Raw genomic sequence first — 57239 nt, forward strand, 5'->3', positions numbered from 1 at the left:
AACATTTAACCTAAGAAGGTCAAAGATATCCGGTACTAACAGGGGTTTTTTCGCAAGAAAATAAACGCCCTCACCGATCGATGACCTTTCTTCAGTTCTTAAGTCTACGTAGCGACACCTTTTTTCGCGAGTCTACCTGCGTAAAATTTGTGCTAAGAGCTTTTCAACAAGACGCCACAACTTATTAACAGTTATCGGTTATGTCGCAAGGTCAACTCACCTTACTTTGTGTGTTGCGGAGCCCGTAACTCATACAGTGCGTAGCCCTGTTCATCCAATCCAATGGTCGTAAGCCCATCGGTATTTTGCACGATTTGTTGCGCGGCCGTGCTTGGACTCCCTCTGAAACGAAGGGAAACCTCGCTTGGGATCATCAATTCCCAATTCTTTACAGTCACGACACGCAATCGACCGTCAGCTTCACTTGTTTGTGTCCGCGCATAATCGGCAATGACCCGTCGCACTTCTGCGTCGCTCGCATACACAAGTGTCGAGCCATCAAGTCCGGGGAAGTTGCCGCCACCACCCGCCCGATAGTTGTTGGTTGCGATCAGAAATTGCTGATCCGGGCGAATCGCTTCGCCTTGCCATTTTAAATCAACGACTCGGTGGCTCTCTGGGTTAATAAGTTCACCGCCATTGGTGTACCGGCGCGGTTGCGTTGGATCGATTCGATAGGTAATGCCGCTAATGACATCAAAATTGAAACTCGGGAACCGTGCAAGAAGTTCTTGTGGTTCGCTGCGCTCTGGGTCGATCTGTGTGAAGGCATTCGCCGACATCTCGAGCCATTCCCGCACTTGAGCTCCACTCATAGAAACGACTTGCAAAGTATTCGGGTACACGTACAAATCGACCAAGTTACCGAGCGTAAACTCCCCCGCCTCGATCAGCGTGTAATCATGAGGCCCTTGACTACCATTTCGAAAGGGTGCTGCAGCTGAAAGGACTGGTAGGTCTGCAGGGATCGAACCTTCCGCTTGAAGTTGCTTCACGTACCAGGTCTGAGCATCGTTAATCAGTTGCAACGCAGACTCCGGCATGACACGACCAAACAGTGAGGACACCCGGTGTTCAAGTTGCCCTAACGGTTCGTTCAACATGGTGAGGGTGGCCTCCTGCTCGCTTTGCAGCAACCGTTCAAGATGCGGATCTTTACGGTGATCAATGGCCCGCACAAGTACCTGCGAATCAATAATCTGCCAACCGTCATCGGTTTGCTCTAATCGCAAATCGATGATTCCTAGGTGATCTCCCCAATATCCCGGAGATACCGCAGGAACTCCGCGCACGAAACCACGCTCATTGTCCACATCGGGTAAATTATCGTATGACGGTGAACCCGGGAACAACTGATGTTGATGGCCAAACAGAATTGCATCGATCCCTTCAACGCCCGCGAGTTGATACGACGCTTGTTCCGCAAACTTTGGATATTCTGGGTAGGTTCGCAAGCCCGAATGAGGCACCGCGATGACAATATCGGCACCTTCAGCACGCATCTGTGGAATGAAGTGTTCAGCTGCCGAAACCATGTCCCGCACGCGAACTTTGCCGGTGAGATGCTGCGCATCCCAACGCATGATCTGGGGTGGTACGAACCCAATCACCCCCACGTGAATTCGGTGTTGCGCTCCGTATTGGTCAACAAAATCACGTTCTAAAATCACGTAAGGCGGCACTAACGGCTCGCCCCAAGCTCCCGCATATTTACCTGCGGTTTCCTCCGATTCTGCATAAAAGACGTTCGCGCTCACATAGGGAAACTCTGCTCCCGCGAGCGTGGCAAACATAAAATCAAGACCGTAATTGAATTCATGGTTACCTAAATTTGCGGCATCAAACTGCAGATAATTTAATGCTTTCATGATCGGATGCACGGCATTTTCAAGGTATGCCACGCCTTGCTCTGCGGCCCAATCGCCCATGGCACTGCCTTGGATCAAATCGCCATTATCAATCAAGATATTATTTGGATTTTGGGCACGTGCTTCGTGAATTAACGCCGCAGTGTGTGCAAGGCCATACTGGGTCGTGGGGGTTTGACGAAAATAATCAAACCCAAGCATATAGGCATGCAAATCTGTCGTTTCCATAATGCGCACATCGATGTGCGGAGCCGCTTGATGTTCCGGAACCTGAACTGTACTCGGATTGCAAGCGCTTAGGGCAAACGCCCCCACCAACGCAAGCGTCACTCCGTAGGAACGATAAAGCATCATAAACCTCTTTCTTCTCGGTTAATCTTCGAACGCTGTGGCGTGTTTTCAGAGCAACAAACCACCGCGCTAAGTATCTGAAACAAGCCAATCCACATGGTGCAATGCATTTTGCGGCGCTTTGCCGTCAGCCAAGGAATACAGGTCTTGAACCGGTAAAAAAGCCTGTCTGAGTTGGCTATCGAGCTGCCATGGAGGATTAAAAATCAACATCCCTGAACCATACATACCGCGTACCGCTCCCTCTGGCTTATAGACGAACTCACTGCGCAAGCAGGGAATGGAGCCTTGCTGCATATCGGCCAGCATTGCTTCATGGCGTCGCGCAGGGAGGAGAGGGTACCAAACTAAAATGACCGCATGACGACAGCGTTTCAACGCTTTCGCGACCGTCTCCGCGACTGCGCCATACTCCTCTTTATTTTCGTATGCTGGGTCGATCAAGATCACGAGCCGAGGCGTTTGTGGGGGGAGTTGCTGCACAACGCCCTTGAGTCCATCGCCATAAATCACGCGTCCCGTGCGGGTTTCCCCCACCGCATTTAGTTCACTGAGCTCAGTTGGATGGAGCTCGAACACCGTATGCCGGTCTTGCTCACGACGTAATGCGCTGACCCATGCAGGAGAACCGGGATAAAACTGCAGTGTCTCGGCTGCGACGGGATGTCCATGGGCAGCATCAAGCACACCAAAAAAAGACTGCCAGAGCTCGGCTATCGGACTGTGCTCAAGAGCGTCTCGGTGACTAAGAAGGCGCTCAACCCCTTCGCGGAACTCACCATTCTTTTGGGCTTGTGGGCCATGGAGATCGTACCATCCTCGCCCAGCGTGGGTATCGAAAAAATGAATGGCCGCCGGCTTTTGTTGCAGCCGTCGGGTCACAGCCCAAAGGGTAAAATGTTTGTGGATATCCGCCGGATTTCCGGCATGATAACCGTGCTGGTAACTCAGCATAGGCGTCTCGCTTCACGACTACTTTAGAGGGTATAGCGTATCGCGAATTGGCTTTATTGTCGCCTTGCTGTGCGCTATAACTTCAAGATAACTCTTACGATTAGGTGTCGGTATGGCGTTTATGGAAAAAGCCGTGGTGGTCTATCCCCCGGACCAATTCCCGTTATTGGAAAAAATTCACAGTTTTGCGCTGACCCATCATATAAAACTCATTGATGTTACCGAAGCGGAGTTCCTCGAACGACCCGGACAATTTACCGACCAAGCCGATCACGTGGTCACTTTGGTCACCGACCAAACCGCACACCAATTTATCGACATCGCAAAAACACTTAATTTTTCACTTGGATTTGTACCGATCATCGAAGGTGGTCCGTTAGCCACATGGTTCAACTTGCCACAAGATCGCGATCAAGCCATTCGGCTTGCATTTGAGGATGATCCGGAAGCCATTGATATTTTGCGCTGTAACAACGAGGTGGTGCTTGGATCGGTTACGCTCGGTGAAACACCTTTTATCAGTCAACGCAGCACCACGTGGTTGCAACGGGAAGAGAACCCATGGCGGTTTGCGATGTATTGGCTTGCGCTGCTCTGGCGCAGTTTTCGCAACTTGTTCTCCATCGAGGTTATCCCAGCGACACTCACCACCGAGAAGAAAGAAATCAAAACCGCCATTACGGGGATTGTTGCCATCGAAAATGAGGTGAACTCCGCCGCCGCTCGAATCCTTGATACCACCATCTCAGTTCAAGATAACCGAGTTTCAGTGGTCGCCATCGCACCAAAATCCGTCACTGAGTACTTGTCGTTCCTTTTGCAGTCGCTTATCCGTCGTGATTCGCAGCGTAAGTTACCGGGCTGTATCAGTTACATCAAGACGCGCCGGATGACCATCAAAACGCAAAAACCAATCCGTGTTGCACTGGACGGGCGTGCCAATAAAACCGACCATGTGGAACTTGAAATGTACCCGCGTGCAGTGCGCATTAACATGAGCGATGCGTACCACGACTTTCACGCACCGATTGATGACAATAAAGACACCATGCGGATTGATAATCTGCCACAAAATGAGGATCGGATTGCGCTCATCTCCCGTCATTTGCCCTTGTTTACCCACGCCCTCGAAGACGATTTCCGGGAGTTATTTATTCAAATCCGAGATAGTGCGCAGGCACACCCGCATTATTTGGCCCTCATGGTACTAAGCTCCGTTGTTGCAACACTTGGCCTCTTCTTGAGTAGCACGGCGATTATTATCGGGGCCATGGTATTAGCGCCACTCATGGCACCGATTGTCGCGATTGCAATGGGGCTACTTCGTAGTGAGCGCACACTTACCCAGACAAGCCTGCGAACGATTGGCATTGGCGTCGTGCTCGGTTTAGCAACTTCAGCATTTCTTGCGTTACTCGTGCCCGTGCGAGAAATCACCCCGGAAATCGCAGCTCGACTCCAACCCACCTTGCTTGACCTTGGCGTTGCAATTGCGTGTGGTATCGCCGGAGCATATGCCTATGCCCGTGCCGCGGTGATGCGCAGTCTGCCGGGGGTCGCGATCGCCGTTGCACTGGTTCCACCCTTGTGTGTCGCTGGCATAGGCTTGGGTTGGGCAAATCTACAAATGATGTATGGCGCAGGACTGCTACTACTCACCAACTTAGTCGGCATTGCAGGGGCAGCAGCGTTAACCTTTTTGGTCCTCGGCTATGCGCCGGTGAAACGGGCACGCAAGGGATTAACCTTGACCTTTGCCTCGGTCGGCATCATTGCCATTCCACTAGCATTTGCGTTTGCCTCCATCTACCAAACCTATCAAATTGAGCGAGACCTAAGTCAGCGCCATTTTTTTATTGCCGAACAAACCATTGAATTAACCAACGTAGAAGTTACTTTACGCCGTAACCGTATCGCAATCTCTGCGGATACCGTTGGCACACAACCCCTTGATTTAGCCACCATGCAGGCACTGAGAGATGAGTTAGAAACTCGCTGGGACCGACCTGTTGAGCTCGAACTCGGGTTCCGATATCGGTTGTGAATTTGAGTCTGGAGCCCACTCCTGCTATGTTATTGCGCGGCTTTATCCACCATGAGGAATCACCCATGCGCATGAAACTTATCGCCGCTGCAATCGGCCTTGCATTGACTGTCACCGCCTGCTCAGACGCTCCGGTTGCACCTCAATCGACACAAGATGAGCAGACAGCCATTCAACTCAGTGCAGACAATCCGTTCTATGCACCAAGCCCATTGCAATTCCAAGCACCTGATTTCACTCGTATCCGCGATGAACATTACGCGCCTGCGTTTGAGGCTGGCAAGGCACAGCAAGCCGCAGAGATGCAGGCCATTGCGAACAATCCTGAGCCACCTACCTTCGAAAACACAATCCTTGCCATGGAGACCTCGGGCGAATTGCTCACGCGGGTATCTCGCGTGTTTTTTGCGATGACTTCCTCGACCAGCAACGATGCGATTCGTGATCTACAGGCAGAGCTGGCACCGAAACTCTCGGCGCATCGCGATGATATCTATCTGAACCCAGCCTTGTTCGCTCGTGTCGATGCACTCTACGAGCAACGAGACACGCTAGGACTTGACGACGAATCTTTGCGTCTACTCGAGGTCTACCATCAACGCTTTGTACGCGCGGGTGCTAATCTGACCTCAGAACAAATGACGCAAATTCGAGCACTTAACGAAGAAGAATCCTCATTAACCACACAATTTGCACGGAATGTGTTGGAAGCAACACGCAATGCAGCAGTCATCATCGAAGATGTTGAAGAACTCGATGGTATGAGCGAAAGTGCAATTCGCGCAGCCGCCAATCGCGCAAACGAACTCGGGCACGAAGGCAAATACGCGCTCGCAATTACTAACACCACCCGTCAAGACGGACTACTGGCAAGTTTGCATAATCGCGACGTGCGCCAGCGTGTGTGGGAAGCATCCTCAAGCCGCGGGTTTGGTGTTGATGAAGCGACTGATAACCGTCCAATCGTGTCTCGTCTCGCTCAGGTTCGCGCAGAACGAGCGGCTATTTTGGGCTACAACAATTACGCAGAGTATGCGCTCGAAGAACGCATGATTGGCACACCGGAGCGAGCTTACGAAATGCTGCTCGACATGGTGCCCGCTGTTGTTGAGCAAGTTCAGCAAGAAAAAGCGCTACTCGAGGCTAAAATTGCCGAACTCGGACACGACCATGAGCTCGCCCCCTGGGATTGGGCCTATTACGCAGAAAAAGTGCGTGTCAGCGAGTACAACCTCGACGAAAGTGAAATCCGTCCTTATTTCGAGTTTAATCGCGTTCTCCATGACGGAATGTTCTATGCGATGACGCGTCTGTACGGAATCACCTTCGAGCCACGTCCTGATCTTCCGGCATATCATGACGATGTGGAAGTGTATGAGGTTTTTGATAAAGATGGTTCGAGCTTAGGTATTTTCTACGCAGATTACTTTGCGCGCGATGGCAAGCGCGGAGGCGCCTGGATGAGTTCGTTTGTTATTCAAAACCATTTGAATGATGAGCGGCCGGTGGTGTTCAACGTGATGAACATTCCAAAAGCGCCTGAGGGAGAACCCACCTTACTTTCATACGGGTTCGTAAGCACCATGTTCCATGAAGTCGGCCATGGCGTCCATGGGCTATTCTCTGATGTGACCTATCCTTCGCTAGCGGGAACTGCGGTCCCTCGGGATTTTGTTGAGTCTCCGTCAAACTTCCATGAAGACTTTGCCCATGACCCGCAAATCATCAGCAACTATGCCAAACATTATGAAACTGGCGAGCCAATCCCCGACGAGCTTCTTGAACGCATGCTCAATGCGCTGAACTTCAATCAAGGGTTTGACACGCTCGAGTACATGGCAGCAGCACTGCTTGACCTCGATTGGCATATGCTCAGTGCAGATGAGCCATTGCAAGACGTTGAGAGCTTTGAACGGGCAGCACTGGAACGTCATGGCGTGTTATTCGATGCGATCCCGCCACGTTTCCGCTCAACCTACTTCTCGCATATTTTTGCAGGCGGCTATGCGGCAGGATACTATTCATACATGTGGTCAGAAATGTTGGCGGCCGATGCGTTTGCGTATCTGATGGCCGAGGGCGGTATTGATGGGCCCGTCGCTCAGAAATATCGAGATACTATCCTCTCTCGGGGCGGCACCAAAGAAGCGCTTGAGCTCTATATGGATTTCCGTGGTCAGGAGTACGACACGCGTCATCTGTTGATTCGCCGTGGTTTACTGGATTCGGACGATTAATTCATCGTCCGCACACCCGTGATGCGCTGCATCCGGTCACAACCGAACAAGGGGCGGCCACGGTACGCCCCTTGATTTTTTGGATGCAGGGTTCTTTGTGCCCAATCTGTTAAAAAAAGAGACTATCCATGATCGATCGTGCAGCTCTATACCTCAAAGCAGCGAGCCTACTCGCGCTGCCCTTCCTCTTCACTCCTTTTGCGGCGCTTGGGCAGAGCTCAGCCGCATCGGCTCATGATGCATTATCTGGGATCGAACACGTCATAGAGGCCGGCCGTGAACAATGGGGAATTCCCGGCATGGCGGTCGGTGTGATCTATCAAGATGAATTTATCCACTTAGAAGGTTACGGCGCACTGAAGCTTGGCGAACCCCAACGCGTCGATGCAGACACCCTGTTTGGTGTTGCTTCAACATCCAAAGCCATGACGGCCGCGACACTAGCCATGCTGGTCGATGAGGGCAAGATTACCTGGGATGATCGCGTCGTCGATCATTTGCCATGGTTCGAACTTTCGGATCCTTGGGTCACACGGGAAGTTCGCATTCGCGATCTGCTGAGTCATCAAGTCGGTGTCGGGCGAATGACCGGTAACCGTTTGCAGTTTATGCCGACCGCTGACCGAGAGACTGTGATCCGACAGATGCGGTACCACACACCCGAAGCACCGTTCCGCTCACGATATGTCTACAGCAACATTATGTATTCAGTTGCGGGAGAAATTACCGCAGCTGTATCAGGAATGAGCTGGGATGATTTTATGCATCAGCGCCTTTTTGCACCGTTGAACATGACGCGATCGAACACGTCAATTACCCAGTTCGATACCGACGACTCCAACATTGCCTGGCCCCACCAAGAAATTGATGGTCAATTGGAGGTCATTCAACGTCGAAATTGGGACAATGCGGGCCCCGCCGGATCCGTGAACACGTCGATTCGCGATATGGGTCAATGGATCCGTTTGCAATTAGGCGAGCCCGGAGTCTACGAGGGAACCCGCTTATTGAGCGAAGAGGTCATGGCAGAAATGCACCGGCCACAGGTGGCGACAGGTCGAGCCGATCGCGAATCCCCGATCGAAGCCTACGGTCTTGGTTGGAGCCTCGATCATTATCGCGGACTCCAGATAAGCCAGCATGGCGGAGCCACCGATGGGTTCAACACCTCGCTCGTGCTTGTTCCTGAACTCGATCTCGGCATCGTCGTGGTTACCAATACCTTTACACCGTATCGGATTGCCGTGGTGAATGAAATTATTGATCGCATTGCCGGCTTTGAATCCCATGATTGGAACAACGAAATCTATGCGCGGTACCAAGCACAATATGCGCGTGTTCTTGAAGAGCGCGAAGCCATTCACGCCGCCCGTCAAGAAGGAACGGAGCCCAGCCTCACCGAGCAACAAATGATCGGGCGCTATTACGATCCGCAATACGGACATGTCGAAGTGTTCAAAAATGAAACGGGAACACTGTCCCTGCATTTTTGGGAGGATGGTGTCTCACTGTTAGATTTGGAGCATTGGCATCATGACACGTGGCGTGCGAGCTATCACAACCGTGCACAACGAGAAAAGTTTGTGCACTTCACGCGAAATGCCGATGGGGATGCGGCCACATTAGAAGTTCGTTTTACCCTTAGACCGGCCCTTTTGCAGGTGGGTATCTATCCGACCCCTTACTATCGTGATGTGAGCTTTCAGCGGGTGCGTGACTAATTTCACCGCGGCGCCAGTCAAGCGACTTTGGCTCGAATACGTTTGATCGCTTGGCTGTGAAGTTGTGAGACCCGTGACTCGGTGACCCCAAGCACGGCACCAATCTCTTTCAAGTTAAGCTCTTCTTGGTAATACAACGCCATGACGAGCTTTTCTTTTTCTGGGAGTGCACCAATCGCATCGGCAATCAAATGCCGTCGCTCAGCACTAAACAATGCATCCGCAGGCGAATCATAGGCGCCGTTGTCTGATGCTGCGTCATGATGATCCGTTACGACTTCATCATACGACAAGACAAGACCATTATTTGTGTCATGTAGGAGCTTGTGATATTCCTCAAGTGGCATCTCAAGCGCAGCGGCAATCTCGCGCTCTTCCGGTGGACGTCCCAATTGCTGTTCGAGCCGACGGACGCAGGCTTCGACCTCTCGTCCAGACCGCCGCACACTCCGCGGAAGCCAGTCGCGAGAACGCAACTCATCAATCATCGCGCCGCGAATCCGTTGATGGGCAAAGGTTGAGAACGCAACACCCGCTCGCGCATCAAATCGCGTCAAGGCATCGAGCAACCCCTCAAGGCCCGCTTGAATCAAATCATCTAAATCAACGCCCGCAGGGAGCCGAACCTGCAAAGACAAAGCTTGCCGGCGGACGGTGGGGTAATATTGCTTGATCACGGCGTCGCGATCGAGTTTGCCCTGCGCTGTATACATGATTCTTCGTTCACTCCCTTGTTACTCAATCGCAATTTTATGCGCGCTGAAGTACCAAAAGTTCAATTTGAAAAAAATCCCGCGCGATTTGTTGAACATTATTTACGAGTCCACGCCGGGACTGCACCGGAGGATGCATAAGCAACATCCGAGGTGTCTTGCTGCACCGATGCTGTAAATCTTTGAGCGTATGATAAGCTCGCTGAAATCCCTGTACGTCCGTATCCAACCACAGTGCCCACCGGCCAAATCGTTGCGCATACTCAAGAAAATCCTCGTCCAATGGACTGCGCACAACAATATTCCATTGGTTCGGATCCCCTACCCACTGTCGGCCTTCCTGATGATAGCGCAGGATAGCCTCGCTCGCATGTGTGGCAACCTCCGTGGAATACGGGTGGGCAATCACCAACAAATTCTGGGTTTTCTCACGGGAACGATCCGATGCTGAGGCACGCGAGCCACTTGGTCCACTCTCACTGGCTCTCTGAGTGTTTGCATGAGGCGCTTCAGACTTACTTGCCGCAGCCCACGCACGCAGGCCCGCCGCTTGATCTAGTTCTTGATTCGTCATGCCATCACCCCTGCGTTCGCTTGTGCTGCATCATCATGGCGCAAAATAGCGAGGGTTGCGCTTGCCTCCAACATTTGTAGAACACCCGAAAGCAACTTCGTTGTATCATGACGCCCCCGCCGACCCGAGTAGTCAAACAACTGATGACGAATCTGTGTGCCGTTTTCGGTCGGGTCTTGCTGAACTCGAATAACGAAATTTGCAATCAGTACGCCGAGATACACCAAGTCGGGTGTTTGCGCGTCGGCCCCTACCATGGTTTGTAAAGCGCGCACTGCCTGTCGGCTTAAGCTCGCCAATTCGTCGATCGCCAATTGTTCCAGTAACAGCTGTTCGGTGAGTTCGCGTGTTTGTCCTTTGGGGCTCAGCCAATGGCGGCGCACGAGCGTTGCCTTGCGCTCGGAGGCTTCAACAAGGCCAAACCATAAGTCCATCGGCTCTTCGGTATCGGGCAGCACAACATCAGCGCGCTGAAGTTGACAGCGCACCGCTTCGCCGCGATAGACTAAACGGTGCTCTTGAGGTGGCGTCATACTCGCATTGACCCGCAACGCAGCCTGCGCTTTCCCAGCGTGGATGACCCGGTGATTTCGATTGATCACAGCAACCCATGGAGCGTTGAGTGCCGCACGTTGGGCAGGTTCCGGTAGTGCAGCACAAATGTGGTAACTCGCGTGGAGGTCTTTCGCAACCGCTGCCATATCCAGCGACTCGCCCTGAGTTTGGTGAGGATCATTGACAATCGGGAAGTATCCCAGATACCCATGATTGTTGATCGGCATCGGCGGCAAGTGCCACTTACAACTAGCAACCGGCGTGGATTTCGGCCAGCTAATCCCCGCCACATTTTGCGTGTCGAGTAGTTCCCGTGCCTGTGCGTGAATGGGTGTAAGATCAAGCCCGACCCCCGTTTGTGCGCTTTTCAACACGGCCGCTTGGGTAAATTCCAACAACTGAAACCAAGGCGTATATTGATGCACTCGTTGTCGCAGTTGTTGTAGCCCCCGTGGATTCACCCGCGTGTTGCTTGAGACAGCGGGTTGGGATGTGGAGGCAGCCACCGAGGTTGCGATGCTCGACCCGCCCCACAGCTCTTCAAAAATATCATTTTCGGCCACAATCCGAGCCGTCGCTTGGACAAAATACTTTGCCAATTCGGCCGGATCCGCTAACTCGAGGTCTTCTGGCACGCGTTGGCCATAAGAGACAAAGTGCACACACAAATCGTGCTGGATTATGGTATCGAGAACCGCTCCAAGACTCGCTGCCTCATCCTTTTTAGTGACAATGCAGTCATTAATTTCATGGCCTGACTCGGAGGCCACTGCCCGAAAACGCTCCACCACTTCATACAGCGTTTCCCGTTGGCTTGATGCGTTCAGCAGCAAAACAAGCCGCGTTGCACTTGGTGCACCTGCCTTAGCCTGAAGTTGGGCAATGCGCTGTGTAAGGCGTTGGTCGCGCTGGCTCATCCCAACGGTATCGATTAGCACCAAACGTTTCTGGCTCAGTTTTGGCGCGAGTTGCTCAAGCTTATCGTCCTCACCGAGCGCGACCATTTCCACACCCAGGAGTTCGGCATATATTTTAAGTTGCTCCTGTGCTCCCACACGGTAACTGTCCGTGGTCAACAACAGCAGCCCTTCCGGTCCAAACTGCATAACATAATGTGCAGCCAACTTGGCAGTCGTCGTGGTTTTTCCTACGCCGGTTGGGCCCACAAGGGCAATGACACCATGCTCCGCAAAGAGCTCGACGGGCATCTCGGGCGTTCGAAGGTGCGACTGCACGTAGTCGTGTAAAATGGAGGATGCGGAACGAGTCAGGTCGCTTACATTATCGAGCGCCTTTTTCGTTAAGCGACCACTCAAGCCGCCCGCTTGCGCCCAGCGCAGAAGATCGTGACGCATATCGGCGCGAACCGTGGTGATGGCCCCTGACTGCTCAGGCTTTAACATGGAACGCATCTGCTCGACTTCTTGCAATAAACGCTGCGCCAGTCGAGCGAAATCACCGGCTTCGCTGTTGCTCGCTCCAGCGTCTGAAGCGACTGGCATTGTTGTCGAATCCTGCGATGCCTGAGACGCTTCATCGGCCATCGCCATGACCTCGATGCCCTCCTCTGTTTGACGGGAGGATAGAATCATCGCATCAGGCCCCAATTTAGCTCGGACCTGCCGCATGACATCGCGTTTGTTGATACCAATAAAGCGCATCACACTCATCGGTTCTCTCCAATTAATGCGGTGATTTTCAGCGTACGGTCATCGGGGATTTCCGCTTGGGACATGACCACCAGGAAGCGCAGCTGACGACGTAAGAAATGCGCAAGCAACGGGCGTAAACTATGTTGAACCACTAAGACGGGTGGTTCGCCCATGGCTTCTTGCTGCTCAAGCGCCCGTTGGGCTTGTTGTTGCAAAGTTGCCGCCAATCCAGGCTCTAATGCTCCGCCGTTATTCAGCGCTTGCATTAGAACTTGCTCGAGGCGCACATCGAGCCCAATCACATGCAACTCCCGCGCTCCACCGAACCATTTCTGAGTAATGGCACGACCAAGCGCAATTCGGATCTGTGCTGTCAGCTCGTGAGCATCTGCTTGTTGGCCTTCAAATTCAGCGAGAGTATCGAAAATAGTGCGCATATCGCGGATCGACACTTCCTCATCCAACAAGTTCTGCAAGATCCGTTGCAGAACTGCAAGGGAAACACATTTCGGCACTACATCCTCGACCAGCTCTTTGCTCTCTTTTGCCAGCTTATCCACCAACTGCTGAACTTCTTGGCGACCAAGGAGCTCCGGTGAGAAACGTTGCAGCAAGTGGTTTAAATGCGTTGCTACCACAGTGCTTGCATCGACAACCGTGTATCCATAAATCTGTGCATGCTCTCTTTCTGCCGCATCAATCCATACCGCTTCGAGGCCGAACGCAGGATCCTTGGTTTCGATTCCCTGTACTGTTCCCGTGACTTGGCCCGGATTAATTGCTAACCATTTATCTGGGTAGATTTCTGCGCGCCCAACTTCGCCGCCTTTTAGCGTGATGAAATAGGTATTGGGCGTGAGTTCTAGGTTATCTCGGATATGGACCACCGGCGGTAGGAACCCTACCTCTTGAGCAAACTTCTTACGCACCGATTTAATGCGCCCAAGTAACTCCCCTTGCTGACGCTCATCGACCAAAGAGATCAATCGATGCCCGACTTCCATGCCCAAGGTATCCACCAACTGAACATCGTTCCAGGACGCCTCCGGGGATTCGAACTGAGCAATCGGCGCACTGTCCTCCGTCACATCAAGGGCAACTTGTTTTTGCTTCTGATGCATCCGCCACGCGAGGAACAACAAGATTCCAGTAAACATCAGAAAGACAAAGTTTGGCATCCCCGGTACCATTCCGAGCAAACCAATCACACAGGCAGCCAAGACCATCACGCGTGGATTGACGAACAACTGGCTGACCATTTGCTGTCCGACATCTTGGTCTGTGTTGACGCGCGACACGGTGACACCCGCTGCCGTCGAAATTACAAGCGCTGGAATCTGCGCAACCAGACCATCACCAATTGCCAACAATACATAGGTCCGTCCCGCATCGCCGAAGCTCATATCATGCTGCATAGTCCCTATGAGTAAGCCGCCGAGAATATTCACCACCATGATGACGAGGCCTGCGATCGCATCCCCGCGAACAAATTTACTTGCACCGTCCATCGAGCCATAGAAATCCGCTTCTTGCGCCACTTCGGCACGGCGCTTGCGAGCGTCTTCTTCGCCAATCAATCCGGCATTTAGATCCGCATCAATGGCCATCTGCTTCCCTGGCATGGCGTCCAACATAAAGCGTGCGCCCACTTCTGCAATCCGGCCGGCACCCTTGGTGATAACCATGAAGTTAATGATGACCAAAATAAGGAATACGACCAGGCCTACCGCAAAATTACCGCCCACCAAAAACTGACCAAAGGACTCAATCACCTTCCCAGCCGCGTCGCCGCCTTGATGTCCTTCCATTAATACAATCCGCGTGGACGCAACGTTGAGCGACAAACGCAACAGGGTCGTAAACAGGAGAACTGCCGGGAACGCGGCAAAATCGAGCGGTTTCTCAGCAAACATGCTGACCAACAACACCATGAGAGCGAGCGCAATGTTAAAGGTAAATAGCATATCCAAGACAAACGGCGGCAATGGCAGAACCATCATCGCCAAGATCATCAAGATCAACACCGGCCCGATGAGCAAATGGAGCTTATCGTTAGAAATCTTGCCTAGTTGTTGTAACGAAGGCGCAAAGCCTTTCATCTACCTTCTCCTCACGGTTCCGCTATTGCGGAGGTGTTATTTGAGTTCCAACGCGCCATGACGGAACTTATGTTGGTGACCTATGCGCCCCGAGCCCGGTGATGGACTTTGCCAGCAGCCATGGCTTCAGGAACTTCAAGTTGTTTCGGTTTTAACGGTGCTTCACCGCCCTCTTTGCGAACCTGCTTCAAACGAAACGCCCAAGCGAGAACTTCGGCGACCGCGGTGTACAGCGCTGCAGGAATCTCCCGATCAATATCCACATTGAAATACAGGGCTCGCGCCAACATGGGCGCTTCTAATCGTGGAATGCGATTTTCTTCCCCGAGCTCGCGAATCTTTGCTGCGATCGCATCGGTTCCCTTTGCAATAACCCGCGGCGCACCCATGCGCTGATCATCGTATTTAAGCGCAACCGCATAGTGCGTTGGGTTGGTGATGATGACATCAGCCTCTGGAACCTTCGTCATCATCCGTGCGCGCGACATTGCTTGCTGTTGTGAGCGAATCCGCGCTTTTACATGCGGGTCCCCTTCGGTTTCTTTGTGCTCGCGTTTGACCTCTTCTTTGGTCATCTTCAATTTTTTGGCATGGCTGTATAACTGATATGGCACATCAATCAGCACCACCACAATCAAAGTCAGCACCATTAACACAGCGGCCTGTGCTGCAAGCTGCAACGCATTGCTCACCGCTTGCTGTACCGGTTGCTCCATCAAGCCAAGGTATTCCCCACGCTTGGAGAGCAAAAACCACACGAGAACACCCCCTACCAAGGTCGTTTTTGCTATGGCTTTCCCCAATTCAGCCAATGCTTGGCTGGAGAAGATTCGCTTCAGGCCCTTTGCTGGGTTCAACTTTGATAGCTGAGGCTTCATGCCTTTCGCTGAAACAACCCAACCACCCAACAAGGCCGGTGCTGTGAGTGCCAACACCACCATCACCGCAAACAGGGGAATCAATGCCCATAATGTCTTTTGCGCCAGCTCAAATACATTCGCAAGCATTGGCATGGTCTCGAACGCTTGCCTGCGCTCAAACAAAAATGCCCCTTCCATGACCAAGCCAAGCTGCTGATAAAGCATGCTGCTCAAGCCCCAAAGTGTAATGACGCCACCGAGCAGTAAAACGAAGGTTGTGAGCTCACGCGATCGGGCCACCTGCCCCTCTTCCCGCGCTTTTTGAAGCCTTCGGGGTGTGGCGGGTTCTGTTTTTTCTTGGTCGCTACTGTTCTGCTCTGCCATTGCTTGCCTGTCTTACGGACACTCTGGGGGAGTTAGCGGATATTGTGCAGGAAGACAAATAACAATGAATGGAAAAAAAGCGCCCTCGAAAGGGCGCTTTTCATCAGGTTAAACGGATTTCAGATGCGCTTAGTCGGAGTCGGAGTCGGAGTCATCTTGCTCGAAGAAACGCTCCGGTAACTCTCCCGAGTCGATAATTTGTTGGATTTCCCGATCTTGCTGAAGCAGTCGCTCAAACTCCTCCGCATCACCTGGAAAAAGTCCTTGGCGACGAATGAACTCAGCACTCACGGTGGTATGCAGTACAAGGGTGATTCGGCGATTCATTGGGTCTCTTGGATCGGCACCCTCGAGTGGGACGCGATCCGCAACACCCGCGACTGAAATCAGTCGGCTTGGCTCAAAACCACCTGCAATCAATTCTCGCCGCGACGCATTCGCACGATCCGCGGAAAGCTCCCAGTTGCTATAGCCTGCATCGCCACCGGAGAATGGGATGCTATCCGTATGGCCGGTAATTGTGACTTCGTTTGGCACTTGATTTAGCAGCGGCGCAACCGTTCGCAACAGGCGACTCATGTATGGTGCAACTGTGGTGCTCCCGAGTTGGAACATCGGTCGTTGCTCACTATCAAGCAATTGAATGCGTAAGCCTTCACGGGTCATATCAAAGCGCATCTGAGATTGCAGCGCCCGGAGTTCAGGATCTGCCTCAATGGCTTGTTCAATCTGCCGTTGGATATTTTGAAAGTGGCGACGGACATCCGATGGGCGGGTCTCTCGGCGCAGATCAATTCGCGCGCGCTCACCTTCCATGTGCATTGGATCCGGCCCTCCGCCACGAATTGCACTGGTGCTCGCCGTTGCGCGGTCGCCCCCGGTCATCGCGACCACAAGCGGCGTTCGGAAGTACTCCGCAATACTTTCGCGGGCATCGTCCCCGGCCATCGAAATAATCCACATCACTAAGAACAACGCCATCAACGCAGTCATAAAGTCAGCCAGCGCGATTTTCCAACTCCCGCCGTGGTGTTTTTTCACCACCTTTTTGCGGCGGATGATGATGGGGCGATGTTCTTCAGCCATAAGGGTGCTCAGTCACTTCTATATTACGACTCGGCCGGACGATTGCCGCGCACGTGGTCTTCCAATTCATTAAACGAGGGCCGTTCTGAGGTATCGAGTGCTTTACGTCCAAACTCCACCGCAAGCTGCGGGGCGTAGCCGCCCATACTTGCGAGAAGCGTGACGCGAATACATTGCAATACCTTTACCGCCTCCGCGACTTGACGCTCAATGCGCGCAGCAACCGGGTTGATATAACCATAACCCATCAAAATCCCGAGGAAGGTTCCGACCAACGCATGGGCGATCATCTCACCCATAACATCTGGGGTCGCATCGGCGTAGGTCAGTGCTTTTACCACGCCCAATACCGCAGCAACGATACCGAACGCCGGCATCGCATCCCCCACTTTATGCAGTGCCTCTGCAGGAACGTGGGCCTCTTCTTCGAACGTTTCAATTTCATGCAGCATGAGCTCATCGAGCTCTTGAGGGTTCATATTGCCGCTGATCATCAAACGCAGGTAGTCGGTCAAAAATGCCACCATCATCGGGTCTTCAAGAATAAGGGGGTGCTCCTGGAAGATGGCGCTATCGTTCGGGGCTTCAATATCACGCTCTACCGCAAGCATCCCATCACGACGCATTTTATTCAGGAGTTTATAAAGAACAGACATGAGCTCCATGTAGAGCTGCTTATTGTATTTTGTGGTGCGCTTGAGTTTTTTCGATGCGTTCATGGTGGCTTTAATGCCCTTCATGTTATTCGCAGCGATAAAGGCCCCAACGCCTGCACCACCAATCATCAGGATTTCAAGCGGCTGATAAATGGGCCCAAGGCTTCCGCCCGCTAGCACATAGCCACCGAACACGGAAAACGTCACAACTAGAAAACCAATGACAATCAGCACGTCTGAACCCTCGCTTTCGAAAAACCAATGTAGAGCTTCGACTCCACGACACATCGGTTATCGGCACAGTCTAAGGGAACTTAAGGACTTTCAATCGCGAGAATTCACGGCTTTTGAGGCCGCTTTTTTGGTTTTCTTAGGTTTACCGGGCTTGCCGGCACGTGATGGAGGTTGACAAATTCCGCAGACATAATCGTCATCGGGCGTATGTGCGTGATTCACAAAATCAAGCTCACAATGTGTGCAGCGAGACAATTGGAACATATTGCTTTCGAAAAAACGCAGCAGTGTCCAGGCTCGAGTAAGCCCGAGAACCTGTTCACCCGAGGTATTTTGCACGTGCTCATTGTACAACCGATAGGCTTTGGTAAACGCCGTCATGCGATCCAAACCTTGCTCGTCATGCAAATTTCGGTACATGGAATAGAACAGGGAGGAGTGGATATTCGGAAGCCATGTTAAGAACCAGTCGGTTGAAAACGGCAACAAACCTTTCGGGGGAGACTCCCCTTTCACTTCTTTGTAAAGCCGGACAAGTCGACCGCGGTTGAGATTAACTTCGGACTCCAATACTTGTAGACGAGCGCCAAGCTCAATCAGCTCGATTGCCAATTGAACTTGGTTCATCTCATCTAGAAGTTTTTTATCACTCATTGGCTTAACGCGTTGATGCCATCAACATTGCCAGGTGAGTTTGCGACAAACCGGTCTCTCGACGGTTCCGCAAAATATGTGCTAACTGCTCGGCATTTTCGGCACATGGGCGGAGCACAAACTGACCTTGTGTCGCGAGCCAGGTAATCTCACGAACTGACAAAGACTCAATTAACTCCGCTAGTTCAGCGGTAAGCTTTAATCGAAATATTGCGGCCGCACGATCTTCTGCAATCATTTTTTGGACCAACAATAAGTATGCAAGATTAAGCTCTTGGAACTCTTCGAGTGTGCTTGACTTTTCCAAGACCGATCTCCTCTTCTTGCTCGGGGTAGGAGCAACATGGTGTAGTGCAACGAATAGTTATAATTTTTATAGGTACATCAAAAGTTTATAACCGTTAAAGATGAACTCTTTATGACGGTTTCGTCAACATTTCGAGTTGTGGGCTCGAAAGAAGTCCAAACCACGATGAGTTTCAATCATCTTTACGATAACTTTATATAATAATTCTAGGGATCATTGCGATGAGGGAAAACCCCTGATCTTTGAATTATTGTTAAATTATTGAGGTGGCTTTGATTATTTTCTGATCAGCGCAGAACAAACGCGCACAAGTTGTCTAATTTTTAGACGCTTTTTGCGCGTCCAATGCGTTTGATCCCAAATGATCATGTTTCGCCACATCATTTAGCCATAACAATAACTCAACGAGGATATCACGCAAATCATCGGGCAGATAATCCGACGGATTCAATTGCATCAGAAGTCCGACAAGTTCAGGCGCATCATGCACGTAAATGCCGTGTTTTTTTGCTTCTTGAAGAATCCGCTCCGCAAATTCTCCATACCCCTGCGCTAGGACTTGAGCGGATTTTCCGGTTTCATCGTAGCCGATGGCCACTGCGCCACGCCGCTTCTCCCAAGCAGAATCAGTCATCGCCTCTCTCCTCGATGTCCCGCACGCTTGTCGAGACAACAACATCGGATAACCCTAACCGACCCAATCGCTCACGTAAATCTTTTTCCGACCCTTCGAGTTGATGGATGACAAATTCTTGTGCAGAAAAATGCAGGTGAAGGCTTGACTGCCGCAAGGTGAGTTGTATACCCAGCTGGCCCAGCCCATGAACGGTAAGTTCAAGTTCAGATCGCCAAGTTTTTTCCTTCTGTCGCTGTGCTTCGGCCGCTTCGGAATCGCGTGTGCCCTGCTCGAAAAACGCAGGCTGGAGTAGAAGGGCCATAAAAAGGCCAGACCAAATCTCACCTTCCCAGCGTAGAGCCGGCGTGGAGAGCATTTCCAACTGATGACGAACAATTGACTGCATCGCCTCGGGGACTGGAATGCCCGGTTGACGAAGAGCGTGTGGGTTTTGTTGTTCCAACTGTTGCGCAATTTGTGCTTGGGGTTGTTGTTGCAGTTGTTGCTGTGACGCCTCACCACGAAACCATTGCACTAAGGTGCGCTCGTAAAATACACCACTTTGGCGAATGCTGTCCGTAAGTCGTTCAGCGAGTAAGGTATTGGAGGGTGTTTCTATGGATTGCATGAGAGGAGCTGCGGGCCGCAGCACAGATCCGGGCCGCGGATAATGCATCAAAATATCGGCGATAGCTCGGCCGGCGCCACTTAGTTGCGTTTGTGCACTCGCTGCAGGACCTGCCCCGCTTGGAGGAAGCGGGGGCGCGCCGTGCCACGCCCGCGTACCAACGCGAAGCTGTGGTTGCACATGATGAGGCTGTGATTGAGGACGAGCGTCTGTGCGTGAATCGCTTTGAAGTGCGCGGGGACCTTCACCCGGCTCAACCGGTCGAACCGGTTGATTAAGATTTTTTTGTGCGGTCTGGTCACCTTTCGGACCAAGAACCTGATGCAATAACGTATCCAATAATGGAGTGATACCGCTCATCGTACACTCCTTACCTGCACCGGTATGAAATGAGGTTAGCTGCGGTAAGCGTCGTCGAGTTTTTTCTTCTGACTTGCGCTACTCAACAGTTTTTCAAGTTCTGCGCGCCGTTTTGCTAAACGCTCCCGAATCTCTTGATCTTGCGCTAGTAACTGCTCAAGCAATGAGAGCTTCAATGCTTGCTGTTCCTCGGAAAGCATGGCGTCCATTTCATATTTTTGCAAACGGTCGACTTCAGCAACATAAGCAACTTCACTATCAATCAATGCCGTCCAATCGTCCTGTCGCGCATGCGTCAGCATACTGGCAGAGAAGTCGAGCAAGCGTTCGTAGCTCGCAATCACTTCATCGCCTGCCATGACCGGCTTGAGATAGGCCCGTGCTGACATAAGCTTACGCTCCTGCTCCCGCTGCAGCTTGCTGGCCAATTTCTTTCCAGGCTGAGCCGATGTCTTCGAGTAGTCTTGCTGCCTCATCTAGTAACGCCTCTTCATTTTTGAGATTCGCTTTTAACAACAAGGAGGTGATATAGGTGTACAAACTCTCAAGACGTTCTGCGAGCTCTCCGCCTTTTTCTTTGTCCAGTGCTGCCAACAAACCGCTATTGACGATTTCGATTGCTTTTGAAATAGCTTTGCCTTTTTCTGCCACGTTGCCATTTTGCATGTGGAGACGTGCTGCTTTGATCGCCTGTTGGGCACCATCAAACAGCATGGAAATCAGTTGATGAGGACTCGCTGAGAGTACATTGCTCTCAACACTAACCCGTCCATAAGCGGCTGCACCGCGCATTGAATACATCACTGCTCTCCTAGAGTTTCTCTGACTGCATATTATTTACGACCCATCTGCGCGTTCATGATGTCGAACTGTTGCATCAAGTACATACTGGTGGAGTTCATACGCGCGACCATCGAATCAAGTTGCGAGAACTGTGTTCGATAGCGCTCGATGGTCCGTTCAATGGAGTCTTCCATCCGCTCGAAGCGCAAGTCCAAACGGCGAATACTGTCTTGCAACCCTTTGGTCGTGTTTTTGATCGGACCGTTGCTGTCCATCAGCTGACTGATACTGGTATTTAGCTTACCGCTCAAACCACCATCGCGCGTCTCACCCGCAAAAAAGTTAGCTAATGCAGTCATGTTGGTGGAGGTCAGGTTATCGAGCTTACTCTCGTCGAGTTCCAGCGTGCCATCAAGCTTGAGATCGATGCCAACATCACGCAGCATGCGCATATCGCCTTCGCCCACTCCAGCCGACATGACGTTGCGCATCCGTTGCTGAATCATTCGCAGCGTGCTGTCTCCAAGCAGCTCTCCATTCGTGCCACCCTCGCCACCGAACCGAGTTAAATCTGCCATAGTCTTTTGCAGATTGTTGTATGCCTTTACGAATTCTTTAACTGCGTCTGTCGTTAACTCGGTATCCCGAGCAACATTCACGGTGCTCGCACCGGTTTCCTCTAAATCCAAGGTCACCCCTTGGATTGCGCCCTCAACTCGATTGTTTTGACTGGTGATAGCAATGCCATTCACCGTCAATGACGCATTGCGTGCTTCGATTTCGGTATTTGCATCGAGCGTGAGTTCACCATTCAACGCACCGCCGAAATCAATCGAGGTCAGGCCCGCATCAGTCCCCGTTTCCGTCGAAGACAACACCAAGCGATAGGGCGTACCGCTGCCATCATTCACGATGGAGGCTTGCACTCCTTGATTACTCTGGTTGATTGCATTGCGGATATCGCTCAATGAGCTTTTATCCGGGTCAATCTCGACGGAGAAATTCGAGCCGTCTCCACGGGTGAAAGAAACCGTGCCGCCACCGAGTTGCGCATTTTGATCCGCAACCCCTTGCGTGGCCACACTATACGCTTGCGCCAAACTGTTCACATTGACTTGATACGACCCCACGGGTGCATTCGCACCAGCAGCAGCCTTGACGGACGAACCACTGACTTGGCTCGCGACCCCTTGGAAGGTCGAGCGCGTATTGAGTTTGGTCACCGCATCTTGAAAAGAGGTCAGTGCACTCTCAATCTTTCCATATGCAGAAATTTTCGCTTGCTGAGCACGCTTTTGCAGCGTAATAGGCTGTAACTTCTGGCGTTCAGCTGCCTTGAGCTGATCGAGAAGTCCGTTGAGGTCCATTCCAGAACCGATGCCTAACACAGAAATTGAAGCCATGGTGTACCCTTTGTCCGTCACTGGATGCAAAAAAGAAGGTTAGCCCTTTTTAATCCATCCCGCTTAGTTTGTCAGCTATTCACTTTTTTGATTGACCAAAAAGCGGTCATCAAAGGCGCTTATTTGGTTTATCGGCAAAACTCGCAGAAGCTTTAGTGCTTAACGATTAGTATTCCGCGCCCACCACCTCACGGATTTCCCCTAACCCTGCCAGCTTGTCGCCTTCCAAAATCTCGCCTAGTTTGTCGTCGGGGGGGCCCTCGTGGTCGGTTAGCTGCACCGCCCGAATAAACCGTTTGTCATCCAAGCTAATCACCCATGCCAACTGCCCGGATTTATACTTCACCAACGTACCCACCGGAATCACCCCAAAATGACGGATATATGCCTCAATCCAATTCCGGTCATACATATTCGTATTTGTCAGCAAGAAGCGATACACCTGCTCCGGCGTCATGCCTGCCCGGTCTGCACGTGGCCTGGACATAGCGTCGACGGTATCGACCACCATTGCCATCCGTGCCAACTCGCCAAGGTCCGTCGACTTTAAGCCGAGCGGATAACCACTGCCATCCAGCCGCTCATTGATTCGCTCAATGACGCTCTGAACAACAACGGGCGCGAGCCATTTGCACTTGCCCATTTGATTGACCAGCAAAGCAACATGCGATTGCATTCGCACGTAGGAGTCTCTGCTTAAGGTGCTTGCTTTCCATAAAGAGGAAGGCAACATGCCCTTGCCTAAATCATGAATCATCCCGCATGCCACGATGGCTTTGAGCAAATCCCGAGGAATCTTCGCCCGGCTTTGGGCCAGATCGGCCATCCGAATCGCGAGACCCAAACCATGCATAACCCAGGGAGACTCCCGATGAATACAGCGCAAAGCAAACAGCGTTCCTTCACGATCATCTTTGAGAAGATCCAACAACCGATCCGCATGGGCTGAGAGCTGCACCGAGTTGACCTCTTGGCTTTGCCGCAATGCCACCATTTGGCTGTCTAGGTAGCCGGCGATCCGTGCTAAACGACGCGCTATCGGCGTGGCGTACTTGTGTCCTTGTCGGCGCCCAAGTGCAATGGGGTTCTCCCCTTTTTGTTCAAACAGGGGGGATGGCGTGCGATTTCCACCATCACCCGCCGATCGAGAGGCCTCCCGCTCGATCTCTCGCACAAAGTTCCACAGTTGCTTTTCTTTTTCCTGACTCGGATTATCAAACTCAAACCCGACGGTCAGAACCTGACGGTCCGCATCCGTTTTGATATGGCGCACATTCGAGACAATCGGAAACACCGTGCTATCTGGAAAACAAAGCTCAAGCTCGGCTTTCATTTCATTGAGAACTTTCGATGCACCGTCTTGGCTAAAGAACTCGACCAGACAGCCGGTCGCGGATAAGTCACGCAGATCGCCCATCAGCTCAAGCCGCTTGCTTTCATCTTCATGGTCGGTGCGTAGCCGAACGCCGACATCCATCCCAATGCGCAGTTGCGCCCGGAACGCTGCGCGGCGCTGCCGTAAATCGAGCCCTTTCGGCCAATCGGATTTGCATTGCAACCGCCCGTCTTTGTCAACGAAGTCGCGCATCTTCATGGGGGTGGAACGAATAATTCCCGCGTGGCTTTGACCCAATAAAATAAACTCGACGCCCCGCCGAAGTTTAGGGGCCAAATCACGAATTGCGGTGAGATCATAAGAAACGAAGTCATCTTCCTCGAGATCCAGGATGACGATGGGGAATGGTTCTGCGCCGCCCACATTCAAACGAATCTGTGCAGCACCCGGTTGCGTCATGGTTTCCAACAACGCAGCCACTTCCACTTTACTGGAGACGGGTGAAAACTCGGCCTCTTCCACAAAAACACTCCATTGTAAAAACTCGCAGGCCCGTAGGGTTGATCAGCCTGCATTTATATAGTGCATGCATCATATCGGCAACACGAGAGAAAACTGAAGGAAAAAGCATGGCGTGGTGATGAGCGATGACAACGGTGGACACAGGCCATACCCGGTTGACGGGTTTAACGAGAGCGATGGAAATTTCCCACCTCGTTGCACCGTAGAATCCTCAAATGAAAATTTTTTTAACATCCGCCTAAAGTTTTTTTTAGCCACTCCGATAACTAGGGGTGACGGCAGGCACCTACGCCGGCCATTTTTGAAAACAGAAGGAATAAGACTATGTCAGTAATCAATACCAACATGACCTCGCTGATTGGTCAGCAAAACCTGATGAAGTCGCAGTCTTCACTGCAAACTTCAATGGAGCGTCTGTCTTCAGGCCTGCGTATCAACAGCGCCAAAGACGATGCTGCTGGTCAAGCAATCGCGAACAAAATGACCGCGCAAATCCGTGGTTTGACTCAAGCACAACGGAACGCGAACGATGGGATTTCTTTGGCGCAAACGGCTGAAGGTAACCTGAACCAAGTGAATGATAACTTGCAGCGTATTCGTGAGTTGGCAGTGCAAGCGCAGAATAGCACAAACTCTGCTACTGACATCGCTTCTTTGCAAGCGGAAGTAGACGAGCGCTTAGCTGAAATTACCCGTGTAGTGGATCAAGCTGAATTCAACGGTATTTCATTATTTGACCCAGCCAATGACTTCACTTTGCAAGTCGGTGCGAACGATGGTCAAGTAATTACCATCGCAGCTGCTGACCTTGCCTCAGGAGCATTTGATATTGGCGCTTACGATCTAGAGACTGGCAATCTAGCAACGCTTGACGCTGCTATCTCTGCAGTCGACGAAACACGCTCTAAGTTAGGTGCGGTCCAAAACCGTCTTGAGTCTGCAATCGACAACATTGCAACGACCGTTACTAACTTGTCAGCTGCTCGTTCACGCATCGAAGACGCGGACTACGCAGTTGAAGTATCAAACATGACACGTGCACAGATCCTCCAGCAGGCTGGTACTTCGGTCTTGGCTCAGGCCAACCAGGTTCCTCAGTCCGTGTTGTCACTGTTAGGTTAATCATCCTCAGTTTCTCCCTGAGAGACTTACCAAAGGCGCCTTCGGGCGCCTTTTTTCATGCGAGGATGGAGTTTCCATCATCTATACTTGCTATATGGACGTAATCTTAATAAATCCAGCAACAGAGAATTCGATATGTCGGCACAACTGACAATTTTTTATGATGGCCAGTGTCCCCTCTGTGTGCGTGAAATGAAGCACCTCAAGCGATTAGATGACACCGGCACAATAGCCTTTGAGGACATTTTGGCGGACGATTTTGAGGCGCGTTATCCGCAGGTATCGATTGCGGACGCCAACCGAGTATTACATGCTCTGAATGCCGAGGGTGAAATGCTGTATGGCCTTGATGTAACACACGCCGCCTGGTCGCTAGTGGGACGGGGCTGGCTGACCGCCCCGCTCCGATGGCCGGTGATTCGGTGGGTGGCGGATAAAGCCTATCTCTATTTTGCTCGGAATCGGTATCGGATTTCCCAAGCGCTGACCGGACAAGCGCGCTGTGAGCGCTGCTCCTTAGACTAAGCCTTTCATTGGCACATCGCAGTGGCCATTCGGGTCGAAGTCGATATAATCGACTTACCCCCTCCCGTTGAAAGGATGTCCATGAGCCCGCTCGCTGCCCACGAACGCATTGGTAAAGGCATCGTCTTTATGTTGCTGGCCGTCCTGTGTTTTGCACTCATGGACGTCGCAATGAAGCACCTCGCCGGCCACATGAGCTCCATGCAGGTGGCATTTTTTCGGGGTTCCATGTCTCTTCCGTTTATTGTGCTGTGGCTTGTGTTGGCCAAACGAATGGACCGGGTCCGCCCGCGTCGCGTTGGCTTGCATGTCATTCGTGGGTTTATCAGCATCGCCTTTCTGGTTTTGACGGTGATCACCCTGCGTGAACTTCCGTTGGCGAATGCCTATGCAATTTTTTTCGTGGCGCCCTTGCTGATTACACTCCTTTCCGTGCCTTTACTCAAAGAAAAGGTCGGAATCCATCGGTACAGTGCCGTTGCCGTTGGGTTTATCGGCGTGCTGATCATGTTAAACCCCAACGCCATGGGCTTTTTATCCTATGGGGTAATTGTCGGTCTCCTCGCCACATTGGGTTATGCATTGGTTATGGTCTTGGTGCGTTTTATGCACCGCACCGAAACCTCCGAATCACTGATGTTATTTTTCGTGCTGAGTCTTTCCGTGGGTTGCGGGTTACTGGCGCTATTCGATTGGCGCCCTGTGAGTCTTCTCGATGTGCCTTGGTTACTCGGATTGGGACTCTCGGGAGCGGTCGCACAATATTTGTTAACGGAAGCCTATCGGATGGCACCCCCATCGGTGCTCTCATCCTTTGAATATTCCGCGATGATTTGGGCATTGGTCCTCGGTTATATGCTTTGGGGCGACTGGCCAGGCCCTTGGGTTCTCGTGGGTGCAGCCGTGGTGATCGCGAGCGGAATTTATATCAGTCACCGCGAGGCTCTGCGGAAGAAAGATCTGGTGGATACCGACCAAAGTAAGCTGCAACACTAGTGCGCATGTTACGTCGTATTATGACTTAAGTTTGCGCATCGATTGCCGATAAATGCATCAGAAAATGACGATTCCGGTTTCGGTGGAGAACAAAAGATGACGACCCCAATCAGTGAGTATTCGGCGAACTGGCCGGCTGCATTTGCGGCATCTGAACGACAGCGTTTGGAAAAAGCTATTCAGCAGCTTCCCGTAAACAAAGGCACCACGGATGCAGGTCGCGATTACAGTGCACAAGAACTCGTGCCAGCTATTCAACAAATTAACGAAGTCTTAAGCGCTTACGATGTCCGGTTTGAAATAACACAAACGACGCCACCGGTATTGATTCAAGTGGTGGACGGACGCTCTGGCGAAGTCATACGGCAAATTCCATCGGAAGAGATTGTAAAAGTCGCGCAACATCTTACGGAGCTGCGTGGGGTGCTGTTTCGGACCGAGGCTTAATCAGAAAGTACGAACGTGTAAGCGCGTCTTACACGTTCATATTCATCACTTCTTTATAGGCGTTGACCAACCGATTGCGCACCTGTACACCCATTTCAAATGCCAACGAGGCTTTTTGCATATCCATCATGACATCATGTAATGAAACCGTTGGATCGCCCATTTGAAACGCTTGTTGTTTAGCTGCAGCAGTGCTCTGCAGTTCGTTAATCCGGTTAATAGAGCTCTTTAGTTCGGTTGCAAAACTAGGCTGTCCCGGCTGAGCTGCCTGTAATGCCTGGGGTTGAGGCTTTTGACCGCTCGCTTGGGTCTGTAAAGCTTGCATTTGCTGCAACGCAGATTGGATACCTGCAACACTCATCGCGTCATCCTCTTCTTGTCTTAAATTTCGTTCGTCGGTCTGAAAAATAAGGGCCGACAAGCGAAATGCACTTTTTCAATGGCAGCAAGAATAGCAAGTTGTCGTTATCGCGAAGGGTTTAATTACGCGTAAAAAAGTTGCCTTTTTGTCGTTTTGATTGCGCTGCGCGCGAGGATAATGGCATCCATGAAAAAGTCCCGATGTGCTTTTTGACGAACCGCAGGATACGTTCCGAGAAACCACAAAGAAGACTCCAAATCATAAACTTAGGTAGTGCGACGAATCCATGGATACGACGATGAATACAGCAGCGCAGCCCACCTCCGCGAAGCCCTCAGCGCCCGCGGGAGGCAGTCTTTCTGGCGCAACCGCTGCAGCGCCCTCCTCACCGGTGGAGCGCATCCTAACCCAACTGCGGAGCGGCGGATTGCTTCCACTCCTGATTGGCGGTGCCGCATTTATTGCGGTGGTTGTCGCACTGGTTATGTGGGCCTCTAGTCCTGAATATCGCGTCTTATATTCGAACCTATCCGAAGCGGACGGTGGTCGCATTGTCAGTGAACTAGAAAGCCAACGGATTCCCTATCAGATCACCGGCAATGGCAGCACCATCATGGTGCCCGGCAATCAAGTTCACCGTGTTCGGTTGAGCATGGCAGAGCAAGGGCTTCCTCATGGAGGCAATGTTGGCTTTGCGTTAATGGACAATCAATCATTTGGGATCAGTCAGTTTGCCGAGCAAGTCAACTTCCAACGTGCTCTGGAAGGCGAACTCGCCAACTCCATGGAGTCTCTTGGGCCTGTACATCGGGCCCGCGTGCATTTATCGATGGCTAAACCGTCGGTTTTCGTGCGTGACCGTGAGCCAGCCAAAGCCTCGGTGGTTGTCACCTTACACCCAGGCCGTACGCTGGGCGACGGCCAGGTTTCAGCTATTGTGCACATGGTCTCGAGTGCGGTTCCGGAACTCACTGCTGAACACGTGACCGTTGTGGATCAACTTGGTAACTTGCTCTCGCGCAATGGGCAAAAATCTGATTTAAGTGGAACTGAACTGGCGTTTACCGAAGAGGTTGAGCGGACCTTCCAACGTCGTGTGGAAGATATCCTCGCCCCCATTTTAGGCCGTCACAATGTACGAGCCCAAGTCGTTGCACAAATCGATTTCTCGCGCGTTGAAGAAACGTCTGAGCGCTATTCACCAAATCAAACACCGGAAACCGCAGCGATTCGCAGTATCCAAAGTAACTTGAGCTATGCCGGTGATGGCGATCGCGCTCAAGGGGTTCCGGGCGCCCTCTCGAATACCCCCCCAGGTGTCGTGACTGCCCCCATTGAAACCGCTCCCGATGCCAATGAGGAGCCAGCAAATGGGGTGCAGGGAGCGATTACCCGCAGCCAGAACACGGTCCGCCAAGACAATATTGTCAATTACGAAGTAGATCGGAGTATTGCCCATATTCAACACCAACGGGGCCGTCTTGAGCGTCTCTCAGCTGCAGTTGTTGTGAACTACAAAGATGCATTCAATGAGGAAGGTGAAGCCATTCGGGTTCCGCTCACCGAAGCAGAACTTGCTCAGGTTGAGCGTCTTGTTCGTCAAGCGATTGGATTCACCGAGCTGCGTGGCGATGCGATTGAGATCGTCAACAGTCAATTCGTCGCATCCCGTGAAGAAGTTGGCTATGTCCAGCGGGAATGGTGGGAAGATCCACAAAATCAAATCATCTTAATGCAAGCAGGCCGTTATCTGTTGGCTGGCTTGGGAATACTGCTGTTCTATCTGTTGATTGTTCGCCCGCTCATGCGACGCTTCGCACCGCCCGCCAGTGCAAAAGATAGCGATGAAAGCGATGACGAGACAGAAACACTTGCGAAACGTGCAGGTTCATTCCGTGCAGTCGTGGGTGACGATGAGGATGTTTCAGACAGCAGGGATGAAGACGTTGAAGAAATGACATTCAATTGGCCGAAGAAGAAAAACCTCTCGGCCTATGAACAAGCACTCAAGAAGACACAAGAGGTTGCCCGCCAAAAACCACGGCAGGTGGCACGTATCGTTCAAAATTGGTTAGCCGAGGATGACAATGCCCGAGACGAAGTCGTTCGATAATATGACCGGAATTCGTAAGAGCGCCATCCTGTTATTGGCGCTCGACGAAGATACCGCAGTGGATGTGTTTAAGCACTTTCAGCCACAACAGATCCAAAAAATCAGTAAAGAAATGTCGCGCCTCCAGCATGTTTCGCATGAAGAAATGAAATGGGTGTTAGAGCAGTTCCATGAAGATCTGGCGAACACACCACCCGTTGACAAATACGATGGATATATCCGTTCAGTCCTGACCAAGGCATTGGGCAGTGAGCGCGCGTCAACCTTGATTGAAGACGTGTTGGAGCAGAAGTCAGGCAACTACGGCATTGATGCACTAAATCTCATGGATGCCCCAGAAGTCGCTGAGCTGATTCGGGACGAACATCCACAGATTATTGCCACCATTCTGATTCACTTGGATCGCCCCCAAGCCGCCGGTGTTCTCGAGCTGTTCGAAGAACGCCTGCGCAACGATGTCATTTTGCGGATCGCGACCTTCACCGGTGTGCAGCCCGCTGCATTGCAGGAATTGACGGAAGTTCTGGGGGGCATGCTCGATGGCCAGAACCTCAAGCGGAGCAAAATGGGTGGTGCGCGTACTGCAGCGGAAATCTTGAACTTGATGAGTGCTGGTCAAGAAGACACTGCGCTCGAGAATATTCGCGCATACAACGACGAATTGGCGACCAAGATTATCGACGAAATGTTCTTGTTCGAAAATCTGGTGGAACTGGACGACCGCAGCATTCAAGTGCTACTCAAGCAGATCGATACCAATGTCTTGGTTATTGCGCTCAAAGGTGCCGAGTCCGAGTTGGTGGACAAGTTCCTTCGCAACATGTCACAGCGTGCTGGGCAGTTGGTCCGCGAAGAAATGGAAACTCGCGGTCCCGTACGCCTCTCACAAGTGGAGACCGAACAGAAAGCTATCTTGGCAATTGTTCGCAAGCTGGCCGACTCCGGCGAAATCATGCTGAGCAGCGGAGACGACACCTATGTTTAAGCCGTTCTCACCTCAGACGGAAGTCCGTTCTCGTTCTGAACGAACCGAGACGGATATCTTGTCGGGTGAAAACTGGCGGCGCTGGCGCTTGGATGAATTGAAACCCGAAAATCCTGCGCTTAAAGCAAAAATTTCCGCAGAATCGGCGGCGCGTAAAGCAGAGTTTATTCGCAATGCAGAAATCGAAGCATTGAAGGAACAAGCGCGAAAAGAAGCCTACGAGCTTGCGTATCAAGAAGGTCTCAAAGCAGGTCATGATGAGGGTTTCGAAAAGGGTTATGAAGAGGCACAGGCCGCTGTCGCCGCCGAGAAAGAACAACTCATTGGGCAAGCGGTTGAACCCGTCAAAGCGCTTGCGAGTGAATTTTCGCTACGCATGAACAAGCTCGATACATTAATGGGCGAATCCCTCGTCGAACTTGCGATGGCCGTTGGGGTGCAACTCGCACGCTGTGAGCTCGATCATAAGCCGGAGCATGTCTTGAATATTGTGCGTGATTTACTGCACAGCGAACCTGCATTAACCGATAAACCTCGCCTGTATGTGAGCCCGCATGATCTTGAGCTGATCGAGCAACACCTAAAAGAAGAACTTCACCACGCAGGCTGGCACCTGCAAGCAGACGAGCGCCTCGAGCGGGGTGGATGTCGGCTCGTGAGCCAAAAAGGGGAACGCGACGCTTCATGGGAAACACGCAGCGAGGCGGCTCGACAACAAATTCGCAAACGTCATGGAGCGATTGAAGAATGACCTTCTCCATGGATAGCTACACCAACGCCCGCATTGAGCAATGGCAACTTGCGCTGAGCAAAGTGAACGATCGTCTGCAGTCGATGCCCCCCTACCGCAGTAGCGGTCGTGTTGTCCGTGCAACGGGGATGGTCCTCGAGGTCGTTGGTATCCAGCTTCCAGTTGGCAGCGCATGTAAAATTGAGCTGCCCCGTGGCTATGAGGAAACACCCCATTACGCTGAAGCGGAAGTCGTCGGATTTGCCGGTGAACGATCGTTCCTGATGCCCCTCAATGAAATTCAGGGCCTAACCCCAGGTGCGCGTGTTTTTCCTTTGCAAGAAGCCGGCAAACAAGAAGGACGTCGCTTTCCAGTCGGTCGGTCGTTACTCGGTCGGGTGGTGGATGGCAATGGCCGTCCACTTGATGACAAAGGGCCGATTACGGAAGCCCAATTTGCTCCTTTGAGCGGGGGCTCCATCAATCCGCTCAACCGAGCGCCGATAGAAACCCCGATTGACGTGGGTATTCGCGCGATCAACGCACTACTAACCGTTGGCCAAGGACAGCGTATGGGGTTATTTGCCGGTTCGGGTGTCGGTAAATCCGTTCTCCTCGGCATGATGGCTCGTTTTACCCAAGCGGATGTCATTGTGGTAGGACTCATCGGTGAGCGGGGGCGCGAAGTTCAAGACTTTATTGACAATATCCTTGGGGCAGATGGATTGAAACGCGCCGTCGTCGTCGCAGCTCCGGCAGATACATCGCCATTGCAGCGATTACAAGGTGCCTCATACGCCACGCGTGTGGCGGAAGACTTTCGCGATCAAGGCCTGAATGTATTGTTAATTATGGATTCATTAACGCGGTATGCGATGGCCCAGCGAGAGATCGCGCTTGCCATTGGCGAACCTCCGGCCACAAAAGGATATCCGCCCTCCGTCTTTGCCCGTCTACCAGCGCTTGTTGAGCGGGCAGGAAATGGCATGAAAGGCGGTGGGTCAATTACTGCATTTTACACGGTATTAACGGAAGGCGATGATCAGCAAGACCCCATCGCCGATTCTGCGCGCGCTATTCTGGATGGCCACATTGTGCTTTCAAGAGCACTTTCCGAATCGGGCCACTACCCCGCCATTGATATCGAAGCATCCATTAGTCGGGTCATGACGGCCGTGGTGCCAGAATCGCAAGTGAAGCAGGCGCAACGGTTCAAAAAGTATTTCTCGGTATATCAACGAAACCGTGACCTCATTAGCGTTGGTGCATACAGCCCCGGACACGACCCCATGTTGGACGATGCGGTGAAACATTACCCGCATCTCGAAGCCTTTTTACAGCAAGGTCACACAGAAAGTGCCAACCATGCCGACTCGTGTGATGCCTTAACCGCCGTAATTGGAGAAGCCTCATGACGCGCTCGAATGCATTAGAAACACTGACTGACCTGGCGCGCGAAGCGCGTGATAAAGCCGGGCAGCTCCTCGCATCGGACCGAAAAAATGAGCATCAAATTCTCGCGCATCAAGAAATGCTCATGAACTATCGGCAAGAATATGCGGATCAACTACAACAGTTGATGATGAGCGGGATCGACCCGGTCACTTTGTATAACTATCGGCAGTTCCTGATGTCGTTGGATGACTCCATTCAAAAAGCAAGTCAAGCGCTGCGCCAACAAAACCACAAAGTGCAAGCCAGTAAAAAAAATTGGCAACAGGAACAGCAAAAATTAACCTCTTACACCACCTTGCAAGACCGTCGTCATGCGCAGGTTCGACAGCAAGCCGCCCGACAAGAACAGCGTCAGACCGATGAGTTTACGACTAATCGAGCTGCGCGGACGGTCGGTCTGCATGTGGTCGGTTCAGAAGATTAAGGGAGCGTTTCGATGATTCAAGGTAATCAAATTCATGCCCTGCTACAAAGCTCCGGAACGCATGGAGTCAATGAAGGGACGCGCACCTCCACATGGTCCGGAGACGCTCCTGTTTCCGGGTTTCAGGCATTTCTCGCCGCGCATGCGGATCACCTCGCGACGGAGACGCCTGTTGAGCCTGGGAAAGGCATGGTTGCGTTCACCCCGCAACAAGTTCTGCTGCACGAAGGCACGGTTGCTCGCTACACGCGAGATGCAAATCCAGAAACTCAACCGGTGATTGACCCGACACAACCGAATGCGCACCCGCTTCCGGTTGTCGCGATGAATCCATTGAACGTCTCAAATGAACCGCGTGCAGAGTTTAACGGCGAGTCAGGAATGCGCGCCGGCGCCGCAGAGGAAGATACGTTGGCACTTGCTGCAACGCTCGAGCGCATTGCCATGGCTCAAGCGCTAGCGCAGCAAAATCAGGCGACTCCGCAGCAACAGACCACCAACGTCAGCATAGACGTGAGCTCCGCAAATCTGTTCAGCGCAGGCACGGTTGAAAGTCAAATCTCAGGTGCCGTCAGTCGAGCCCTAACCCAAGGGCAACCCCAGACGCACCAAATGACCGATGCCATGTTAGTCCAACCAGATTCCAATGCTCGACTCAGTACCGAAGCGGCACGGCAGTTAGCGCACATGCCGCAGGTCGTCGGACAAAATGCTGCAGGCCAACAACCGTTGCCGGCAATGAAGGACATCGCAAGCTCGTTGCCAACGGGACAAGCGAACGCACTAGGTTTCACCGTGGCAGCACCGAACGATGCCCAAGTGCAAGCGACTCTCCACGGTGGTCCCCAAGCTCAACCGAGTGTTCCTGAGCAAATTAATCTCCAAGGAATGTCCACCGCTCAGGGGCAGCCTGTCGCTGCAAGCTCTGCTACGCTCTCGGCACCGTTGGCGTCCGCCGGCTGGCAACAGCAATTGGGCCAACAGGTTCTGAATATGCACATGACGCAAGACCACATGGTCCGTTTGCGACTCCATCCCGCGGAACTGGGCCCCTTAATGATCAGTATGAAAGTCGATGAACAAGCCGCAAGCATGCAATTTAGTTCACAGAATCCGAACGTGCGGGCTGCCGTTGAGCAAGCGCTACCGCAACTCCGGGAATTACTTGCAGAACAGGGGATTACCCTGGGTGACACGGATGTTCGCGATCAAAATTCACAAGAAAATACCCGAGAATTCACTGAATTTTCCGATCAAGTGGCCGATAACCCCTCTCAGGAGAATATGCGAGAGCCTGAATCGGTCGAAATTCCTCTGCGCAACGGTCAGATTGACCTCTACGCTTAATTCGCTGAGATAACGCCTATTGACGCGTTATTTTGACGATTCGGGAATGAGATTAATCGGCATAATACAAGTTGAATGTGAACAGGTGACACTATGGCAAAACCCCAAGCCCAAAACAAAGACTCGGGTCAAAACAAGATGATGAACGTCCTCATTGCGCTCGTGGCATTGATGGTCCTTGCGACAGCAGCAAACACGTATTTGCTGATGGATACTCGGAATATGACGTTCGCTGCGCTCAACGGTCAAAATCCAACTGAGCAGCGGCGTGAGCCTGTATTTGTAAAAATCGATCCGTTCACAGTGAATTTACGCAGCGATCAATTTGGCCCGCGCCTGCTCTACACCGGGATGACGCTCGAAGTGCAAGAAGGTGTGACGCGAACCATTCTGATGAACAATATGCCGCAAGTTCGAAGCCGACTTTTAGTGCTTTTGTCAGGGCAAGATGCGGAACTGATCAGCACACCTGATGGCAAGGTCGCGCTCTCGGAATCCATCAAAGCACGGCTTTCGGAACCCTACGGAGATTCGACTCAAGAGTTGGAGATCTTCGACGTGCTATTCACTGAATTTATTGTGCAGTAATTGGGCTTTGCCCAAGGGATACTATTGATATATGGCCGGTGACAAACCACTTTCACAACACGATATCGATGCGCTGCTTGGTGCCGTATCGAAGCCGAAGGGCGAACCGCAAGGGGATGCTAAAACATCTTCGAGAGCGGTCCGCCAAGGTGGCGTCAAACAACGTGACGTGGAAGCACGCCCATTTGACCCGGGCTCGCAGCATCGCGTTGTGCGTGAACGCTTGCACACCTTGGAAGTCATCAATGAACGATTTGCTCGTCAGTTCCGGATGAACCTATTCAATCTGTTACGGCGGAGTGCCGACATCTCTGTGGACTCAGTTCGTTACCAGCGGTTCCAAGATTTTTCTGACAATCTACCTGCACCAACCAATATCAACATCATCTCGATGAAGCCACTGCGCGGAACCGCCCTCGTGGTCTTCCCGCAAAACATGGTTTCCATGATTGTTGAGAACCTATTTGGGGGTGATGGGCGCTTCATGACCCGCAATGAGTCGCGGGAATTCACCGGCACCGAACAGCGCATTATCAATCGGGTCCTCAATCTCGCCCTGGACGCCTATCAAGAAGCATGGCGTGCCGTTTATCCGCTCAAGATGAGCTTTATTCGGTCGGAGATGCAACCCAAGTTTGCCAGTATTACGAGTTCACCGAGTGAAATCGTGGTCACGACAAACTTTCACTTAGAAGTCGGCAGCCTTGATGCGAATTTTCAGATATGTATGCCGTACTCCATGATTGAGCCACTTCGGGATCGCCTCACCAATGTCCGCGCTGATGCGTCGAGCGCTTCGGATAATGCATGGCGGCAGCGCATTTCGAGCGAACTGCAATCATCCCACGTGGAACTCGTGACCCAATTTTTAGACATTCCAGTGCGCCTGCCGCAAGTGCTAGCCCTTAAAGTCGGTGACGTTCTTCCCGTCGAGCTCCCCAAAACAGTCACAGCAACCGTCAGTGGTATGCCTGTGTTGGAGTGTGAATACGGTTCTTTGAATGACCATCGCGCCTTGCGCGTCATTCGTATTTTGGAAAATCACGCGAATCCGGTTTCTTCACATACGCTGCCCGAAGTGCTCGATGACGATGAAACCCTGAAGGAGTCTGATCATGACTGATCCTAAAAAACCAACCGAAGATCAACAGCCGGATTCGGCGGACTCCGCTGATCCGTGGGCTGATGCGTTAAATGAAGACCAAAACGCGGCAAGCTCAAGCGATGCAAAGTCCGCTGGGGAGCAAGTCTTTAAACCCCTTGAGCGGTCTCCTCAACAGGGTGCAGCGAACGACCTAGATATCATTATGGATATCCCGGTCAAGTTGAGTGTCGAGCTTGGTCGCACGCGGGTTACCATTAAGCAACTCCTCGAGCTTGCACAAGGCTCAGTCGTTGAACTTGATGGCCTCGCAGGTGAACCCATGGATATTCTAATCAATGGCTATTTGATTGCCCAAGGGGAGGTCGTCGTGCTCGACGACAAATACGGTATACGGATTACCGAAATCGTCACGCCAGCAGAGCGAGTTCAGAAACTCAACCGGTAAACCAGCTCATGACCAGCAGTGCCTCACAAACCAGTGTCGAAACCATCAATAGCCTTGCCCTTCTGGGGAAGGTTTCTGTGGTTTTAATTATCACCATTGGTGTCATCTTGGTGTGTGCGTGGATGTTTCGTCGGCTGAGCGCTGGCTACGGTAATCAACAACAGATCCCGATGCGTGTGCTAAGCGTCCTCAATGTCGGGCCGAAAGAAAAAGTCGTCGTTGTTCAGGTCGAGGATCAGCGACTTGTCTTAGGGGTTGCACCGGGAAGTGTCACCGCTTTGTCGGAGCTTGAACCCGCGGATAATGTCCCAAGTGCACCTGCATCCCATGGAACCATTTCCAGCCCATTCGCACGGCTGCTCAAAGGCCGATTTACTGCCAGTTCCGAAGCATCATCGGAGCGCAACACATGAAAGTAGTGGTCGGCATTCTTCTGGTTCTAGTCACAGTACTCGCTCCGTTTGAGCTCCTGGCCCAAGAACTCCCAGCCATTCAGAGTCAAACCCTAGCGGACGGGTCCCAGCAATGGTCTGTGCCACTGCAAACGCTGTTGTTGTTGAGCAGCATGGCGTTCTTGCCCGCTGCATTGCTAATGATGACCTGTTTTGCACGAATTATTATTGTGCTCGGTCTCCTGCGGACAGCCATGGGAACACAGTCGGCGCCGCCCAATCAGGTGTTACTTGGGCTCTCGTTGTTCTTAACGTTCTTTATTATGTCACCAGTGCTGAGCCAAATTTATGAAGTGGCTTGGGTTCCACTTACCGAAGACGCGATCACTTTTGAAGAGTTTATTACCCTCGCTGCCCAACCCCTGCGCGAATTTATGTTGGCACAGACACGACAGGATGATCTTGCCCTCTTTGTGCGGCTCGCCGATGTCGGGCCGCTTGATGGTCCTGAAGATATTCCCATGCATGTGCTCATTCCTTCGTTTGTGACGAGCGAACTGAAGACAGCATTCCAGATTGGCTTCACGATTTTCATTCCATTCCTCATCATCGATCTGGTGGTCGCGAGTATCCTGATGTCTTTGGGCATGATGATGGTTCCTCCTGCAACGATTTCGTTGCCCTTTAAGCTTATGTTATTCGTGCTGGTCGATGGGTGGCAGCTCCTCATCGGCTCATTGGCACAAAGCTTCTTTATTTAGGAGGAAGGCGATGTCACCAGAACAAGTCATGACCATCGCTTATCAGGGTATGCGGGTTACCCTGTATCTTGCAGGACCGCTTCTCCTCACTGCGCTTTTAATTGGCTTGATCGTGAGTTTGTTTCAGGCCGCGACGCAGATTAACGAAATGACCCTATCATTCATTCCCAAAATTTTGGGTGTGGTTGTAATGTTGGTGGTGATCGGACCGTTTTTACTGCAACTCATTATCGATTTCACGGTGGATTTGTTTACCAATATTCCGCTGATGTTGATGTAGGTGGCCTATGCTTGAGGTCACCTTCGCGCAATTACAGATTTGGGTCGCAGGCTTCTTCTGGCCTTTTGTCCGTCTTACGAGTTTTATGTTGACCTCGCCTATCTTGGGTCACTCCGCGATTCCAAACCCCTTGAAGCTCGCTATTGGTGGCGTTTTAGCGATCGTTATTGGCCCGATCCTACCGCCGATGCCTGATGTACCCATCTATTCCTGGGCTGGCTTCGGCATTATCGTTGAGCAAATCCTGATTGGGGCATCCATTGGTTTAATCATGCAAGTGACGTTTGCAGTCGTGCAGGCAGCGGGCGAATTTATCGGTTTGCAAATGGGTTTGGCCTTCGCAACCTTTTTCTCACCAGATTCCGGTGCAAACACCATGATTCTCTCACGCATCCTGCATGTCTTCGCGATGATGATGTTTCTTGCCCTCAATGGGCATCTGATGATGCTTGAGCTCCTTGCTTTTTCGTTTCAAGAGCTCCCTATTGGCGTGGTGGGTTTGAATTTTGGGGCTTTTGAGATGCTCGCGCGGTTTGGCAGCGTCGTATTTCTCTCGGGAATTCTTCTTGCGCTCCCGGTGTTTGGTGCGTTATTGATCATCAACCTGACCTTGGGAATCCTCAACCGTTCCGCACCGCAATTAACTGTGTTTTCAATCGGCTTCCCCATGTCACTTACCATGGGATTGTTCTTGTTGATGACGTTAACCACAAACTTAGGTAGCTATCTCCAACGACTATTTGCCAACTCGCTCGGCTTCGTGAGTGAATTCATTCAAGCGCTAGCCCCCCTTCCTCAATAACCTCGGCTCCGGTTTACGAAGGGCTATAAAAAACGCCGGATGACCCGGCGTTTTTTAGCTTTCATTCGGTGTTAGCGGAGATAATCAAACAATGACAAGCCCTTAATATCTACAAACGCCTTTTGTGCCGCCTGTAAGCCGACCATCCGCAAACTGTAATCAGCTGTTGCTTGAACGTAGTCCAAATCAACCAAGTCTGACATTTGCTGCTGATAGCCAAGCATCCGATTTCCCGCCACCAGATCCAGTGTGTCGAGCTCATTCAAACGCGCCCCTAACGAAGCCCGCTTGGTCACCATGTTATCCATTCCGTTGTCGAGCTCACGCAAAACGTCATTCATGATTTGACGTTTCTGATCCGCAGGAATCGCACCTTCACCATCTTCAAGTGCCGCAATGGCCTTCTCAAATGTGCGGAAAATGCTGGTATTTAAGTCTGCTTCCGACGTTTCCCGCGGTTTACCGACCACCGACAAGAAAGCATCTTGTCCGGAGAGTCCAACTTTCATTAAACGGTCACCATCGACACGCTCTTCGCGCACATCCGGACTTCCGGTGTAGACCACGTTGCCATCGGCATCTCGTTCAAATGGAGGACGTCCATCGGAGTAACCGCCAAAGGTAAAGCGACCACTCCCATCGGTGCTGTTAGCCAAGCCAATCAGACCTTCGTACAAACCTCTCATTTCACTCGCGATCGACAGTCGGTCAATATCGCTCGACGTGTCACTCGATGCTTGAACCATCAACGTCTTCGCACGCGTTAGAATATCGTTTGTACTGTTTAAGATACTCTCCTGCTGCGCCAAACTATTTCGCACACTAACCCGCGCGGTTTTGAACTGCTCGGTGACCGCAATGGACTGACTTACGTCGACTGCCCGCGCGGCAGCCTGAGGATCGTCCGATGGATTGACAACCCGACGACCAGACGCAATTTGTTGACCAATCTTCATGAACTCAGCTTGCTGACGGTTCATTGACGTGACGTTTTGGTCGAAAATAGTCACTGTACTAATGCGCATTGTTATTTACTCCTCAGCACTTAGCGACGTAACGACAAGATCGTTTCGAGGATGGTCATCCCCGCTTCGATCACTTTCGCATTGGCTTGGTAAAACTGCTGAAACTTAATCAAATTCGCAGCTTCTTCATCGAGATTGACTCCAGACTCAGACTGTTGCAGAGCTTTAAGCTGTTGCGTCAGCCCTTCTTGCGCAGCAAGATTTGCATTGACCACCGCAGCGCGGTTACCCGAATCACTGATAATAGCGCCGTAAGCCTGTCCAAAGGTCGCGTTGTTGCCAACCAGGCGCATACTCTGCATGCCTTGCAATGCCAGTGCATTTCGGTTGTCGCCATCATCATCGCTCTGACCAGCGGCAATGTTGGAAATGTCGTTAATCTCAACTTGGAAGCCTTGCGCCCCTCGTTGCACTGGGTTTAACCGGAAACGGTCTCCTGCTTCTGGGGTACCGCTGATTGCAACCGTCATACCACCGAAATTCAGGGTGTTGGTGTCTGGGTCAAAACCGACATCCACCGGTTGGCCGTTGTCACGCCGCACCGCCGTGTATTCGGTGCCATTGAAAGAGACATCGTAGCCAGTGGCGAGCAACTCACGTGCATCGGTAATCTCGATATTCATAAAACCGTCGCCGGCATTATTGGTATTCGAATAGCTCAAGGGATTACCTACCGAGAAGAAATCTTGCCCTGCTTGCCCAAGCAAGTCGGTCCCTTGGCGATGTTGCTCATTAAATGTCTGCGCCATGGTGATAGCGAGTTGGCCTAACTGCGCTTGGACTTTGTCCAGGCTTTCTCGACGAAATGCCATCAACCCGCCAATGGTTCCGCTGCGGAATGTGGTTTCTGGTAACTCCCGGACATTGCCGGATGAGTCACGATAGGCAACGACAATACGCTCAGGATCCGCTGCAGAACCCACCGCTTCGAGCGTGAAAGTGCGATCGCCCGCAACTAAAGGTTGCCCATTTGCAATGGAGACGTTGTACGCACCCCCATCTTGAACATTCACTTTAATTTCAACGCTCTTACTTAGTTCCGCAATGAGGTTATCTCGCTGATTGAGCAGCGAGTTTGATGGTTTTCCGGTAATCGCGGTGGAGGTCGCAATTTCCTTATTGAGCGCGGCAATTTGTTCGGCCATATTATTGACCTTAGCCACTTCGGTCGTCAGCTGCCCGTTCACTGAGCGTTGCATGTCGTGCAAATAACCATCAAATGAGCGGAACTGGGCGGAAAGACTCTGGGCATTGCCAAGAACACCCTCACGGGCTGCCGGCTCTGAAGGAGCCCCCGCGAGATCGCCCAACGAACCAAAAAAGTTTTGAATCATGGGCGCAAGACCCGCATCAAGGTCCCCCAGCAAATTATCAATCTGATTGATTTGATTCTTGTAGGTGGTCAACGATGCCAATGACCCACTTGAACTATTCAGTCGATCGGCAACAAACGCATTGAACTGGCGCTGAACGTCGGTAACTTGCACGCCACCACCGGTTCTCGACTCGCTCAGGAGCACAAGCTCACGGTTGTAGCCTGGCGTGTAGACGTTGGAAATATTATTACTGGTCGCATTCAAAGCGGTTTGCGCTGCACCTAAACCACTGACGCCAATATTGAAAATAGTCATTCGTCGTCCCTTTTTGTTGTCCTGTTACTTATCGGCAACGGGACGATTTTCTTGAGGGCTTACCGGTGAAATTGGCACCTGTTGCATTTGCCGCACCATTTGCTCTGCCAACCCTACACCCCGTGTCGCTAAATGGCGTGAAAGCTGCTCGTCATACATCGACATCATGGTGCGTTGTTGGTGGCTATCAAACAGTTCGGAATCACCCACCGCTTCGCGCATGCTTTTGAGCATCATATTCAAAAACAGCGCTTCGAATTCTTCTGCAGCTTGCCGCAATCCTTCGGTTTCGTTCCGGCGATTCTCTTGTCGAATTTGATTAAGCCCTTGCACATCCATGGCGAGACGGGCTTGCTGAAAATTTGCGATGCCATCTGCCATCAGATAATCTCCAATTCAGCGCGCAAAGAACCAGAGGCTTTTAATGCTTCCAAAATAGCCATCAAGTCCATGGGTGTTGCGCCTAAAGCATTCAGCGCATTAACGACTTCCATCAGATCGACGCCTTCGACCACATTCAAGACACCGTCATCTTGGGTTAACTGGATGTCGGCCTCTTCAACAATAACCGTCTGACCAGGACTGAAGGCTCGAGGCTGACTCACACCGCGACGGGTATCAATGGAAACAGCCAGATTCCCGTGGGCAACCGCCGCTTGGTGTAAACGAACATTCCCGTTCAGAACCACCGAACCGGTCCGAGAGTTCAACACAACACGAGCTCGGCCCTCATCGGGTGTCACCCGAAGATTCTCGACCCGGGCCATAAAGCGCACCCGTTCGTTTTCATCTTGCGGCCCAAACAATCGAATAGTCCGGCCATCCACTGCACTTGCGACAAAATTGCCGAATTCTTCATTAATTCGTGTCACCACGCGCTCCGCGGTGCTGAAATCTGCCGAGCGCAAGTGAAGCTCAAGCTCACCATTTCCTTGCGCATTCATATTCAACGGTACTTCACGTTCCACAATCGCACCACGTGAAATACGGCCGGCCGATTGATGGTTAATGGTTTCTCGACTGCCGGCAGCTTCCGCAGTGGCGCCAGCAATCAACAGATTTCCTTGCGCGAGTGCATAGATTTCTCCATCCGCACCCCGCAGCGGTGTCATTAGCAAGGTGCCCCCACGCAAGCTGCGGGCATTCCCTACCGAAGATACCGTGACATCCAGACGCTGTCCTTGGCGGGAAAAAGGCGGAAGATCAGCGGTGACCATGACCGCTGCGACATTCCGCAACTGCATGTTGGTTCCCGGAGGAACGGTGACACCAAGCTGCGAGAGCATATTGGTCAAGGATTGACCGGTAAACGGGGCTTGGGTGGTTTGATCCCCGGTGCCATCCAGTCCCACCACCAGGCCATAGCCAACCAAAACGTTATCCCGAACACCTGCAAAGTCAGCGAGATCCTTCAGGCGCTCTGCGTGTACCGGCCCTTGTACGAGGAGTCCGAATGCGAGCAATCCAATATAAAATAAACGTTTCATTCGAGACCTCGATCCTAAAACGGGTTCACACGATTAAAGAAGCGTTGGAACCAACCCATGCGCTGTCCATCGTGAATGTATCCATCACCGATATATTCGATGCGCGCATCGGCCACTTGCGTGGATAACACGGTATTCTGTCCGCTGATGGTGCGCGGGTTCACCACCCCCGAAAACCGGATGTACTCAGCACCTTGGTTAATGGCAATTTGTTTTTCGCCGCGCACCCGTAAATTGCCATTCCCTAGAACTTCCATCACAGATACGGTGATCGTGCCTTGGAATGTGTTATTTGCGCGCGCTGCGCCCTGCCCTAAGAAGTTGCTGTCCGAGCCCACATTGAAACCATATTCAGCCAGACGATCGAGAACATCAGGTAAGTCCGCGAGGTTAATACCCATGTTGCTCGAACGACTTGAACTTGCTTCCGAACTCTTGGTCGCGCTGACCTGCTCTTGCAACACAATCGTCAAAATATCGCCGGTCATGCGCGGACGACGATCTTCGAACAAAGGTGCATAACCACGCTGTGCCTGAAAAATAGAACCATTCGCATTGACCGCGGGCATTTCAGGAACAACCACGGTTTCTGGCTCGGAGACCACCACCGGAGGGGGCGTGCCTGAGCAAGCTGCTAGCCATACCGTGGCCAACAGAACCAGTACACAGCGCCAAATGGTTTGGTTATTGAGCATGTTCATTGTCAAAATCTCCGGCCTTATCAAACGTCTATCCACGCCCTTCGGCACATTACAATTGGGTCAAACGCGACAGCATTTCATCACTGGTTCGCAGGGCCCGACTATTAATCTCATACGCGCGTTGGGTTTGAATCATATTGACCATCTCTTCCACAACGTTCACGTTCGAGGTCTCAACATAGCCTTGGAATAAACGGCCGGTACCGTTATCCCCTGGAGTAAACTCATTTCGAGGTCCCGAAGAGGCGGTCTCGCGGTATAAATTCCCGCCCACGCTTTCAAGGCCGGTCGCATTAATGAAGGTTGCTAAGGTAATTTGACCAACCTGGGTCGGTTGGGGATTCCCCGGTTGGGTAACACTCACAATACCATCTTCGCCAATGCTGACACTCAAGGCATTGGCGGGGATAAAAATTCCTGGCTCAAGGGGATACCCCGCAGCAGTCACCATCTGGCCATTCTGATCGACTTGGAAGCTCCCATCCCGGGTAAATGCCACCTCACCGTCCGGCATCAACACTTGGAAGAAGCCATTGCCATTGATGGCTAAATCGCGGCTATTCTCTGTGGCGACCAGACTGCCTTGCGTGTGTAAACGCTCTGTAGCCACCGGGCGTACGCCGGTACCGACTTGTAAGCCAGATGGCAAGCGATCTTGCGCGTTATTTAAGGCACCCGGCTGACGCATGTTTTGATAGAGCAAGTCTTCAAACACCGCACGCGAGCGCTTAAATCCAGTGGTGTTGACGTTGGCCAAGTTATTGGTAATGACGTCCATTTGAAACTGTTGCGCTTCAAGACCTGTTTTGCCCGTCCAGAGTGATTTAATCATGGTTCACTATCTCCGTCTTAACCCTGCACTGAAAGCAGGCTATTTGCGCGTTGAGCATTTTCGTCCGCAGTTGAAATCACTTTCATCTGCATATCGTATTTGCGCTGGTTATTAATCATGGCCACCATGGCTTCAACAGCACTTACGTTGCTGCCTTCTAAAGCACCACTGGCCAACCGTGCATCTTCATTTTGTGGGAGGGGTCCGTTCACACCACGGAAGAGCCCATCCAGTCCGCGCTGTAACACAGCTGCATCGCCGCTGACCATCTTCAAGCGGTCGATCTCAGCGATTTCAGTAGGTCGCGCGCCTTCGGCTTTCATGGTCAGCGTGCCATCTTCACCTATGGTAATTTCAGCACCCAATGGAATGACGATGGGTCCACCGGCCCCGAGAACCGGCCGTCCATTGCTGGTAAGTACACCAGTTTCATCAATATTCAGATCGCCGCGACGCGTGTACGCCTCGGAACCATCCGCCGCCTGCACCGCAAGCCACGCATCGCCACGAAGAGCTACATCCAACGGACGGCCCGTGGTATTAATTGGCCCCGCCTGTTGATCAAAGAGGGGCGTAGACCCGACCACAGCCGTTCGCGTATCGAAGACACCAGGGCCTTCCATCGGCACAGCGCGCACCGCACTCAATTGGGCACGAAAACCACTCGTCGAGACGTTGGCCAAGTTGTGGTTGATCACCGCTTGATCATCCAGCGTCTGACGCGCGCCACCCATCGCGGTGTAAAGTATCGGATCCATGCTTACCTCCTCATCAACACGTCAATGTCCAAAACTTACCGTAGGTTCACGGTGGCCTGGAGCACTTCATCTTGGGTCTTGATACTTTGCGCGTTCGCTTGGTAGTTGCGCTGCGCGATAATCAAGGCGACCAATTCTTGCGTGAGATCCACGTTCGATTGCTCAACGACACCCGATGCGATAGAGCCAAACTGGCCTTCACCAGCTAACCCAATGATGGGTGCTCCAGAATCCGCAGTTTCCATCCAACCGTTATCGCCCACGGCACGCAGCCCCTCCATGTTGCGGAAAGAGGCAAGCGCAATGGTTCCTAATGTCTGGCTTTGCTCATTGGTGTAAGTCCCAATAATGTTGCCTTGCTCATCAATTGCGATACGAATCAGCGTGCCGGAGGTATACCCGTCTTGCTGGAGGTTATTGAGTTCAAACTCATTCGCGAATTGAGTGGTTCCTGCAATATCCATTTCCACGGTCATCTGCTCAGCGCCACCGCCCGGATTGAAAGAAAAATTGTCGAGGTTATTGGTGTTCGCGAGCAGACCATTCGAGTCAAAACTAATCTCACCAACTTCTGGAGAGAGCTCTCCATCACGACTTAGACGAACTTCCCACTGATTGTCAGCAACCTTCGTGAAATACATCAGCGCGCTGTACTGGCGGCCCAATGAGTCATATACACTCACGGTGTTGGCGTAGTGGTACGACTCAGGATCATTGACATCAAATGGCAAGACCCCCCGGTCGATGTTTTCTGAACGTGCATCGAGATTGAAACTTGCACCGATATTGGTTGTTGGTTGTGCTTGCAGGCCACCGGATGGAATCCGTAACTCTTGCGGTTGTGAGCCAATCGCTGCACCCGCTGGATAGCCGGTAAGACGAGCACCTTGGGCATTCACGACAAAGCCGTCATTGGTCATGGTCAGTTGGCCGTTACGCGAATACATGACTTGATCGCCTTGAATAAAGCGGAAAAAGCCATTTCCAGCGATCGCGAGATCCATATTTCGGTTAGTGGTCTCGAAATTCCCCTCATTGAAGTTCTGCACAATGGCAGAAACTCGGGTTCCAAGACCCCCTTGGGAATTTGCATAAACATCCGCGAACTGTACGCCGGAGCTTTTAAAGCCGACGGTTTGGGCGTTAGCAATGTTGTTTCCGACGACACTCAAATTGGTCGCTGAGGCGCGGAGTCCACTTAGTGCTTGTGAAAAACTCATATCGAAGCTCCTTTTAAGCTTGCTCTTTGTTCGGCGCCGCGTGTTCGCGGACGTCCTAAATGATATTTCCCCAACCGAATCGGTTGGCTACCTTGCTGTTATTCAGTGTCAGATCACCTGACGTATTTCTTCCAAACGAACGGGCTCGTAGATACCGCCCAAATCCAAGCGAGGACCGTCCGGATAACCCGAGCTGACCGCAAGAACTTGTGCGTAATTAAAGCTTTTATGTGAAATCGTACGTCCCTCGGCCATCGCCTCCACACGGAATCGATAGGCTCCGTCCGGCGCGCGCGTGCCATCTGCTAATTTGCCGTCCCATGTGATGGTGTGCATCCCTGGGTTCAGCTTGCCCATCTCAAGTTCCCGAACGACCTGTCCACTGCCATCGACAATAGAGACTTTGACTTGCTCTGCATTGCGGCCCAACTCAATTCCAAAGGGTGTTGAATCCCCGTCGCCCACCAACACGCGCTCTCCCGGCACCAGCACAGCCTTGCCAATCAGGGAGGTCGCTTGCATAAAGCGGCTCGCGTCAATCTGGTCGTTAATGCCATTCATGGTTTCGTTCAGTTGTTCAATTCCACTGACGGTATTAATCTGGGCCAGCTGGGAGGTCATTTCCGCATTGTCCATAGGGTTCAGCGGGTCTTGGTTGCGCAATTGCGCAACCAAAAGAGTCATAAAATTTTCCCGCATTTCCGCGCTCGCGCGCTGACCGCGTCCGGTATCACCATTGATTGCATTAACAACCGATGGGTCGATTTGATTCATGGCTGGTGTCATGGTTTAGCCCTCACCGATACGCAGCGTGCTCATGAGCAGCTGCTTGCTGGTATTCATCACCTCAACATTGGCCTGATAGGAGCGCGAGGCGGAAATCATATTGACCATCTCCGCCACCGGGTCGACATTCGGCATCTGGACATAACCCTGCTCATTCGCAAGCGGGTGTCCTGGGCGATACTCCATGCGTCCCGGTGTCGGGTCCGTAATCACTTCGCGGACTTGAACGCCACTCACGCCATCCTTGCCGTTGTACTGGCTTTGAAAAACCACTTGTTTAGCCTGATAAGGCGTTCCATCTGGTCCCGTTACACTATCGGCGTTGGCCATATTGCTCGCCGATACATTCATGCGTTGTGATTGGGCGGTCAGGGCCGAACCCGAGATGTCAAAAATTGAGAACATACTCATTTGTTAGGTCTCCTACTCAGACTGCATGGCATTGCGAAGTCCGCTGATCCGGCTATTCACAAAGGTTAAACTGGCTTGATAGCGCACGGCGTTATCAAGAAACTTGCTGCGCTCTACATCCATATCCACGGTGTTTCCGTCGAGACGATTTTGCGCAGGAATGCGATACTGCATGTGCTGAACATGACCTGCACCCACCCCTGCACCTGCAATGTGCCCAGCATTCGTGCGATTCAGTTGCGTGGCCGACTGCTGAGGTCGACCTTGTTCTACGGCACGTTTCAGCTCGCTCGCAAAATCAAAATCGCGGGCTTTGTAATTCGGCGTATCTGCATTTGCGATATTGCTCGCCAATACCTGCTGACGCTGGTCCCGCAGATTCAATGCTTCTTGGTGGAAATGCAGTGCTCCGGTCAATTTATCGATCATGGCGCTACCTTCTCGTTGCAATCACGGCTGAATAAACAGCCACCGTTTAAACTTTCCGGCCGTGTTGCCCCGCGTGTTTGAAGACGTTCAACACCGTGCGTTGAGCGCAGGGGAATTTCGGCACGGTCAAGAGTACCGATGGATTTGTCAAAACAAAGGATGAAAAAGGCCACTTTTTGATCGGTATTTCTGCGGTTAGCTTTCGCAACATCCCCCTATAATGAGCATCGACAAATTCCCTCTCGAGGCCGTCGACATGGTAAGACTGAATACGCTAACCGGTTGGATTAAAATGACTTTTGGTATCTTTATGATGCCAGGGTGTTTGTATTTTTTAGCGGTGGGCATCGCTCATGCAGACGATGCCGAATTGTTTGAGGTGGTCCAGTCTTTTCTTTATCAGCAAACCCAGAGCTTGACCAAAGATGGCGGTGAAGTGGTAATTGAGATCATGCCGACCGCAGCGCGCTTTGGTGCCTGTGTCCAACCATCTCCGTTTTTTCCTAATCCCGCGCAACGCCCTGTCGGACGCGTAGCCGTTGGGGTGCGCTGTGGTGACCAAGGCCAGCAAGTGCGGTACTTGCAAGCTCAGGTTACCCTGTATGGCCACTATGTCTCGGCTAAGCGAGATATCTTGCCCGGTTCAATCATCACACTCGACATGCTCGAGATGAGCTATGGTCCGCTTTCCTCCGGTTCAGGTGAACCTTTGCAGCAAAAAGAACGGGCGCTCGGTAAACTTGTTCGCCGCCAGTTACGGCAAGGCGCCATGGTGCAGGAACACATGCTGCAAACTGCGCCAGTTATTCGCCGTGGCGAGCGTGTGCAGGCAACGGTTCAAGGACAAGGGTTTGAGATCTCCCGCGAGGGAGAAGCGCTCGATGAGGGCGGAATCGGCGATACGATCCGGGTACGAATTGGCGCGCGTGAGATCCTCAATGGAACCGTCATAGGTGAAGGGCGAGTGCGGGTACAATAAAGGGCTGATGGCGAATTCCCACGGCCCTTTCTCCACCGAAATTTAAACAACGAACCGATGAATTTTTGTTCACAATTGTGCTAAAGTTTTCCCAATGAATGCCGATAAATAGGGCATCACCCATTAGAGATTAGGGGAACATTTTGAAAGTTAACGGTATTTCATCTCTGCCACTGGCAAGTCAGTCGGATCAGGGAAAACAAGTGAACAAGTCGGCTTCATCTGAGAAAGCAGACGCTTCAGGTGCACCCGGTGCGGTCACTCATCTGAGCCAAGCGCTTGAAAACACAAGCCAAGATATTGATATGGCTCGTGTGGAAGAACTTCGAGAAGCAATTCGCGACGGCAAGCTCGATATTCGAGCCGATCAGATTGCGGATAAACTGATCGAGAGTGTCCGAGAGCTCCTCGACGAGTAGGCGATCTGTACAACACGATAACCAAAGGATGTATCTGAACCTATGAGCTTGCAAACATTGCTTGGGCAACAGCAAAATCGCTTAGAGTCGCTCATCACCTTGCTTCAGCGTGAACAATCACTGCTGAGTGAGGGGAGTGTCGACGGTGCGGAACTTCGTCATGTTGCCGATCAAAAGCACGCTCTTTTTTCAGAACTTGAGTCGTCCGAAGCGGCACGCCGTTCCGTGCAGCAACGACTCGGTTATCCCCTGACCCCAGAGGGCGCGTTACAAGCCGCTACGGATGCTCATTGCGCAGAGCAGTGGGACACCACCCTTGCGATGACGGAACAGGTTGCTCAGCTTAACGCGCTGAACGGTGAACTCATTCAACACCGCTTGCAACACAACCAGCACATGCTCAATCTTTTGCGTGATGCAGCAGGCTCGTCACTGTATGGCCCTGATGGACAGGCCAATAAACAGCGTCAACGCGTCAATTCACGAGCCTAGCGTACACCGCGAGGACGTCTATGCCCGGTTTAAATCCTCCCGACTCTCTCATACATGCTGATCACAGCGTGCTTTTGCTAATTGATATCCAAGGTAAACTTGCTCCGGCGATTCACCAAGGCCCTGAGCTAATTCGTGTAAACGAGCGACTTGTTCAAGTTGCAAATGAGCTCCAGGTTCCGGTGGTTTACACGGAACAATATCCAAAAGGCTTAGGCGTAACCGTGCCGCAGCTCGCCGTGCATTTAGACAACGCCGCCGTGTATGAAAAGATTCATTTTAGCGCGGCCAAAGAGCCGGCTTTTCGTGACTTGATGGCAAGCATGAATCGAACCCAAGTGGTCGTCACTGGTACCGAAACACATGTCTGCGTGCTGCAAACCGTGCTGGATTTAATTGAACTGAATTATCAGGTGTTCGTGGTTGCGAATGCGGTTGGCTCGCGCGCCGAGGCAAACAAAAACCTAGCCTTAAAGCGGATGGCCGCAGCAGGTGCCCATGTTGTATCAGAAGAAATGGTGATGTTTGAGTGGTTGGAACGTGCCGGCACCGACACGTTCCGCTCCATTAGTAAGCGCTTTATCGTGTAACCTTATGCCCTAGCGATAAGCCTCGGCAATTTCCGCGAGCTTCTTATCCAATTGATCACGGGTCCACACGTGCCCACGGACGACAACAAGCTCTGGGTCATATACGGAGTCGATCGACTCCAGTGGATTGCCTGATACGAGCAACAAATCGGCGCGCTGACCCGGCATCACCTGCCCGAACGCGTCTTGCTCCGCAAAGTAGCGCCCAACGGCCACGGTGCCCGAATAGATAATCGAATAGTTCGACATGCCAGCCGCCGCCATATGCGGTATCTCACGGCGCATGGATAAACCAGGCACACTAAACAGTTGCGGAGCGTCTGTCCCTAACAGGATCTCGACACCTTCCTCATACAGCGCAGCCAGTAATCGGCGACGATTCTCTGCATGTAACCGCGCAGTTTCGCCCGTATAATATTGACTCCGCGGTTCGTTCAGGAAATTAATCCAGCCTTCCCGCACCCGCTGAGGTACATATTGCAACTCATCAAATGACAGCAACTCATCGCGATCGCCCGCCCCAATAATGGTCTCCCAAAGCGCCATCGTAGGGACTACGCCGACATTATGAGCCCGCGTGAATTGGGCTAACTCCCGCAGGTCTTCATCGCTTACCTCGTTCTCAAACCCATCGATTTCTGCCATGTAGCCATCGAGGTGATCAACCGTGCGAATGCCTAGAATAACAGCATGGCGTATGCCTACATCAGTTGGAACATGCCCAGCAAAGTCTATCCCTCGCTCCTTTGCTTCGTCCGCCACGGCTTGGAAGTTCCGCAGCGAGAGTCCCGGATGAATTTTCAGTAAATCCCATCCCTCGGCGACATGGTCGCGCACCCGCTCACGCCCTTGTTGCTCACTGGTCACGGTATTGCCATTAAAGCTTGGTCCCGCCAGGTACAAAGTTGGGCCAACCCGAGTTCCATTGGCAATATCCTCTTTGAGGCGCAATTGATGTGGATGGCCGAGCATTCCCCGGACCGTGGTGACACCGCCCGCTAAGTAAAGGAATAGCGCATCATCTAGATAACGCTCCGGAATACCCTCAAAGGATTGCATGGGAGGGACATGGCCGTGCATCTCGGCTAGCCCCGGCATCAAATAACGTCCAGCGCCATCGATGCGGGTTGCGCCTTCCGGTACGGCCAATGAACCCATGGGCGCCAGGGCCTCAATCCGATCCCCTTGGACAAACACCATGTAATTGCGACGAATCGGATTATCACGCCCGTCTGCCATAGTGAGTACATGGACATTTTCAAAGACAATCCAATCGGAACTAGATTCTGCATGCGCTGTGGAGTGCAGAGAAAGTAAAGCGACGAGGACAATACTCGTAAGGGCCCCGCAAATGAGACGAAAACCGTTCATGACTCCTCCTTTTCCACGGGAACAACCCGTGTTGATGCACTTCGGAATATCCGAAAACAGGTAGAAAAATATAGTCCCTAAACGAGGTTCACGCCAAAGGGGATCAGGGACGATTCACCGCAGCACCCCCTCATTTGAACGGATTAAGGGCGTTCCTTCGGTGTTTGCACCGCCTGATAAATGTGATCGAGTTTATCGTGCATGGCACGAACTTCGTCACGCAAGTGCTGAATATCCGCGGCCTCGCCCACGCCCTGCTCAAGATCAAATGCAGTGCTCTCCTTTTGCATCACATCCAAAACAATCCCAATCATCATGTTCAAGAAAATGAACGCGGAGAAGAAAATGAAACTCACATAGTACATCCACGACCACGGGTAGACCTCCATGGTCTCGTACATGATCGAGGTCCAACTCTCGAATGTCGCGATCCGGAAGAGCGTTAGCATCGCAACCGCAACATTTTCCCAATAAAACGGATTAATCTCCCGGAAAATCAGGCTACCCGCCGCTCCGTATATATAAAAGATAATGAACATAAAGAGTGCGACATAAGCCATTTTCGGCAATGCTTTGAGAAACGCACTGAGTAAGACCCGCAATTCCGGGACAATCGAAACCAGACGAAGCACGCGGAACACGCGCAACAACCGCGCCAGCAATACGCTCTCAGCGCTATCGAGTGGAATTAAGCTCGCCACCACGATGATAAAATCGAACAGATTCCAACCACTTTTGAAAAAGTTTTTTAGACGCGGTTCTGCGGCCATACGGATTGCGATCTCAATGACAAAAAATATCGTCACCGCATAATCAAGCCAATCCATAATTTGAGAAAAACGCGTGGTTTCTTCGTAAGTTTTGGCACCAATCACCAAAGCAGAGAAAATAATGATGGCGATCACAATGGTCTCGAAGACCTTATTACTGCGGATGCGCTCAAACTTGACTTGCCAAGCGCGGTACTCTGCTTGCTCCATGGGACAACAGCTCTCTGAGGTGATTTAATATTAAGCTCGAATGGCGAGGCTTGATGTTAGGGTGGATGGCGTAAATTTCAAGCGCATTTACGCGCTTTAACCGATTAGTCGCCTGCTTTGAAAGACGGGTTCACTTCACCACAATTTCGGATTTGTGCTAAATTATCCCATCGTGCGTATGATTTAGCAGTTAACTTATTGATTTATTGATCGGCTGAAGAGGATTCTCGATGCAAGTTGCCGTACTGGTAATCTACCTTGCCGCACTTTTGACACCATGGCTGTTTCCCCGCCATCAGCATCGCACCGCATGGGCGCTCGCTGCCGTTCCCGCAGCATTAACCATTTGGTTCTTGGGTTTTATCCCAGCGATCGCCGGGGGTGAGACCATTATTCACGAATTTGCGTGGATTCCGGGTCTCGATATCTCCTTCAACATGGTGTTAGACGGCCTGTCTCTGATGTTCGCCCTGCTGATTTGCGGGATCGGAACATTTATCGTGTTGTACGCAGGTGCGTACCTTCAAGGACATCCGGCTCAAGGCCGGTTTTTAGTTGTTTTGATGTCGTTTATGGGGTCAATGCTTGGCCTCGTACTCGCCGACAACCTCATCACTCTCTTTGTGTTCTGGGAATTGACCAGCATCACATCCTATTTATTAATTGGGTTTAATCACCATCAGGCAGAGGCACGCAAAGCTGCATTACAAGGCTTGATTGTGACTGTAGGCGGAGGCTTGGCCTTGCTCGCGGGTATCATTATGCTCGCCATTATGAGTGGGACCTACTCCATTCAGGGCATTCTCGCCAGTCCGGAGGTGCTCGCCGAGCATCCGTGGTTCATTGGCATGATGATCTGTATTTTGTTAGGTGCATTCACCAAGTCCGCCCAATTCCCGTTCCATTTCTGGTTACCCAATGCCATGGCGGCACCTACGCCAGTGAGTGCTTACTTACACTCCGCAACCATGGTAAAAGCGGGGGTCTACTTGCTCGCGCGACTTCATCCGGAACTGGGCGGTACCGATTTCTGGATCGTGACCCTATCAGCCTTCGGTGCATTTACCATGTTAACCGGTGCTTTTATGGCCGTTCGTAGCACTGATATGAAAAAGTTGCTCGCGTACTCAACGGTGATGGCGTTAGGTTCATTGATCTTCCTGTTGGGCGTGAGTACCGAGCTCGCCATGCTCGCATTTGCGGCATACCTACTTGCGCACAGCCTGTACAAAGGCGCGCTCTTTATGCTCGCCGGGATCGTTGATCATGAGGCCGGCAGCCGAGATGTAACCGAAGTCGGTGGATTGCGCAAACAACTGCCCTTGAGCGCTGGCTTAACTGTGGTTGCCACCCTTTCGTTAGCAGGTATTCCACCGCTCTTTGGCTTCGTCGCCAAAGAAGCACTGCTTGAAAGCATGGTTGAAGGGAGCGTATTTGTTGGATTAATGGCATTGGTCGTGATTGCTTCGATCTTTGTCGTGACTGTCGCTGCCGTCATTGCCTTGCGCCCTTTCTTCGGAACATTCAAAGCACCCAAGAAAGCTGCGGATATTCATGAACCACCGATTGGCATGCTCGCCGGCCCAGTCACCTTAGTCGCACTCTCACTGATTGCAGGGCTCTTGCCTGGTCTGGTCGGTGACTGGATTACGCTGCCTGCCAGTCACGCAGTGGCCGGCTATACGGTCGATGGTTACCTTGCCCTCTGGCACGGATTTAACCTTCCGTTGCTGCTTTCGGGGGTGAGTATTGCCATCGGTCTTCTTCTCTACAAACACTGGGATGCCTTCCGCGAGAAAATCGCGGTACTCAATCCCATCATTGCCCGTGGTCCGGAGCGTGGTTATTTCCATTTCATGGATGCTATTGTCTGGATTGCTGAGTGGCAAACACGGAAACTGCAAAATGGTTCCATGCGGAACTACCTGCGAACAATCACCCTGACCTTTGTGGTGGTCACCGGCTATACGCTGTTAACTCGCTATCAACTCCATTGGAACTGGGACGTTACCCTGCACTTCCACGAGTTGGTTGCAGCAGGTATTCTGGTTGCTGCTGCTATTGCGGCAAGTATCACGCACTCTCGTCTCGGTGCGGTGGCTGCGATGGGGGCCGTGGGCTTCTCCGTTGCGTTTATCTTCATTTTATTTAGCGCGCCGGATTTAGGCATCACGCAAATTCTGGTGGAAACCTTGACGGTTATTCTCTTGGTCTTGGTCCTATTCCGCTTGCCGAGCTTTTCCAACATCTCCACCACACGAGAGCGCATTCGCGATGCCGCAGTTGCCTTGACTGTGGGTGTTCTGATGATGTTCCTGATTATGATCACGATTGATGTGCAGCTATTTGAGCCCATCTCTGATTACATGATCGCCAACAGCTATCCGTTAGCCCATGGTCGGAATATCGTGAATGTCATCTTGGTGGACTATCGTGCACTCGATACGCTGGGTGAGATTTTCGTACTAGCACTTGCTGCCATGGGGGTTTACGCGATGATTAAATTCAATCCGCAAACTGAGCCAGGCGCAAACCACTTCGCCGGCACCTTGATTCTGCCGCCGAAAAAAGTGCCAGAAAAAGATATCGTGCACTCGCTCGATGAAATCCATCAGAAAATGTTGGAGGAACAAAACATCCTCGATGCGGAAGTGAATAAAGATGTGGTTGCTCCAGATACCAGCAGCGAACATCCGCCGGGCGATTATCCGCACAACGATGAACGCAATGGGGAGAATGACGCCTCAGATGAAGACAACCACAAGGAGGACAACCGCTCATGATGAAGCCAGGTACGCTCATTTTGCATGCGGCGGCACGTTTTTTGGTGCCCCTGCAGTTGCTCTTCTCAGTATTTTTGTTACTGCGCGGCCATAACGAACCGGGGGGCGGGTTCATCGCTGGTCTGGTTGCCTCCGGCGCATTTGCCCTCTACCTGTTTACCTTTGGTGCGGCAGTAACCCGTGACCTGTTGCGCGTCGACCCGCGGAATTTAATCGGGATCGGACTGTTCTTTGGCATGATTTCTATCTTCCCCGCCATTTTTAATGGCGAACCCTTTCTTACCGCCCAATGGTGGCCGGTAATGCTTCCGGGAGGAACCGAAATCAAGCTATCAACCCCGCTAATCTTTGATATTGGCGTCTATTTCGCAGTATTTGGTTCGGTCATGATGATGCTCATCGGCCTGACTGAAGCTGAAGAACATTAAAGGAGAGCGTAAATGGAACCTATTATGGCCATTGTCGTTGGCCTCCTCTATGCCGCTGCAATTTACATGATGCTCCGCCGGAGTATCGTGAAGCTCGTGATCGGCTTAATGCTGCTCTCAAATGCGGCTAACTTACTTATTTTTACCTCCGCAGGAATGAGCCGTGGGGCCCCTCCGCTAATTCCTTTGGGATCTGCGCTGCCCGACGGTCCAGTCGCCGACCCACTCCCCCAAGCGCTCATTCTGACAGCCATCGTGATTGCCTTCGGCGTCTTGGCGTTTGCGGTGGTACTTATTCACCGGGCGTATAACATCATTCGTACCGACAACCTGGATCAGATGAAGGATACCGATACGTGAGTTTAGAAGTTGCTCTGCCCGTCATTATCCCGCTCCTGACAGGCACATTCTGCGTCATGTTATGGCGCCACAATGTCATTCA

At 51.9% G+C, this 57239-nt stretch carries 59 protein-coding genes (1 of these 59 running past the window's edge); 28 read left to right on the forward strand and 31 right to left on the reverse strand.

Going from position 1 to position 57239, the window contains the following annotated elements; genetic code table 11:
• Window positions 1-221 precede the first annotated feature (221 nt).
• Window positions 222-2222 carry a bifunctional 2',3'-cyclic-nucleotide 2'-phosphodiesterase/3'-nucleotidase gene (locus CWE11_RS03295; RefSeq protein WP_126776173.1) on the reverse strand — a complete coding sequence of 667 codons (2001 nt, stop codon included), beginning with the start codon at window positions 2220-2222 and terminating at the stop codon, window positions 222-224.
• 66 nt (window positions 2223-2288) lie between these two features.
• The gene (locus CWE11_RS03300) at window positions 2289-3173 is read right to left on the reverse strand and encodes a 23S rRNA (adenine(2030)-N(6))-methyltransferase RlmJ (protein ID WP_126776174.1); all 885 of its coding nucleotides are present in this window, start codon (window positions 3171-3173) and stop codon (window positions 2289-2291) included.
• 112 nt (window positions 3174-3285) lie between these two features.
• Here CWE11_RS03300 and CWE11_RS03305 point away from each other — a divergent pair, with 112 nt between their 5' ends.
• From CWE11_RS03305 to CWE11_RS03315, 3 genes are all read left to right on the forward strand, one after another.
• Window positions 3286-5217, forward strand: coding sequence for a DUF389 domain-containing protein (locus tag CWE11_RS03305; RefSeq protein ID WP_126776175.1), 1932 nt, complete (start codon window positions 3286-3288; stop codon window positions 5215-5217).
• A 65-nt stretch (window positions 5218-5282) separates the two neighbouring features.
• Entirely contained in the window at window positions 5283-7454 is a 2172-nt protein-coding gene (locus CWE11_RS03310; RefSeq protein ID WP_126776176.1) for a M3 family metallopeptidase, read from the forward strand.
• 128 nt (window positions 7455-7582) lie between these two features.
• Window positions 7583-9175: a serine hydrolase gene (locus CWE11_RS03315; protein ID WP_126776177.1), complete on the forward strand. Its 1593-nt coding sequence runs from the start codon at window positions 7583-7585 to the stop codon at window positions 9173-9175.
• Between the two features lie 17 nt (window positions 9176-9192).
• Here the strand turns inward: CWE11_RS03315 and CWE11_RS03320 are convergent, their stop codons facing one another.
• The 15 genes from CWE11_RS03320 to CWE11_RS03390 form a co-directional block, all read right to left on the reverse strand.
• A complete protein-coding gene (locus tag CWE11_RS03320; protein WP_126776178.1) occupies window positions 9193-9888 on the reverse strand; it encodes an RNA polymerase sigma factor FliA in 696 nt (231 codons plus the stop codon).
• 37 nt (window positions 9889-9925) lie between these two features.
• Window positions 9926-10462 (reverse strand): hypothetical protein, encoded by a 537-nt coding sequence (locus CWE11_RS03325; protein ID WP_126776179.1) that lies wholly within the window; start codon window positions 10460-10462, stop codon window positions 9926-9928.
• Entirely contained in the window at window positions 10459-12687 is a 2229-nt protein-coding gene (gene flhF, locus CWE11_RS03330) for a flagellar biosynthesis GTPase FlhF (RefSeq protein WP_126776180.1), read from the reverse strand. Before flhF ends, CWE11_RS03325 begins: the two co-directional genes overlap by 4 nt.
• Entirely contained in the window at window positions 12684-14768 is a 2085-nt protein-coding gene (flhA, locus tag CWE11_RS03335) for a flagellar biosynthesis protein FlhA (protein WP_126776181.1), read from the reverse strand. The genes flhF and flhA overlap by 4 nt, the downstream gene beginning before the upstream one ends.
• An 80-nt stretch (window positions 14769-14848) precedes the next feature.
• On the reverse strand, window positions 14849-16012 hold the full coding sequence (flhB, locus tag CWE11_RS03340; protein WP_126776182.1) for a flagellar biosynthesis protein FlhB: 1164 nt from the start codon (window positions 16010-16012) through the stop codon (window positions 14849-14851).
• Between the two features lie 129 nt (window positions 16013-16141).
• On the reverse strand, window positions 16142-17098 hold the full coding sequence (motB, locus tag CWE11_RS03345; protein ID WP_126776183.1) for a flagellar motor protein MotB: 957 nt from the start codon (window positions 17096-17098) through the stop codon (window positions 16142-16144).
• A 23-nt stretch (window positions 17099-17121) separates the two neighbouring features.
• Window positions 17122-17988 (reverse strand): flagellar motor stator protein MotA, encoded by an 867-nt coding sequence (gene motA / locus CWE11_RS03350; protein WP_126776184.1) that lies wholly within the window; start codon window positions 17986-17988, stop codon window positions 17122-17124.
• Between the two features lie 90 nt (window positions 17989-18078).
• A complete protein-coding gene (flhC, locus tag CWE11_RS03355) occupies window positions 18079-18642 on the reverse strand; it encodes a flagellar transcriptional regulator FlhC (protein ID WP_126776185.1) in 564 nt (187 codons plus the stop codon).
• A 4-nt stretch (window positions 18643-18646) separates the two neighbouring features.
• Window positions 18647-18949, reverse strand: coding sequence for a flagellar transcriptional regulator FlhD (locus CWE11_RS03360; protein ID WP_126776186.1), 303 nt, complete (start codon window positions 18947-18949; stop codon window positions 18647-18649).
• Between the two features lie 316 nt (window positions 18950-19265).
• Entirely contained in the window at window positions 19266-19583 is a 318-nt protein-coding gene (locus tag CWE11_RS03365) for an EscU/YscU/HrcU family type III secretion system export apparatus switch protein (protein WP_126776187.1), read from the reverse strand.
• On the reverse strand, window positions 19576-20553 hold the full coding sequence (gene fliK / locus CWE11_RS03370) for a flagellar hook-length control protein FliK (protein WP_126776188.1): 978 nt from the start codon (window positions 20551-20553) through the stop codon (window positions 19576-19578). Before fliK ends, CWE11_RS03365 begins: the two co-directional genes overlap by 8 nt.
• 35 nt (window positions 20554-20588) lie before the next feature.
• The gene (locus tag CWE11_RS03375) at window positions 20589-20942 is read right to left on the reverse strand and encodes a flagellar protein FliT (protein ID WP_157981280.1); all 354 of its coding nucleotides are present in this window, start codon (window positions 20940-20942) and stop codon (window positions 20589-20591) included.
• 4 nt (window positions 20943-20946) lie between these two features.
• Window positions 20947-21354: a flagellar export chaperone FliS gene (gene fliS / locus CWE11_RS03380; protein ID WP_198675572.1), complete on the reverse strand. Its 408-nt coding sequence runs from the start codon at window positions 21352-21354 to the stop codon at window positions 20947-20949.
• Window positions 21355-21386: 32 nt separating this feature from the next.
• On the reverse strand, window positions 21387-22739 hold the full coding sequence (gene fliD, locus CWE11_RS03385) for a flagellar filament capping protein FliD (protein ID WP_126776190.1): 1353 nt from the start codon (window positions 22737-22739) through the stop codon (window positions 21387-21389).
• 166 nt (window positions 22740-22905) lie between these two features.
• Entirely contained in the window at window positions 22906-24597 is a 1692-nt protein-coding gene (locus tag CWE11_RS03390) for an HD domain-containing phosphohydrolase (RefSeq protein ID WP_126776191.1), read from the reverse strand.
• Window positions 24598-24921: 324 nt separating this feature from the next.
• On the opposite strand from CWE11_RS03390, the gene CWE11_RS03395 reads away from it, so the two are divergent.
• From CWE11_RS03395 to CWE11_RS03410, 4 genes are all read left to right on the forward strand, one after another.
• Window positions 24922-25719: a flagellin N-terminal helical domain-containing protein gene (locus CWE11_RS03395; protein ID WP_126776192.1), complete on the forward strand. Its 798-nt coding sequence runs from the start codon at window positions 24922-24924 to the stop codon at window positions 25717-25719.
• 135 nt (window positions 25720-25854) lie between these two features.
• Window positions 25855-26244, forward strand: a complete 390-nt coding sequence (locus CWE11_RS03400) for a thiol-disulfide oxidoreductase DCC family protein (RefSeq protein ID WP_126776193.1) — start codon at window positions 25855-25857, stop codon at window positions 26242-26244.
• Window positions 26245-26325: 81 nt separating this feature from the next.
• Entirely contained in the window at window positions 26326-27240 is a 915-nt protein-coding gene (locus CWE11_RS03405) for a DMT family transporter (protein ID WP_198675573.1), read from the forward strand.
• Window positions 27241-27336: 96 nt separating this feature from the next.
• A complete protein-coding gene (locus tag CWE11_RS03410; RefSeq protein WP_126776195.1) occupies window positions 27337-27687 on the forward strand; it encodes a flagellar protein FlaG in 351 nt (116 codons plus the stop codon).
• Window positions 27688-27715: 28 nt separating this feature from the next.
• Here CWE11_RS03410 and fliE read toward each other — a convergent pair whose 3' ends face one another.
• The gene (fliE, locus tag CWE11_RS03415) at window positions 27716-28048 is read right to left on the reverse strand and encodes a flagellar hook-basal body complex protein FliE (protein ID WP_126776196.1); all 333 of its coding nucleotides are present in this window, start codon (window positions 28046-28048) and stop codon (window positions 27716-27718) included.
• Between the two features lie 298 nt (window positions 28049-28346).
• Between fliE and fliF the strand changes: the two genes are divergently transcribed.
• The 13 genes from fliF to fliR all read left to right on the forward strand — a co-directional run bounded on the left by fliF (window position 28347) and on the right by fliR (window position 39475).
• On the forward strand, window positions 28347-30161 hold the full coding sequence (fliF, locus tag CWE11_RS03420; protein ID WP_198675574.1) for a flagellar basal-body MS-ring/collar protein FliF: 1815 nt from the start codon (window positions 28347-28349) through the stop codon (window positions 30159-30161).
• Window positions 30136-31146, forward strand: a complete 1011-nt coding sequence (fliG, locus tag CWE11_RS03425; protein WP_126776198.1) for a flagellar motor switch protein FliG — start codon at window positions 30136-30138, stop codon at window positions 31144-31146. The genes fliF and fliG overlap by 26 nt, the downstream gene beginning before the upstream one ends.
• The gene (locus CWE11_RS03430) at window positions 31139-31897 is read left to right on the forward strand and encodes a flagellar assembly protein FliH (protein ID WP_126776199.1); all 759 of its coding nucleotides are present in this window, start codon (window positions 31139-31141) and stop codon (window positions 31895-31897) included. The genes fliG and CWE11_RS03430 overlap by 8 nt, the downstream gene beginning before the upstream one ends.
• Window positions 31894-33291 (forward strand): flagellar protein export ATPase FliI, encoded by a 1398-nt coding sequence (gene fliI, locus CWE11_RS03435; RefSeq protein WP_275540953.1) that lies wholly within the window; start codon window positions 31894-31896, stop codon window positions 33289-33291. Before CWE11_RS03430 ends, fliI begins: the two co-directional genes overlap by 4 nt.
• Window positions 33288-33755 carry a flagellar export protein FliJ gene (gene fliJ / locus CWE11_RS03440; RefSeq protein ID WP_126776200.1) on the forward strand — a complete coding sequence of 156 codons (468 nt, stop codon included), beginning with the start codon at window positions 33288-33290 and terminating at the stop codon, window positions 33753-33755. The genes fliI and fliJ overlap by 4 nt, the downstream gene beginning before the upstream one ends.
• A 12-nt stretch (window positions 33756-33767) precedes the next feature.
• Window positions 33768-35102 (forward strand): flagellar hook-length control protein FliK, encoded by a 1335-nt coding sequence (locus CWE11_RS03445; RefSeq protein WP_126776201.1) that lies wholly within the window; start codon window positions 33768-33770, stop codon window positions 35100-35102.
• 93 nt (window positions 35103-35195) lie between these two features.
• Window positions 35196-35690, forward strand: coding sequence for a flagellar basal body-associated protein FliL (fliL, locus tag CWE11_RS03450; RefSeq protein ID WP_126776202.1), 495 nt, complete (start codon window positions 35196-35198; stop codon window positions 35688-35690).
• Between the two features lie 31 nt (window positions 35691-35721).
• The gene (gene fliM / locus CWE11_RS03455; RefSeq protein WP_126776203.1) at window positions 35722-36813 is read left to right on the forward strand and encodes a flagellar motor switch protein FliM; all 1092 of its coding nucleotides are present in this window, start codon (window positions 35722-35724) and stop codon (window positions 36811-36813) included.
• Window positions 36806-37240: a flagellar motor switch protein FliN gene (gene fliN / locus CWE11_RS03460; RefSeq protein WP_126776204.1), complete on the forward strand. Its 435-nt coding sequence runs from the start codon at window positions 36806-36808 to the stop codon at window positions 37238-37240. The genes fliM and fliN overlap by 8 nt, the downstream gene beginning before the upstream one ends.
• Window positions 37241-37248: 8 nt before the next feature.
• Window positions 37249-37653 (forward strand): flagellar biosynthetic protein FliO, encoded by a 405-nt coding sequence (gene fliO, locus CWE11_RS03465; RefSeq protein ID WP_126776205.1) that lies wholly within the window; start codon window positions 37249-37251, stop codon window positions 37651-37653.
• On the forward strand, window positions 37650-38393 hold the full coding sequence (gene fliP / locus CWE11_RS03470) for a flagellar type III secretion system pore protein FliP (RefSeq protein WP_126776206.1): 744 nt from the start codon (window positions 37650-37652) through the stop codon (window positions 38391-38393). The genes fliO and fliP overlap by 4 nt, the downstream gene beginning before the upstream one ends.
• Window positions 38394-38403: 10 nt before the next feature.
• Window positions 38404-38673 (forward strand): flagellar biosynthesis protein FliQ, encoded by a 270-nt coding sequence (gene fliQ / locus CWE11_RS03475; protein ID WP_126776207.1) that lies wholly within the window; start codon window positions 38404-38406, stop codon window positions 38671-38673.
• A gap of 7 nt (window positions 38674-38680) precedes the next feature.
• Window positions 38681-39475 carry a flagellar biosynthetic protein FliR gene (fliR, locus tag CWE11_RS03480; protein ID WP_126776208.1) on the forward strand — a complete coding sequence of 265 codons (795 nt, stop codon included), beginning with the start codon at window positions 38681-38683 and terminating at the stop codon, window positions 39473-39475.
• 71 nt (window positions 39476-39546) lie between these two features.
• On the opposite strand, the gene flgL is transcribed toward fliR, so the two are convergent.
• From flgL to flgB, 11 genes are all read right to left on the reverse strand, one after another.
• Complete coding sequence (flgL, locus tag CWE11_RS03485) at window positions 39547-40500, reverse strand: flagellar hook-associated protein FlgL (protein ID WP_126776209.1); 954 nt, start codon at window positions 40498-40500, stop codon at window positions 39547-39549.
• A 20-nt stretch (window positions 40501-40520) separates the two neighbouring features.
• Window positions 40521-42131: a flagellar hook-associated protein FlgK gene (flgK, locus tag CWE11_RS03490; RefSeq protein WP_126776210.1), complete on the reverse strand. Its 1611-nt coding sequence runs from the start codon at window positions 42129-42131 to the stop codon at window positions 40521-40523.
• Window positions 42132-42155: 24 nt separating this feature from the next.
• A complete protein-coding gene (locus CWE11_RS03495) occupies window positions 42156-42512 on the reverse strand; it encodes a rod-binding protein (RefSeq protein ID WP_126776211.1) in 357 nt (118 codons plus the stop codon).
• Window positions 42512-43618 carry a flagellar basal body P-ring protein FlgI gene (locus CWE11_RS03500; RefSeq protein WP_126776212.1) on the reverse strand — a complete coding sequence of 369 codons (1107 nt, stop codon included), beginning with the start codon at window positions 43616-43618 and terminating at the stop codon, window positions 42512-42514. Before CWE11_RS03500 ends, CWE11_RS03495 begins: the two co-directional genes overlap by 1 nt.
• Before the next feature lie 14 nt (window positions 43619-43632).
• On the reverse strand, window positions 43633-44319 hold the full coding sequence (locus CWE11_RS03505) for a flagellar basal body L-ring protein FlgH (RefSeq protein ID WP_126776213.1): 687 nt from the start codon (window positions 44317-44319) through the stop codon (window positions 43633-43635).
• Between the two features lie 49 nt (window positions 44320-44368).
• Entirely contained in the window at window positions 44369-45151 is a 783-nt protein-coding gene (gene flgG / locus CWE11_RS03510; protein ID WP_126776214.1) for a flagellar basal-body rod protein FlgG, read from the reverse strand.
• Window positions 45152-45168: 17 nt separating this feature from the next.
• Entirely contained in the window at window positions 45169-45909 is a 741-nt protein-coding gene (locus CWE11_RS03515; protein WP_126776215.1) for a flagellar basal body rod protein FlgF, read from the reverse strand.
• A gap of 35 nt (window positions 45910-45944) precedes the next feature.
• On the reverse strand, window positions 45945-47129 hold the full coding sequence (flgE, locus tag CWE11_RS03520) for a flagellar hook protein FlgE (protein ID WP_126776216.1): 1185 nt from the start codon (window positions 47127-47129) through the stop codon (window positions 45945-45947).
• Between the two features lie 108 nt (window positions 47130-47237).
• A complete protein-coding gene (locus tag CWE11_RS03525; RefSeq protein ID WP_241971710.1) occupies window positions 47238-47915 on the reverse strand; it encodes a flagellar hook assembly protein FlgD in 678 nt (225 codons plus the stop codon).
• A gap of 3 nt (window positions 47916-47918) precedes the next feature.
• The gene (flgC, locus tag CWE11_RS03530; protein WP_126776217.1) at window positions 47919-48326 is read right to left on the reverse strand and encodes a flagellar basal body rod protein FlgC; all 408 of its coding nucleotides are present in this window, start codon (window positions 48324-48326) and stop codon (window positions 47919-47921) included.
• 12 nt (window positions 48327-48338) lie between these two features.
• Window positions 48339-48755, reverse strand: a complete 417-nt coding sequence (gene flgB, locus CWE11_RS03535; RefSeq protein WP_126776218.1) for a flagellar basal body rod protein FlgB — start codon at window positions 48753-48755, stop codon at window positions 48339-48341.
• A gap of 256 nt (window positions 48756-49011) precedes the next feature.
• Here flgB and flgA point away from each other — a divergent pair, with 256 nt between their 5' ends.
• From flgA to CWE11_RS03555, 4 genes are all read left to right on the forward strand, one after another.
• The gene (gene flgA / locus CWE11_RS03540; RefSeq protein WP_198675576.1) at window positions 49012-49734 is read left to right on the forward strand and encodes a flagellar basal body P-ring formation chaperone FlgA; all 723 of its coding nucleotides are present in this window, start codon (window positions 49012-49014) and stop codon (window positions 49732-49734) included.
• A gap of 143 nt (window positions 49735-49877) precedes the next feature.
• Window positions 49878-50153 (forward strand): flagellar biosynthesis anti-sigma factor FlgM, encoded by a 276-nt coding sequence (gene flgM, locus CWE11_RS03545; protein ID WP_275540954.1) that lies wholly within the window; start codon window positions 49878-49880, stop codon window positions 50151-50153.
• A gap of 42 nt (window positions 50154-50195) precedes the next feature.
• A complete protein-coding gene (locus CWE11_RS03550; protein WP_126776219.1) occupies window positions 50196-50645 on the forward strand; it encodes a flagella synthesis protein FlgN in 450 nt (149 codons plus the stop codon).
• Between the two features lie 20 nt (window positions 50646-50665).
• Window positions 50666-51235, forward strand: a complete 570-nt coding sequence (locus CWE11_RS03555) for a hydrolase (protein WP_126776220.1) — start codon at window positions 50666-50668, stop codon at window positions 51233-51235.
• Between the two features lie 9 nt (window positions 51236-51244).
• On the opposite strand, the gene CWE11_RS03560 is transcribed toward CWE11_RS03555, so the two are convergent.
• Both CWE11_RS03560 and CWE11_RS03565 read right to left on the reverse strand, forming a co-directional pair.
• Window positions 51245-52606, reverse strand: coding sequence for an amidohydrolase family protein (locus CWE11_RS03560; RefSeq protein WP_126776221.1), 1362 nt, complete (start codon window positions 52604-52606; stop codon window positions 51245-51247).
• Window positions 52607-52749: 143 nt separating this feature from the next.
• A complete protein-coding gene (locus tag CWE11_RS03565) occupies window positions 52750-53586 on the reverse strand; it encodes an ion transporter (protein WP_126776222.1) in 837 nt (278 codons plus the stop codon).
• 230 nt (window positions 53587-53816) lie between these two features.
• Between CWE11_RS03565 and CWE11_RS03570 the strand changes: the two genes are divergently transcribed.
• The 4 genes in view from CWE11_RS03570 to CWE11_RS03585 are tightly spaced (at most 12 nt apart) and all read left to right on the forward strand, a layout consistent with a single transcriptional unit that may run on beyond the window.
• Window positions 53817-56369, forward strand: coding sequence for a putative monovalent cation/H+ antiporter subunit A (locus CWE11_RS03570; RefSeq protein ID WP_126776223.1), 2553 nt, complete (start codon window positions 53817-53819; stop codon window positions 56367-56369).
• Entirely contained in the window at window positions 56366-56797 is a 432-nt protein-coding gene (locus tag CWE11_RS03575; protein WP_126776224.1) for a Na+/H+ antiporter subunit B, read from the forward strand. Before CWE11_RS03570 ends, CWE11_RS03575 begins: the two co-directional genes overlap by 4 nt.
• A 12-nt stretch (window positions 56798-56809) precedes the next feature.
• Entirely contained in the window at window positions 56810-57157 is a 348-nt protein-coding gene (locus tag CWE11_RS03580) for a Na+/H+ antiporter subunit C (protein ID WP_126776225.1), read from the forward strand.
• Window positions 57154-57239, forward strand: partial view of a Na+/H+ antiporter subunit D gene (locus CWE11_RS03585; RefSeq protein ID WP_126776226.1) — the 5' end (the start) only. 1426 nt of this gene lie beyond the right edge of the window; 86 of the gene's 1512 nt are visible here — the first part of the coding sequence; it begins with the start codon at window positions 57154-57156; the stop codon falls past the right edge of the window. Before CWE11_RS03580 ends, CWE11_RS03585 begins: the two co-directional genes overlap by 4 nt.

Source organism: Aliidiomarina sanyensis, from assembly GCF_003987175.1.
Classification (GTDB): Bacteria; Pseudomonadota; Gammaproteobacteria; order Enterobacterales; family Alteromonadaceae; genus Aliidiomarina; species Aliidiomarina sanyensis.

Bases quoted from the DNA above. Each gene is read 5' to 3' on its own strand.
- CWE11_RS03375 (WP_157981280.1), bottom strand. From the start codon at position 20,942: ATGTCAGCACGGGCCTATCTCAAGCCGGTCATGGCAGGCGATGAAGTG.
- CWE11_RS03430 (WP_126776199.1), top strand. From the start codon at position 31,139: ATGTTTAAGCCGTTCTCACCTCAGACGGAAGTCCGTTCTCGTTCTGAA.
- CWE11_RS03320 (WP_126776178.1), bottom strand. From the start codon at position 9,888: ATGTATACAGCGCAGGGCAAACTCGATCGCGACGCCGTGATCAAGCAA.
- CWE11_RS03295 (WP_126776173.1), bottom strand. From the start codon at position 2,222: ATGATGCTTTATCGTTCCTACGGAGTGACGCTTGCGTTGGTGGGGGCG.
- CWE11_RS03365 (WP_126776187.1), bottom strand. From the start codon at position 19,583: ATGACTGATTCTGCTTGGGAGAAGCGGCGTGGCGCAGTGGCCATCGGC.
- CWE11_RS03565 (WP_126776222.1), bottom strand. From the start codon at position 53,586: ATGGAGCAAGCAGAGTACCGCGCTTGGCAAGTCAAGTTTGAGCGCATC.
- CWE11_RS03395 (WP_126776192.1), top strand. From the start codon at position 24,922: ATGTCAGTAATCAATACCAACATGACCTCGCTGATTGGTCAGCAAAAC.
- fliD (WP_126776190.1), bottom strand. From the start codon at position 22,739: ATGGCTTCAATTTCTGTGTTAGGCATCGGTTCTGGAATGGACCTCAAC.
- fliO (WP_126776205.1), top strand. From the start codon at position 37,249: ATGACCAGCAGTGCCTCACAAACCAGTGTCGAAACCATCAATAGCCTT.
- CWE11_RS03405 (WP_198675573.1), top strand. From the start codon at position 26,326: ATGAGCCCGCTCGCTGCCCACGAACGCATTGGTAAAGGCATCGTCTTT.
- CWE11_RS03300 (WP_126776174.1), bottom strand. From the start codon at position 3,173: ATGCTGAGTTACCAGCACGGTTATCATGCCGGAAATCCGGCGGATATC.
- fliM (WP_126776203.1), top strand. From the start codon at position 35,722: ATGGCCGGTGACAAACCACTTTCACAACACGATATCGATGCGCTGCTT.
- CWE11_RS03445 (WP_126776201.1), top strand. From the start codon at position 33,768: ATGATTCAAGGTAATCAAATTCATGCCCTGCTACAAAGCTCCGGAACG.
- fliR (WP_126776208.1), top strand. From the start codon at position 38,681: ATGCTTGAGGTCACCTTCGCGCAATTACAGATTTGGGTCGCAGGCTTC.
- flgG (WP_126776214.1), bottom strand. From the start codon at position 45,151: ATGATTAAATCACTCTGGACGGGCAAAACAGGTCTTGAAGCGCAACAG.
- flgB (WP_126776218.1), bottom strand. From the start codon at position 48,755: ATGATCGATAAATTGACCGGAGCACTGCATTTCCACCAAGAAGCATTG.
- fliL (WP_126776202.1), top strand. From the start codon at position 35,196: ATGGCAAAACCCCAAGCCCAAAACAAAGACTCGGGTCAAAACAAGATG.
- fliP (WP_126776206.1), top strand. From the start codon at position 37,650: ATGAAAGTAGTGGTCGGCATTCTTCTGGTTCTAGTCACAGTACTCGCT.
- motB (WP_126776183.1), bottom strand. From the start codon at position 17,098: ATGGCTGAAGAACATCGCCCCATCATCATCCGCCGCAAAAAGGTGGTG.
- CWE11_RS03560 (WP_126776221.1), bottom strand. From the start codon at position 52,606: ATGAACGGTTTTCGTCTCATTTGCGGGGCCCTTACGAGTATTGTCCTC.
- fliQ (WP_126776207.1), top strand. From the start codon at position 38,404: ATGTCACCAGAACAAGTCATGACCATCGCTTATCAGGGTATGCGGGTT.
- CWE11_RS03575 (WP_126776224.1), top strand. From the start codon at position 56,366: ATGATGAAGCCAGGTACGCTCATTTTGCATGCGGCGGCACGTTTTTTG.
- flgA (WP_198675576.1), top strand. From the start codon at position 49,012: ATGGTAAGACTGAATACGCTAACCGGTTGGATTAAAATGACTTTTGGT.
- CWE11_RS03550 (WP_126776219.1), top strand. From the start codon at position 50,196: ATGAGCTTGCAAACATTGCTTGGGCAACAGCAAAATCGCTTAGAGTCG.
- flhC (WP_126776185.1), bottom strand. From the start codon at position 18,642: ATGAGTGATAAAAAACTTCTAGATGAGATGAACCAAGTTCAATTGGCA.
- CWE11_RS03580 (WP_126776225.1), top strand. From the start codon at position 56,810: ATGGAACCTATTATGGCCATTGTCGTTGGCCTCCTCTATGCCGCTGCA.
- fliI (WP_275540953.1), top strand. From the start codon at position 31,894: ATGACCTTCTCCATGGATAGCTACACCAACGCCCGCATTGAGCAATGG.
- flgL (WP_126776209.1), bottom strand. From the start codon at position 40,500: ATGCGCATTAGTACAGTGACTATTTTCGACCAAAACGTCACGTCAATG.
- fliK (WP_126776188.1), bottom strand. From the start codon at position 20,553: ATGAGCGGTATCACTCCATTATTGGATACGTTATTGCATCAGGTTCTT.
- flgK (WP_126776210.1), bottom strand. From the start codon at position 42,131: ATGACTATTTTCAATATTGGCGTCAGTGGTTTAGGTGCAGCGCAAACC.
- CWE11_RS03570 (WP_126776223.1), top strand. From the start codon at position 53,817: ATGCAAGTTGCCGTACTGGTAATCTACCTTGCCGCACTTTTGACACCA.
- fliE (WP_126776196.1), bottom strand. From the start codon at position 28,048: ATGAGTGTTGCAGGTATCCAATCTGCGTTGCAGCAAATGCAAGCTTTA.
- CWE11_RS03310 (WP_126776176.1), top strand. From the start codon at position 5,283: ATGCGCATGAAACTTATCGCCGCTGCAATCGGCCTTGCATTGACTGTC.
- fliF (WP_198675574.1), top strand. From the start codon at position 28,347: ATGAATACAGCAGCGCAGCCCACCTCCGCGAAGCCCTCAGCGCCCGCG.
- CWE11_RS03500 (WP_126776212.1), bottom strand. From the start codon at position 43,618: ATGAAACGTTTATTTTATATTGGATTGCTCGCATTCGGACTCCTCGTA.
- flgE (WP_126776216.1), bottom strand. From the start codon at position 47,129: ATGAGTTTTTCACAAGCACTAAGTGGACTCCGCGCCTCAGCGACCAAT.
- CWE11_RS03315 (WP_126776177.1), top strand. From the start codon at position 7,583: ATGATCGATCGTGCAGCTCTATACCTCAAAGCAGCGAGCCTACTCGCG.
- CWE11_RS03410 (WP_126776195.1), top strand. From the start codon at position 27,337: ATGACGACCCCAATCAGTGAGTATTCGGCGAACTGGCCGGCTGCATTT.
- CWE11_RS03555 (WP_126776220.1), top strand. From the start codon at position 50,666: ATGCCCGGTTTAAATCCTCCCGACTCTCTCATACATGCTGATCACAGC.
- flhF (WP_126776180.1), bottom strand. From the start codon at position 12,687: ATGAGTGTGATGCGCTTTATTGGTATCAACAAACGCGATGTCATGCGG.
- fliS (WP_198675572.1), bottom strand. From the start codon at position 21,354: ATGTATTCAATGCGCGGTGCAGCCGCTTATGGACGGGTTAGTGTTGAG.
- CWE11_RS03505 (WP_126776213.1), bottom strand. From the start codon at position 44,319: ATGAACATGCTCAATAACCAAACCATTTGGCGCTGTGTACTGGTTCTG.
- flhA (WP_126776181.1), bottom strand. From the start codon at position 14,768: ATGAAAGGCTTTGCGCCTTCGTTACAACAACTAGGCAAGATTTCTAAC.
- fliN (WP_126776204.1), top strand. From the start codon at position 36,806: ATGACTGATCCTAAAAAACCAACCGAAGATCAACAGCCGGATTCGGCG.
- fliG (WP_126776198.1), top strand. From the start codon at position 30,136: ATGCCCGAGACGAAGTCGTTCGATAATATGACCGGAATTCGTAAGAGC.
- flhB (WP_126776182.1), bottom strand. From the start codon at position 16,012: ATGGCAGAGCAGAACAGTAGCGACCAAGAAAAAACAGAACCCGCCACA.
- CWE11_RS03305 (WP_126776175.1), top strand. From the start codon at position 3,286: ATGGCGTTTATGGAAAAAGCCGTGGTGGTCTATCCCCCGGACCAATTC.
- CWE11_RS03495 (WP_126776211.1), bottom strand. From the start codon at position 42,512: ATGGCAGATGGCATCGCAAATTTTCAGCAAGCCCGTCTCGCCATGGAT.
- CWE11_RS03525 (WP_241971710.1), bottom strand. From the start codon at position 47,915: ATGACACCAGCCATGAATCAAATCGACCCATCGGTTGTTAATGCAATC.
- fliJ (WP_126776200.1), top strand. From the start codon at position 33,288: ATGACGCGCTCGAATGCATTAGAAACACTGACTGACCTGGCGCGCGAA.
- CWE11_RS03400 (WP_126776193.1), top strand. From the start codon at position 25,855: ATGTCGGCACAACTGACAATTTTTTATGATGGCCAGTGTCCCCTCTGT.
- CWE11_RS03515 (WP_126776215.1), bottom strand. From the start codon at position 45,909: ATGGATCCGATACTTTACACCGCGATGGGTGGCGCGCGTCAGACGCTG.
- flgC (WP_126776217.1), bottom strand. From the start codon at position 48,326: ATGAGTATGTTCTCAATTTTTGACATCTCGGGTTCGGCCCTGACCGCC.
- CWE11_RS03325 (WP_126776179.1), bottom strand. From the start codon at position 10,462: ATGACGAATCAAGAACTAGATCAAGCGGCGGGCCTGCGTGCGTGGGCT.